The sequence below is a fragment of the Pontibacter chinhatensis genome, from assembly GCF_900113285.1.
Taxonomy (GTDB): Bacteria; Bacteroidota; Bacteroidia; order Cytophagales; family Hymenobacteraceae; genus Pontibacter; species Pontibacter chinhatensis.
On the sequence record NZ_FOOT01000004.1, the window covers coordinates 287,551 to 342,008 of the forward strand.

Annotated in this window: 68 protein-coding genes (1 of these 68 running past the window's edge); 10 read left to right on the top strand and 58 right to left on the bottom strand. The window is 49.0% G+C overall.

The annotated features are described in order from the left end of the window. Positions 1 to 981, bottom strand: coding sequence for an NAD(P)H-quinone oxidoreductase (locus tag BM040_RS13250; protein WP_092102181.1), 981 nt, complete (start codon positions 979 to 981; stop codon positions 1 to 3). Positions 982 to 1,201: 220 nt separating this feature from the next. Here BM040_RS13250 and rplM point away from each other — a divergent pair, with 220 nt between their 5' ends. The 4 genes from rplM to tsf all read left to right on the top strand — a co-directional run bounded on the left by rplM (position 1,202) and on the right by tsf (position 3,850). After that, positions 1,202 to 1,651, top strand: coding sequence for a 50S ribosomal protein L13 (gene rplM / locus BM040_RS13255; RefSeq protein ID WP_092102184.1), 450 nt, complete (start codon positions 1,202 to 1,204; stop codon positions 1,649 to 1,651). Between the two features lie 7 nt (positions 1,652 to 1,658). Continuing rightward, on the top strand, positions 1,659 to 2,045 hold the full coding sequence (gene rpsI, locus BM040_RS13260) for a 30S ribosomal protein S9 (protein ID WP_092102187.1): 387 nt from the start codon (positions 1,659 to 1,661) through the stop codon (positions 2,043 to 2,045). Between the two features lie 21 nt (positions 2,046 to 2,066). Continuing rightward, positions 2,067 to 2,834: a 30S ribosomal protein S2 gene (gene rpsB, locus BM040_RS13265; protein WP_092102190.1), complete on the top strand. Its 768-nt coding sequence runs from the start codon at positions 2,067 to 2,069 to the stop codon at positions 2,832 to 2,834. A gap of 182 nt (positions 2,835 to 3,016) precedes the next feature. After that, positions 3,017 to 3,850: a translation elongation factor Ts gene (gene tsf / locus BM040_RS13270; RefSeq protein WP_092102193.1), complete on the top strand. Its 834-nt coding sequence runs from the start codon at positions 3,017 to 3,019 to the stop codon at positions 3,848 to 3,850. 129 nt (positions 3,851 to 3,979) lie between these two features. Here tsf and BM040_RS13275 read toward each other — a convergent pair whose 3' ends face one another. From BM040_RS13275 to secA, 15 genes are all read right to left on the bottom strand, one after another. Beyond that, entirely contained in the window at positions 3,980 to 4,543 is a 564-nt protein-coding gene (locus tag BM040_RS13275) for a tetratricopeptide repeat protein (protein WP_092102196.1), read from the bottom strand. 55 nt (positions 4,544 to 4,598) lie between these two features. After that, the gene (locus tag BM040_RS13280; RefSeq protein ID WP_092102199.1) at positions 4,599 to 4,841 is read right to left on the bottom strand and encodes a hypothetical protein; all 243 of its coding nucleotides are present in this window, start codon (positions 4,839 to 4,841) and stop codon (positions 4,599 to 4,601) included. A gap of 240 nt (positions 4,842 to 5,081) precedes the next feature. Continuing rightward, positions 5,082 to 6,896, bottom strand: a complete 1,815-nt coding sequence (locus BM040_RS13285) for a MutS-related protein (protein ID WP_245756218.1) — start codon at positions 6,894 to 6,896, stop codon at positions 5,082 to 5,084. Positions 6,897 to 6,926: 30 nt separating this feature from the next. Next, a complete protein-coding gene (locus BM040_RS13290; RefSeq protein WP_092102205.1) occupies positions 6,927 to 7,352 on the bottom strand; it encodes a RidA family protein in 426 nt (141 codons plus the stop codon). A 114-nt stretch (positions 7,353 to 7,466) separates the two neighbouring features. Then, positions 7,467 to 8,645: a DUF4097 family beta strand repeat-containing protein gene (locus tag BM040_RS13295; protein WP_175491065.1), complete on the bottom strand. Its 1,179-nt coding sequence runs from the start codon at positions 8,643 to 8,645 to the stop codon at positions 7,467 to 7,469. Further along, complete coding sequence (locus BM040_RS13300) at positions 8,638 to 9,291, bottom strand: hypothetical protein (RefSeq protein ID WP_092102211.1); 654 nt, start codon at positions 9,289 to 9,291, stop codon at positions 8,638 to 8,640. The genes BM040_RS13295 and BM040_RS13300 overlap by 8 nt, the downstream gene beginning before the upstream one ends. Positions 9,292 to 9,329: 38 nt before the next feature. Continuing rightward, complete coding sequence (locus BM040_RS13305; protein ID WP_092102214.1) at positions 9,330 to 9,887, bottom strand: RNA polymerase sigma factor; 558 nt, start codon at positions 9,885 to 9,887, stop codon at positions 9,330 to 9,332. Between the two features lie 644 nt (positions 9,888 to 10,531). Beyond that, positions 10,532 to 12,109: an L-piperidine-6-carboxylate dehydrogenase gene (amaB, locus tag BM040_RS13310; RefSeq protein WP_092102906.1), complete on the bottom strand. Its 1,578-nt coding sequence runs from the start codon at positions 12,107 to 12,109 to the stop codon at positions 10,532 to 10,534. A 106-nt stretch (positions 12,110 to 12,215) separates the two neighbouring features. Then, positions 12,216 to 13,709: a Do family serine endopeptidase gene (locus BM040_RS13315; RefSeq protein WP_092102217.1), complete on the bottom strand. Its 1,494-nt coding sequence runs from the start codon at positions 13,707 to 13,709 to the stop codon at positions 12,216 to 12,218. Positions 13,710 to 13,889: 180 nt separating this feature from the next. Then, positions 13,890 to 14,390: an Hsp20/alpha crystallin family protein gene (locus BM040_RS13320; RefSeq protein WP_092102219.1), complete on the bottom strand. Its 501-nt coding sequence runs from the start codon at positions 14,388 to 14,390 to the stop codon at positions 13,890 to 13,892. 151 nt (positions 14,391 to 14,541) lie between these two features. After that, complete coding sequence (locus tag BM040_RS13325; protein ID WP_092102222.1) at positions 14,542 to 15,336, bottom strand: DUF2490 domain-containing protein; 795 nt, start codon at positions 15,334 to 15,336, stop codon at positions 14,542 to 14,544. A 19-nt stretch (positions 15,337 to 15,355) separates the two neighbouring features. After that, positions 15,356 to 16,546 carry a M20 metallopeptidase family protein gene (locus tag BM040_RS13330; protein WP_092102225.1) on the bottom strand — a complete coding sequence of 397 codons (1,191 nt, stop codon included), beginning with the start codon at positions 16,544 to 16,546 and terminating at the stop codon, positions 15,356 to 15,358. 150 nt (positions 16,547 to 16,696) lie between these two features. Continuing rightward, positions 16,697 to 17,212, bottom strand: coding sequence for a sporulation protein (locus BM040_RS13335; protein ID WP_092102228.1), 516 nt, complete (start codon positions 17,210 to 17,212; stop codon positions 16,697 to 16,699). Continuing rightward, positions 17,205 to 17,894, bottom strand: coding sequence for a deoxyribose-phosphate aldolase (gene deoC, locus BM040_RS13340; RefSeq protein WP_245756219.1), 690 nt, complete (start codon positions 17,892 to 17,894; stop codon positions 17,205 to 17,207). Before deoC ends, BM040_RS13335 begins: the two co-directional genes overlap by 8 nt. Before the next feature lie 93 nt (positions 17,895 to 17,987). Further along, positions 17,988 to 21,362, bottom strand: coding sequence for a preprotein translocase subunit SecA (secA, locus tag BM040_RS13345; protein WP_092102231.1), 3,375 nt, complete (start codon positions 21,360 to 21,362; stop codon positions 17,988 to 17,990). A gap of 210 nt (positions 21,363 to 21,572) precedes the next feature. Here secA and BM040_RS22090 point away from each other — a divergent pair, with 210 nt between their 5' ends. Further along, positions 21,573 to 21,701: a hypothetical protein gene (locus BM040_RS22090; RefSeq protein ID WP_262502458.1), complete on the top strand. Its 129-nt coding sequence runs from the start codon at positions 21,573 to 21,575 to the stop codon at positions 21,699 to 21,701. A 562-nt stretch (positions 21,702 to 22,263) separates the two neighbouring features. On the opposite strand, the gene BM040_RS13350 is transcribed toward BM040_RS22090, so the two are convergent. Continuing rightward, entirely contained in the window at positions 22,264 to 22,779 is a 516-nt protein-coding gene (locus tag BM040_RS13350; protein ID WP_092102234.1) for a GNAT family N-acetyltransferase, read from the bottom strand. A gap of 115 nt (positions 22,780 to 22,894) precedes the next feature. After that, positions 22,895 to 23,671: a diaminopimelate epimerase gene (gene dapF, locus BM040_RS13355; RefSeq protein WP_092102237.1), complete on the bottom strand. Its 777-nt coding sequence runs from the start codon at positions 23,669 to 23,671 to the stop codon at positions 22,895 to 22,897. A gap of 107 nt (positions 23,672 to 23,778) precedes the next feature. Between dapF and BM040_RS13360 the strand changes: the two genes are divergently transcribed. From BM040_RS13360 to BM040_RS13370, 3 genes are all read left to right on the top strand, one after another. Further along, a complete protein-coding gene (locus tag BM040_RS13360; RefSeq protein ID WP_092102240.1) occupies positions 23,779 to 24,672 on the top strand; it encodes a class I SAM-dependent methyltransferase in 894 nt (297 codons plus the stop codon). Positions 24,673 to 24,756: 84 nt separating this feature from the next. Further along, complete coding sequence (locus tag BM040_RS13365) at positions 24,757 to 25,368, top strand: TonB-dependent receptor plug domain-containing protein (RefSeq protein WP_092102242.1); 612 nt, start codon at positions 24,757 to 24,759, stop codon at positions 25,366 to 25,368. A gap of 33 nt (positions 25,369 to 25,401) precedes the next feature. Further along, on the top strand, positions 25,402 to 26,337 hold the full coding sequence (locus BM040_RS13370; protein WP_092102245.1) for a Ppx/GppA family phosphatase: 936 nt from the start codon (positions 25,402 to 25,404) through the stop codon (positions 26,335 to 26,337). Between the two features lie 348 nt (positions 26,338 to 26,685). Here the strand turns inward: BM040_RS13370 and BM040_RS13375 are convergent, their stop codons facing one another. Further along, positions 26,686 to 29,064 carry a tetratricopeptide repeat protein gene (locus tag BM040_RS13375; RefSeq protein ID WP_092102249.1) on the bottom strand — a complete coding sequence of 793 codons (2,379 nt, stop codon included), beginning with the start codon at positions 29,062 to 29,064 and terminating at the stop codon, positions 26,686 to 26,688. Between the two features lie 209 nt (positions 29,065 to 29,273). Between BM040_RS13375 and BM040_RS13380 the strand changes: the two genes are divergently transcribed. Both BM040_RS13380 and BM040_RS13385 read left to right on the top strand, forming a co-directional pair. Further along, the gene (locus BM040_RS13380; protein WP_092102252.1) at positions 29,274 to 30,341 is read left to right on the top strand and encodes an Ldh family oxidoreductase; all 1,068 of its coding nucleotides are present in this window, start codon (positions 29,274 to 29,276) and stop codon (positions 30,339 to 30,341) included. 9 nt (positions 30,342 to 30,350) lie between these two features. Then, entirely contained in the window at positions 30,351 to 30,683 is a 333-nt protein-coding gene (locus BM040_RS13385) for a hypothetical protein (RefSeq protein ID WP_092102255.1), read from the top strand. 105 nt (positions 30,684 to 30,788) lie between these two features. Here BM040_RS13385 and hscA read toward each other — a convergent pair whose 3' ends face one another. The 39 genes from hscA to BM040_RS13580 all read right to left on the bottom strand — a co-directional run. Further along, on the bottom strand, positions 30,789 to 32,654 hold the full coding sequence (gene hscA, locus BM040_RS13390) for a Fe-S protein assembly chaperone HscA (protein WP_092102257.1): 1,866 nt from the start codon (positions 32,652 to 32,654) through the stop codon (positions 30,789 to 30,791). A 63-nt stretch (positions 32,655 to 32,717) separates the two neighbouring features. Next, entirely contained in the window at positions 32,718 to 33,530 is an 813-nt protein-coding gene (locus tag BM040_RS13395; protein WP_092102260.1) for a hypothetical protein, read from the bottom strand. A 50-nt stretch (positions 33,531 to 33,580) separates the two neighbouring features. Then, positions 33,581 to 33,877 (bottom strand): FtsB family cell division protein, encoded by a 297-nt coding sequence (locus tag BM040_RS13400; RefSeq protein WP_092102263.1) that lies wholly within the window; start codon positions 33,875 to 33,877, stop codon positions 33,581 to 33,583. Between the two features lie 89 nt (positions 33,878 to 33,966). Beyond that, entirely contained in the window at positions 33,967 to 35,244 is a 1,278-nt protein-coding gene (gene eno, locus BM040_RS13405) for a phosphopyruvate hydratase (RefSeq protein ID WP_092102267.1), read from the bottom strand. Positions 35,245 to 35,266: 22 nt separating this feature from the next. After that, positions 35,267 to 36,382: a glutamine-hydrolyzing carbamoyl-phosphate synthase small subunit gene (gene carA, locus BM040_RS13410; protein ID WP_092102270.1), complete on the bottom strand. Its 1,116-nt coding sequence runs from the start codon at positions 36,380 to 36,382 to the stop codon at positions 35,267 to 35,269. A gap of 78 nt (positions 36,383 to 36,460) precedes the next feature. Further along, on the bottom strand, positions 36,461 to 36,994 hold the full coding sequence (gene rplQ, locus BM040_RS13415) for a 50S ribosomal protein L17 (protein WP_092102274.1): 534 nt from the start codon (positions 36,992 to 36,994) through the stop codon (positions 36,461 to 36,463). A gap of 74 nt (positions 36,995 to 37,068) precedes the next feature. Further along, a complete protein-coding gene (locus tag BM040_RS13420; RefSeq protein WP_092102277.1) occupies positions 37,069 to 38,058 on the bottom strand; it encodes a DNA-directed RNA polymerase subunit alpha in 990 nt (329 codons plus the stop codon). A gap of 37 nt (positions 38,059 to 38,095) precedes the next feature. After that, a complete protein-coding gene (gene rpsD / locus BM040_RS13425) occupies positions 38,096 to 38,701 on the bottom strand; it encodes a 30S ribosomal protein S4 (RefSeq protein ID WP_092102280.1) in 606 nt (201 codons plus the stop codon). A 24-nt stretch (positions 38,702 to 38,725) separates the two neighbouring features. Then, positions 38,726 to 39,118, bottom strand: a complete 393-nt coding sequence (gene rpsK / locus BM040_RS13430; RefSeq protein ID WP_092102283.1) for a 30S ribosomal protein S11 — start codon at positions 39,116 to 39,118, stop codon at positions 38,726 to 38,728. Positions 39,119 to 39,128: 10 nt separating this feature from the next. Continuing rightward, the gene (gene rpsM / locus BM040_RS13435) at positions 39,129 to 39,506 is read right to left on the bottom strand and encodes a 30S ribosomal protein S13 (RefSeq protein ID WP_092102286.1); all 378 of its coding nucleotides are present in this window, start codon (positions 39,504 to 39,506) and stop codon (positions 39,129 to 39,131) included. A gap of 9 nt (positions 39,507 to 39,515) precedes the next feature. Next, a complete protein-coding gene (rpmJ, locus tag BM040_RS13440) occupies positions 39,516 to 39,632 on the bottom strand; it encodes a 50S ribosomal protein L36 (protein WP_007654264.1) in 117 nt (38 codons plus the stop codon). A gap of 5 nt (positions 39,633 to 39,637) precedes the next feature. Then, positions 39,638 to 39,856, bottom strand: a complete 219-nt coding sequence (gene infA, locus BM040_RS13445; RefSeq protein WP_092102289.1) for a translation initiation factor IF-1 — start codon at positions 39,854 to 39,856, stop codon at positions 39,638 to 39,640. Next, positions 39,857 to 40,633, bottom strand: coding sequence for a type I methionyl aminopeptidase (map, locus tag BM040_RS13450; protein WP_092102292.1), 777 nt, complete (start codon positions 40,631 to 40,633; stop codon positions 39,857 to 39,859). 3 nt (positions 40,634 to 40,636) lie between these two features. After that, positions 40,637 to 41,953, bottom strand: a complete 1,317-nt coding sequence (secY, locus tag BM040_RS13455) for a preprotein translocase subunit SecY (RefSeq protein ID WP_092102295.1) — start codon at positions 41,951 to 41,953, stop codon at positions 40,637 to 40,639. A 12-nt stretch (positions 41,954 to 41,965) separates the two neighbouring features. Beyond that, positions 41,966 to 42,412: a 50S ribosomal protein L15 gene (rplO, locus tag BM040_RS13460; protein ID WP_092102298.1), complete on the bottom strand. Its 447-nt coding sequence runs from the start codon at positions 42,410 to 42,412 to the stop codon at positions 41,966 to 41,968. A 2-nt stretch (positions 42,413 to 42,414) separates the two neighbouring features. Continuing rightward, positions 42,415 to 42,594, bottom strand: a complete 180-nt coding sequence (rpmD, locus tag BM040_RS13465) for a 50S ribosomal protein L30 (protein WP_092102301.1) — start codon at positions 42,592 to 42,594, stop codon at positions 42,415 to 42,417. A 5-nt stretch (positions 42,595 to 42,599) separates the two neighbouring features. Then, entirely contained in the window at positions 42,600 to 43,118 is a 519-nt protein-coding gene (gene rpsE / locus BM040_RS13470; RefSeq protein ID WP_092102304.1) for a 30S ribosomal protein S5, read from the bottom strand. 5 nt (positions 43,119 to 43,123) lie between these two features. Further along, a complete protein-coding gene (gene rplR / locus BM040_RS13475) occupies positions 43,124 to 43,471 on the bottom strand; it encodes a 50S ribosomal protein L18 (protein WP_092102309.1) in 348 nt (115 codons plus the stop codon). 8 nt (positions 43,472 to 43,479) lie between these two features. Next, positions 43,480 to 44,034 (bottom strand): 50S ribosomal protein L6, encoded by a 555-nt coding sequence (gene rplF, locus BM040_RS13480; protein WP_092102312.1) that lies wholly within the window; start codon positions 44,032 to 44,034, stop codon positions 43,480 to 43,482. A gap of 14 nt (positions 44,035 to 44,048) precedes the next feature. Next, positions 44,049 to 44,447: a 30S ribosomal protein S8 gene (gene rpsH, locus BM040_RS13485; protein ID WP_092102315.1), complete on the bottom strand. Its 399-nt coding sequence runs from the start codon at positions 44,445 to 44,447 to the stop codon at positions 44,049 to 44,051. A 91-nt stretch (positions 44,448 to 44,538) separates the two neighbouring features. After that, a complete protein-coding gene (gene rpsN, locus BM040_RS13490; protein ID WP_092102319.1) occupies positions 44,539 to 44,808 on the bottom strand; it encodes a 30S ribosomal protein S14 in 270 nt (89 codons plus the stop codon). A gap of 2 nt (positions 44,809 to 44,810) precedes the next feature. Continuing rightward, the gene (gene rplE / locus BM040_RS13495; protein ID WP_092102324.1) at positions 44,811 to 45,365 is read right to left on the bottom strand and encodes a 50S ribosomal protein L5; all 555 of its coding nucleotides are present in this window, start codon (positions 45,363 to 45,365) and stop codon (positions 44,811 to 44,813) included. A gap of 1 nt (position 45,366) precedes the next feature. Beyond that, on the bottom strand, positions 45,367 to 45,690 hold the full coding sequence (gene rplX / locus BM040_RS13500) for a 50S ribosomal protein L24 (RefSeq protein ID WP_092102327.1): 324 nt from the start codon (positions 45,688 to 45,690) through the stop codon (positions 45,367 to 45,369). A gap of 18 nt (positions 45,691 to 45,708) precedes the next feature. Continuing rightward, positions 45,709 to 46,077: a 50S ribosomal protein L14 gene (gene rplN, locus BM040_RS13505; RefSeq protein ID WP_092102330.1), complete on the bottom strand. Its 369-nt coding sequence runs from the start codon at positions 46,075 to 46,077 to the stop codon at positions 45,709 to 45,711. Between the two features lies 1 nt (position 46,078). Then, on the bottom strand, positions 46,079 to 46,333 hold the full coding sequence (gene rpsQ, locus BM040_RS13510) for a 30S ribosomal protein S17 (protein ID WP_092102333.1): 255 nt from the start codon (positions 46,331 to 46,333) through the stop codon (positions 46,079 to 46,081). A 15-nt stretch (positions 46,334 to 46,348) separates the two neighbouring features. Next, on the bottom strand, positions 46,349 to 46,549 hold the full coding sequence (rpmC, locus tag BM040_RS13515) for a 50S ribosomal protein L29 (protein WP_092102336.1): 201 nt from the start codon (positions 46,547 to 46,549) through the stop codon (positions 46,349 to 46,351). Between the two features lies 1 nt (position 46,550). After that, positions 46,551 to 46,973, bottom strand: a complete 423-nt coding sequence (rplP, locus tag BM040_RS13520) for a 50S ribosomal protein L16 (protein ID WP_092102339.1) — start codon at positions 46,971 to 46,973, stop codon at positions 46,551 to 46,553. A gap of 29 nt (positions 46,974 to 47,002) precedes the next feature. Continuing rightward, positions 47,003 to 47,758 (bottom strand): 30S ribosomal protein S3, encoded by a 756-nt coding sequence (gene rpsC, locus BM040_RS13525; protein ID WP_092102342.1) that lies wholly within the window; start codon positions 47,756 to 47,758, stop codon positions 47,003 to 47,005. Between the two features lie 5 nt (positions 47,759 to 47,763). Then, complete coding sequence (rplV, locus tag BM040_RS13530; RefSeq protein WP_092102345.1) at positions 47,764 to 48,156, bottom strand: 50S ribosomal protein L22; 393 nt, start codon at positions 48,154 to 48,156, stop codon at positions 47,764 to 47,766. A gap of 2 nt (positions 48,157 to 48,158) precedes the next feature. Then, positions 48,159 to 48,437, bottom strand: coding sequence for a 30S ribosomal protein S19 (gene rpsS, locus BM040_RS13535; RefSeq protein WP_025609055.1), 279 nt, complete (start codon positions 48,435 to 48,437; stop codon positions 48,159 to 48,161). A 3-nt stretch (positions 48,438 to 48,440) separates the two neighbouring features. Then, complete coding sequence (gene rplB / locus BM040_RS13540; RefSeq protein WP_092102348.1) at positions 48,441 to 49,268, bottom strand: 50S ribosomal protein L2; 828 nt, start codon at positions 49,266 to 49,268, stop codon at positions 48,441 to 48,443. A 10-nt stretch (positions 49,269 to 49,278) separates the two neighbouring features. After that, positions 49,279 to 49,566 (bottom strand): 50S ribosomal protein L23, encoded by a 288-nt coding sequence (gene rplW, locus BM040_RS13545; RefSeq protein WP_092102351.1) that lies wholly within the window; start codon positions 49,564 to 49,566, stop codon positions 49,279 to 49,281. Next, positions 49,566 to 50,195 carry a 50S ribosomal protein L4 gene (rplD, locus tag BM040_RS13550; protein WP_092102354.1) on the bottom strand — a complete coding sequence of 210 codons (630 nt, stop codon included), beginning with the start codon at positions 50,193 to 50,195 and terminating at the stop codon, positions 49,566 to 49,568. The genes rplW and rplD overlap by 1 nt, the downstream gene beginning before the upstream one ends. A gap of 1 nt (position 50,196) precedes the next feature. Next, positions 50,197 to 50,814, bottom strand: a complete 618-nt coding sequence (gene rplC, locus BM040_RS13555) for a 50S ribosomal protein L3 (RefSeq protein ID WP_092102357.1) — start codon at positions 50,812 to 50,814, stop codon at positions 50,197 to 50,199. A gap of 178 nt (positions 50,815 to 50,992) precedes the next feature. Further along, positions 50,993 to 51,298, bottom strand: coding sequence for a 30S ribosomal protein S10 (rpsJ, locus tag BM040_RS13560; protein ID WP_007654312.1), 306 nt, complete (start codon positions 51,296 to 51,298; stop codon positions 50,993 to 50,995). 11 nt (positions 51,299 to 51,309) lie between these two features. Next, positions 51,310 to 53,412, bottom strand: a complete 2,103-nt coding sequence (gene fusA / locus BM040_RS13565) for an elongation factor G (RefSeq protein ID WP_092102360.1) — start codon at positions 53,410 to 53,412, stop codon at positions 51,310 to 51,312. Positions 53,413 to 53,415: 3 nt separating this feature from the next. After that, entirely contained in the window at positions 53,416 to 53,883 is a 468-nt protein-coding gene (gene rpsG / locus BM040_RS13570) for a 30S ribosomal protein S7 (protein WP_092102363.1), read from the bottom strand. Positions 53,884 to 53,902: 19 nt separating this feature from the next. Then, positions 53,903 to 54,316: a 30S ribosomal protein S12 gene (gene rpsL, locus BM040_RS13575; protein ID WP_092102366.1), complete on the bottom strand. Its 414-nt coding sequence runs from the start codon at positions 54,314 to 54,316 to the stop codon at positions 53,903 to 53,905. 103 nt (positions 54,317 to 54,419) lie between these two features. Continuing rightward, positions 54,420 to 54,458, bottom strand: the 3' end of a protein-coding gene (locus BM040_RS13580) for a DUF3467 domain-containing protein (RefSeq protein ID WP_092102369.1). The gene runs 279 nt beyond the window's last position; the window shows 39 of its 318 coding nt (coding positions 280-318); its start codon lies beyond the right edge, outside the window; the stop codon is at positions 54,420 to 54,422.

Sequence of the window (54,458 nt, forward strand, 5' to 3'; positions counted from 1 at the left end):
TCAGCTCATTCGCAGCACAATCTTGCCGATGTTCTTGTTCTGCTCCATGTAGCGGTGCGCTTCAGCTGCGTCCTGCCAATCGTATACAGAGTCTATCACTGGCTTAAGTTTTCCCTCCTTAAACAGCGGCAGCGCAAAGCGGCTCAGGTCCTCGGTTAGTTGTATCTGGTAATCTTTGGACCTGGTGCGGAGCGTGGAGCCGATTACCTGCAGGCGCTTGCTCAGGATTTTACGCAGATCCACCTCTCCTACCTTACCGCCACCCAGGCTGGCAAGTATAACCAGCCGGCCATCCAGGCGCAGGCAGTCGAGGTTCTGGTTGAAGTATGGCCCGGCAATAAAGTCCACAATCACATCCACTCCCTCGCTGTTCGTGTAGGCCAGCACTTCATCCTCGAAAGGCACCTCTTTGTAGTTAATGGCTTTGTGGGCCCCCAGGTCAAGGCAGGCCTGTACTTTTTGCTCGGATGCCGTTACCAGCACCTCGGCCCTAAGCGCCCGCGCCAGTTGTATGGCTGCCGTGCCTACCCCGCTGGCACCAGCGTGGATCAGGGCGCGCTCCCCGGTTTGCAGCTTGCCCAGCCACACAAGCGCCTGCCACGCCGTCAGGAACACTTCGGGTATGGCAGCGGCCTCTTCCATACTTAAGTTATCCGGCACCGGCATCGCCATGGCCTCATCTATCACGGCATACTCGGCGTAACCGCCGCCGGGCAGCAGGCCAAACACCTTATCGCCTTTTTTATACTTGGTGCAGTTAATGCCTGCCTCCACCACCTCGCCGGCTACCTCCAGGCCAAGTATAGGGCTTGCTCCTTTGGGCGGCGGGTACTTGCCCTGCCGTTGGAGGGTATCGGCGCGGTTAAGGGCGGTAGCGTGCACTTTTACCAGCAGTTCATGCGGGTTGGGCAGCGGCTGCTCGTACTCTCCAAGTATGAGTTGCTCCGGCCCACCCGGCTGTTTTACAAGTATGGCTTTCATGGATGGCTTATTCTAATGTCAGGTTATAGGTCACGTTCTTAATAACTCTAAGCTACCGCTAAAGTTGCGGGCGCTTTCCGGGTTTCCATTTCACCCTCGCTTTCAGCATTTTATTCAGGATGTATTGCATATCAAATAAATAGCTTCTATCTTTGTGTCCATTTTCCAAGAACCGAAAGTTCAAAAGTCAAAATAAATAAATCGCTTACAACCACTAAAAATGGATCATTTAAGTTATAAGACCCTTACTGTCAATAAGAAGACAGCCAACAAAGGCTGGGTGATTATTGATGCAGGGCAAGGAAGCTTGGGTCGTGTGGCATCTGAGATTGCCAAGATCCTGAAAGGCAAGCATAAGCCTTCGTACACTCCTTTCGCTGACTGCGGCGACAACGTGATCGTAATCAACGCTGATGACACACGTTTCACAGGCCGTAAGTGGGATCAGAAGTACTACCTGACGCACACTGGTTACCCAGGCGGTCAGAAGAGGACTTCTCCACGTGAGCTTAAGGCTAAATCATCTACGCTGCTTGTAGAGCGCGCTGTTCGTGGCATGCTGCCTAAGAACAGACTGGGTCGCGAGCTGTTCCGTAATCTTCATGTTTTTGCAGGAAGCGAGCATCCATTTGCAGCTCAGCAGCCTAAAGAATTAACCCTCAACATCTAATTAATTAATGGAAGTTATCAATACATCTGGTAGAAGAAAAACCTCGGTGGCTCGTATCTACATGACGGCCGGGCAAGGGAATATCACTATTAACGGTAAAGATATCAAGGCATACTTCCCTAACGAAGTACTGCAGACGATTGTGAATCAGCCGTTTCAAACCTTAGAAGCTATTGGCAAGTACGATGTGGTTGCCAACCTAAAAGGTGGTGGTGTAAGCGGCCAGGCTGAAGCACTCAGACTTGCTATCTCTAAAGCACTGGTAGTAGAAAACGCCGAGAATAAGTCAGCCCTGAAGAAAGAGGGCTTCATCACGCGTGACCCACGCATGGTAGAGCGTAAGAAGTTCGGTAAGCGCAAAGCTCGTCGTTCATTCCAGTTCAGCAAACGTTAATATTAAAGGTGTATCAACAACATGGCAAGTACTAATTATAAAGAATTGCTTGAGGCAGGTGTTCACTTTGGCCACCTTACCCGCAAGTGGGACCCGAAGATGGCTCCGTACATCTTCATGGAGAAGAACGGTATCCACATCATTGACCTGAACAAAACGCTGGTTGCGCTGGATGAGGCTGCTGCCGCCATCAAGAACATCGCGAAGTCTGGTCGTAAAATCCTTTTTGTAGCTACTAAAAAGCAAGCGCAGGAAATCGTGGCAGATGAGGCTCGTCGCCTGAAGATGCCTTACGTAACCGAGCGTTGGCTGGGTGGTATGCTTACAAACTTCGCTACAGTGCGTAAGTCTCTGAAGAAAATGTCTACCATCGACAAAATGATGAAAGACCCAGAGCAGTCTAAGGCACTGGCTAAGCGTGAGAAGCTGATGCTGTCTCGCGAGCGTGAGAAACTGGACCGAGTACTGGGCGGTATCGCTGACCTGTCTCGCCTGCCAGCTGCTCTGTTCATCGTAGACGTGAAGCGTGAGCACATCGCGGTAAAAGAGGCTCAGAAACTGAACCTGCCAATCTTCGCTATCTGCGATACAAACTCTAACCCAGAGCTGGTAGACTTCCCAATCCCTGCCAACGACGACGCTTCTAAGTCTGTATCCCTGATCGTTTCGATCATCGGTAAGGCTATCGAAGAAGGTCTGTCTGAGCGCAAAGTGGACAAAGAAGAGACTGAGCGCAAGCGTTCTGAGGAAGAAGGCATTAAGGCGAAGCAGGAAGCTGACGAGCAATAATCCCTGATTTATATTGCACTATATCAAACTGAACATTGGGCACACTGCGCTTCAATGTTCAGTTTGTTTTAGGGGATTGGGAAGAGACAAAAGAAATTTTGACAGAGGACAAAAGACTTTATACTTCAAATCCTTTATACATAATTCTTAATTATTAATTCGTACTTCATAATTATATAATCATGGCTATTACAGCACAAGACGTTAACAAACTCCGCCAGGAAACCGGAGCTGGTATGATGGACTGCAAGAAGGCGCTTACTGAAGCTAACGGCGACTTTGAGGCAGCTAAAGATATTCTTCGTAAGCAAGGCCAGAAAATTGCCAGCAAGCGTGCTGACAATGCTACTTCTGAAGGTATCGTGCTGACGCACGTAAGCGAAGACGGCAAAAACGGTAAGGTGATTGCCCTGGCTTGCGAAACTGAGCCTGTTTCTAAAGTAGCTGACTTCCAGAACCTGGCTAAGGCTGCCCTGGAGACTGCTGTTTCTACAAACGCCGCTACTAAAGAAGAACTGCTGGCTGCTGCTCAGGCTGATGGCCGCTCACTGCAGGACCACATCACTGACCTGATGGGTAAAATCGGTGAGAAAATTGATGTTGTTTCTTACGAGACAGTTTCTGCTGAGCAAGTTGTTAACTACAACCACTCTAACGGCAAACTGGGTGTGCTGGTAGGCCTTGTAAACACTGGCGGTGCCAACGTAGAAGAGGTTGGTAAAGACGTGGCTATGCAGATTGCTGCCATGAACCCAATCGCAGTTGACAAAGACGGCGTTGATTCTGCTACTGTAGAGCGTGAAATCGAGGTTGGTAAAGAGCAGGCCCGTGCCGAAGGCAAGCCCGAGCAAATGCTGGAGAAGATTGCTATGGGTAAACTGAACAAGTTCTACAAAGACAACACCCTGCTGAACCAGGACTTCGTGAAAGACCCATCCCTGTCTGTTGCCAAAGTACTTGACAACACTAGCAAAGGCCTGACAGTTAGCGACTTCAAGCGTGTTGCTATCGCTTAATTGCTGCTGAAAGTATAAACAAAAAAGCCCGCCGAAAGGTGGGCTTTTTTGTTTTAGGGAATGTATTTGTACATGAGGTGAGCGAGGCACAACCGAAGACTGGCTTATGTGCTGGGTTAGCACTAGATTTTATTTGTACAGATTAGAATAGTCTTCATATGTCCTTAGCTGATGCGGAGCCAACTGCTGAGCCTTTTCTCTATCTTTTTCTGCTGCTACTCTTTTCCCAAGTATAAATTTGGCGGCACCTCTATCATAATAGGCACTGTATAAGTATTGAAAATCAGGCCCGGTATTGATTACCTTGCTATAGTCTTCGATTGCAAGTTCGTATTTATGCTGACTTAACCTGCTGTTAGCTCTCCTAAACAGAAACTCTACGTCATTTGGGTATGCTTCTAACGCATCAGTAAGCGTTTCTTCAATTGTAGAGTCACTATGGATATGGGTATAAGCCCAATACAGCTTTACATATACATTTCTGCCGCTATAACCTTTTTTTATTGCTCTTTCAAAGTAGTCTGCCGCTTGTCTCTTCCCCTGTACATCTATGACATCATTTCCTTCATCAGATTTTTCTACACCTAATTGATAAAGCGTTTCTGCAGGCGTGAAAAAGTAAGGGTCTGATAAAACGTATATAGCTGTTCCAAGTGCTGCAGCGGCTATTATAAATGAAATCAGCTTTTTCATTTTAATTTCTATACTTCTTCAATTTACTGCTAGCTAGTAGCTAAACGCACTCCCCTCACCCATTCCGCCTCATCGTGCTCACAAAAGCATCGCGCATGTCTACGAAGCGGTTCACGACGGCCTCAATGAAATCATCATCTATCAGGGCTTTGGCTCCTTCGTCGCCCATTACTTCGGTTTCCTCTATTTTATAAATTTGCTCCAGGTTGGCTTTCTCCAGTTTCAGGATATACTTGCCGTTGTAGGAATGCAGCGTGATTTTCACGTGCGGATTTGGTATGTCGGCTACTACTCTCATAGTTTAAAGGTATTGATTTGTGGTAAACTGGGTATAGTATAAATGTCTCTCTCACAAGACCGTTAATGTATCTAAAATAACAGACTTTGTCATTCTAGAAGAATATTGCTGGATAGGCGAAAAGCTATCACTTCTGGCTCACAAGATCCTTTCAGGATGACAGTTCGAAAAAAGCGCAGGCCTACTCAACCCCTCCAAAAGGAAAACTTAGAGTATAATCCTTTGTCCTTTGTCAGGCAACTAGGCTTCTTCTTCAATCTCGATGCCCATCAGCTGCATGAGTTTGCTCGCGTTAAAGCTGCGGCAGAGGCCGGACGTAAGCCTGTAATCGAACCGAATCTCGTTGCCGATGATGTCGCTGTTGAAGCTGTAGTTCTCTACGCTGCCCTGCAGTTCCTGTTCCATGGCGCCAAGCTCCAGGTCGTGGGTGGAGATGAGGCCCGAGGCATTACGTTTGTGCAGCTGCCGTATCAGCGACATGGCCCCGATGTGCCGATCGCGGGAGTTGGTGCCTTTCAGAATCTCATCTAGGAGGTAAAAGACCGGCTGCCCAAGCTCTGTCAGCTCCAGCAGCACACGCAGGCGCTTCAGCTCGGCGTAGAACGAGGAAGTGTTCTCGGCCAGGTTGTCGGCGGTGCGCATGGCCGTGTATACTTGCGCTGGCGTCACAGTCATACTTCTGGCGCAAACCGGGCCACCCATCAGCGCCAGCACCATGTTGATACCTACCGTGCGCAGAAAAGTCGTTTTACCCGACATATTCGAACCTGTGATGACAATCGTATGGCCTGTGCCCTGCATCTGAAAATCGTTGGCAACAGGCTTGACCGAGAAAATGAGCGGGTGCGCCAGCTCCGTGGCCTGGTACAGGAAAGGAACCTGACTCAGTTGCGGCACAGCAAAATGCGGGTGCGCATGCTGGAAGGCCGCCATACTGGCCAGCGCCTCAACCTCAGCCAGCACCTCCAGGCTATGCTCCAGTTGCTGCAGGTGCTGCTCCTTCCAACGTTCCAGGCGGTACATCCACACAAAGTCCCACATCAGCATCGCATTCAGGAAAAATGCCATCAGGGTGCTAAGCCGGTAAGAGAAAAAGTCGATGATGTTGGCGAGCTTGTTTATACTTTCGGATGACCGTGTGCCGGACTTTGTGAGCTCCTGGTGCAGCGCCTGCAGCAAAGGCGTATCGAACTGGTGCTGCTCTATGTGCTGCAGCTGTTTGGTATAACTGCGCATGGCTTCGTAAATGCCGATGCTCTTTTCGTAATACTCGTCGCGCTCTGCAGTAAACCGGTTAGCCAGCAGGTACTGCACCAGCAGCAACACCACTGCTATCCAGCCGCTAAGGCCATAGAACCAGCCGGCAATGGCCGCCAGCGTAAGTATAGGAAGTATAAACAACAGCGGTTTCAGCCAGCTGTGCTGCCGGAAAAAGGCTTTGTCCTTGAACCAACTTATAAACCCTGCCGCCGATTCAGCGTCGTGCTTGTAGTGCATGGGCAGGGCCACCAGTTCCTGGAGCCAATCCAGTTTATTGTCTGAGGCTAACTCGGCCACAGCCTCCTGCCGCTGCAGCACCTGCTGCGGGGCAGCCGCTTTGCGCAGCCAGCTGGCCAGTTTATACTTGCCAATGCTGGTAACAGAGCGGTTGAGCAGCTGGAACAGCGAGTTGTGCCCGAAAATATCGAGGTCGGAAGTATAGGGGTGATGGTCATCCACGAACTCCTGTCCGCTATCGAAGTTTTTCAGCTTCCCCTGCAGCCGCTCTACCTCCTGCTCGTTTACCTGCCGCAACAGGCGCAGCTGCTGGTGCCGGAAGTTGAGGCGGCTGTGCCAGCGCATCACAAGTATAAAAAGGGCGTAGAAGCCAAGTATGGCCAGCGTACCGGCAGTGGTATTACCTGCCCTAAAAAAATAGTAGGCCACAGCCACACCGGCCACAAACACCCCCACCCGCAGCCAGGATACGGCGCTGGAGGTGGAGGCCGCTTTCTTCTCCTGATCGCTAAAGGCCGAAGCCCTTTCTAAGTATAAACGCTCTCTGCTTTCGCTCACCATCTGTTTTTTTAGTCCTGTTTATACTTGTTAGTCAATCATGGCAATGCACTTCAGCTCAATGGCGATGGGCGTAGGCAGGCTGTTTACCTCCACGGTGGTACGGCAAGGCTGGTTATCTTTAAAGTACTCGGCGTAGAGGCGGTTGTAGGTGGCAAAGTCGTCCTTCATGTTCGTCAGAAACACGGTTACGTCTACCAAACTGTCCCAACTGGAGCCGGCGTCCTCGAGAATATAGCGCACGTTCTGAAACACAGACCGGCACTGGGCTTCTATATTGTAGCTCAGGACGTTACCCTGCTCGTCCAGCTCCACACCGGGTATCTTTGTAGTGCCGCGCTCCCGTGGCCCCACCCCCGACAGAAACAGCAGATTGCCCACACGCCGCGCGTGCGGATACAGCCCTACCGGCTCCGGGGCCTTGCTTGAGTTTAGTAGATCTTTATTAGTTGCCATAGCCAAATATACTTATTAATGAACAGGGATTCTATACCCAGCTGAAAACAGAAAGAGCCGGCAGTCGCCAGCTCTTTCCTTCACCTTAAACAAACTATTCTAACGTCTTGTGCTCTATTTAATAAACCTTACGTCCCCATACTTAGAGATGATGCTTACCTCTGCCTTGGGCGCGGTGTTGCCGTACTTGCCTTTATACTCTGCTGAGGTATAGTCCTTTTCAAGGGATGTGATAGTAATCAACGACTTATCCACGTTAAAGTTACCGAACTGTACATTCACATCGAAGTTGAAGGCTGAATCGTCGGCAAAGCGCAGGCTGAGCGGAGAAAAACCAGAGTTCAGGGAAACCTTACGCACGTTGTTGCTGATATTGTCTACATTAAAGGATCCATACTGCACCTTCATGTCGATGGCTTCCTGCAGGTTGCCAATGCTGAAGTCGCTGAACTTGGAGGAGCCCTGCAGGCCGCTCGCTTCGCCTACCTTCATGTTGCCATAGGCCACGCTGATGTTTCCGCCTTTTATATAGTTGCAGTCGCCAGAACCGTAGGCCAACTTAATAGTATTTCCCTGGTTAGTCAGCCTATCGCATTTCAGCGCGCCATACTTTACATCGATCTCCGCCTTGCCCTTCATAGAGGCCAGGTAAACATCCCCGAACTGGTTCTTAATGGAGATGGCATTTTCGGCAGGCATGTAGATGGTATAGTTTATCTCCAGGCTTTTGCTGTGCTTGCCGCTGATGTTCATCGGCTCCTTTTGGGTACGGAAAACATAGGCATTGCCCTCGCGGCTTTCCTGAATGTTCACGCTGTTGAGTATGGCCTGCGCCCTATCATCCGTGGCGGCGCGAGCAATCACATCCACCTTCACCCGCATTTCCTTTTTATCCCAGGTGTTTACATGCACCTTGCCCCACTGGTTATCAATCTTCAGGCCGTCGGCGCTGCTCACCTTAAAGGTTTTGTCGATAGTCTTGCGCTTCTCCGCATCGAAGGCCATGGCTTCCTCGGTGGCATGGTTGCCAGTCTGGTCCACGATGACGATGTTTTTCAGTTCAGCCAGCTCTGCCAAATCAGCTAAATCAGCCAGGTTAGATAAATCAGGTATGCTCTCCAGCGCAGCCAGCTGCGTTAGTTCAGCGAAGCTCTCCAGATCCAGGTCCTCCAGCACTTGCAGCCCCGACAGGTTCACCGTTACATCCGAACAGGGTGCCTGGTCTTTTGCCTGACCTGTGGCCAGCATTGGTGCCAGCAACAGCACCAGCATGAGGCGTAGATAATTATACATTTGAGGTATCATTTGTTTGTTGTTTTAGATTGGTCTCCTTGTTTATTTTCTGCAGGCGCTGCAGCACCTCCAGTTGGCGGTTCAGTACTCTAACCCGTATTCCCAGGTTCTGAACCATGGCGTTTACAATTTCTTCGGTATTAGGAGATGTGTAGAGTTGTTTTTTAAGGACGGTGTAGCTGCTGTCGAGACGGGCCAGTTCTTTATCTATTATCTGCTGTTCATCCAGGCCCAGCACTTTCATGTCATACTCGCTCAGCTCTGATTTTTTTTCCTCGATCTGGCTCACGTAGTACGCCTCTATCTCGGGCAGCTCGGGGGCAATGGCGCCCACCTCCGGCACTTCGGTAGTTATACTTTCTGAGGATGCGAGCGTGTAGGCCGATTCAGGTGTTTGCTGCTTCATCAGGAAGATGGTTAACCCGCAGCCCAGTAGCAGCACGATGGCCGCCGCCACACGCATAAAGAAGTAATCTGCGCTAAAGCTGGCACGGTCGCCGAAGGAGAATTTAATTACTTTAGCCTCTTTTTCGGGTGATTTCTGGGGCAGGTCCTGGCAGATTTGCTGCCATAGTTCCGTCCGGGGCTCAAAGACGTCGAACTCCTCGCGGTGGTCCTGTACAAATTTTTCTAGTCTATCTTTCATGGTAAAGCTCCGTCATACGTTTTTGTCTTAATTAAACCCTAAGCCACAAACTGAGGCTCTTTCATTATCTCGAGTAGCTTCTTGCGTGCCCGGCTGTACTGCGATTTAGAGGTGGATTCGGAGATACCCAGCACCTCCCCTATCTCGGCATGGTCGTAGCCTTCCAGCAAGTATAAACTCAACACTACACGGTAACCGTCGGGCAGCTTTTGGATGGCGCGGCGCACCTGCTCCACCTGCCACTCAGACTCGTCCTCATTCACTTCGTCTGCCACGTCAGCCACGGCGCGCTCATCCATCGGCACCAGCTCGGATCGGCGCTTGCGCACGGCATTAATGGCAGCATTGATGACAATCTTCTTCAGCCAACTGCCGAAGCTCGCCTCCGCTTTGTAGCTATGCAGGTTCTTGAAGGCACTTACAAAGGCCTCCTGCAGCACGTCCTCTGCCTCAGTGTAATCATTAGTGATGCGCATGCTCACGTTAAACATGGCCTTGGAGTAAAGCTTATACAATTCATACTGCGCGCGATGGTCTCCGCTAATGCAGCGTTGCACCACCCCCTGGTTCACATCCTGATAGCTAAGTTTCTCCAATGTTCTTACTACTTAACCGGTTTCGTCGCGCTTACTCCTTGTATTTATACTTCCATCCGCCTCTTACTAATCTCTGCACTAAAGACACGCCTGTCTATCCGAAGTTGCATATAGGTTACAAATATTTTCAGAAATTTTTCGTTAGGCGCCTTTATCCACACTATCCACACCCCTCTGTGGATAATGTTTAGACGCTGTTATCTACCTCATCCTCTTTTATTTATACTTTACGAAATAGTATAACACAGGAAGCGAATGCCTCCGTTATTACTTTTCTGCTCGCCACACAGCCAGTATAAACAAGGGTTTTCCACATATCCACATGCCAGGTATCCACAATTGTGGATAAGTAGGGTTTATACTTGGGTTGCTCAGGGAGATGGAAAGTATAAGTATGGGCAAGAGAGTAGCGAGCGGAAACAAGAGTGCGTAAGAAGTGTAAAGGCCTCGCCGCAGAGGAAGGATAAACACCTCAAACTTGAGTAATTTATACTTTACCCGACACAGCTATACTTTATGCACAAGTACAAACACGAAAACGCCGGCCCTTCGGTAGAGCCGGCGTTTTATACTTTGTCTGAGTCAGGATTCTCGGCTGCTGTAGCTCAAACTGAGAATCCTGGCAATCAATAAATCTTAAAAACCTAGTCCATGATATCGAACTTGATGCCCTGGGCCAGCGGCATCTCACGGCTGTAGTTGATGGTGTTCGTCTGGCGGCGCATGTAGATTCTCCAGGCGTCGGATCCGGACTCGCGGCCACCGCCCGTGTCTTTCTCCCCGCCAAAGGCACCGCCAATCTCGGCACCGGACGTACCGATGTTCACGTTGGCAATGCCGCAGTCAGAACCCCAGTGGCTCAGGAAAGCTTCTGTCTCCAGCAGGTTGGTAGAGAAAATGGACGATGACAGGCCCTGCTTCACGCCGTTCTGCAGCTCAATGGCGTTCTCCACGTCGCCGCTATACTTGATGAGGTACAGAATAGGGGCAAATGTCTCTTCCTGCACCATCTCGTAGTGGTTCTCTGCCTCTACAATGGCCGGCTTTACGTAAGTACCGGTTTCATAGCCCTCGCCGTTCAGAATTTCGCCACCGATAAGCAGCTTGCCTCCCTCCTGCTGTACTTTCTCTAAGGCAGCGGTAAAGGCATCCACTGCAGGCTTGTCAATCAGCGGCCCTACTAGCGTGGTGCTGTCCAACGGGTGGCCGATGGGCAGGTTGGCGTATACTTTCTGCAGGCGCTCTTTCAGCTGGTCATACACATTCTCATTCACAATAATGCGGCGGGTGGAGGTGCAGCGTTGGCCACAGGTACCCACGGCACCGAACACGATGGCACGCAGCGCCATTTCCAGGTCCGCGTGCTCTGTCACGATGATGGCGTTGTTACCGCCCAGTTCCAGCAGCGATTTACCCAGGCGGGCGCCCACCGCTTCGCCTACTTTCTTGCCCATGCGCGTAGAGCCCGTGGCCGATACCAGTGGCACCCGCGTGTCGTGGCTCATCAGGCTGCCAATCTCCGCATCCCCGATCACCAGGTTAAAGATACCTTCCGGCAATTCGTTTTCGGCCAGCACCTCTCTTAGAATATGCTGACAGGCCACTGCGGTAAGCGGGGTTTTCTCAGACGGCTTCCATACTACCACGTCGCCGCAAACGGCGGCCAGCATGGCGTTCCAGCTCCAAACCGCCACCGGGAAGTTGAAAGCTGAAATAACGCCCACGACGCCCAGCGGGTGGTACTGCTCGTACATGCGGTGCTGCGGGCGCTCGGAGTGCATGGTATAGCCGTGCAACTGGCGCGACAAGCCAACAGCAAAGTCGCAGATGTCGATCATCTCCTGCACCTCGCCAAGGCCTTCCTGCAGGATTTTGCCCATCTCGTAGCTTACCAATTTGCCCAAGTCCTCTTTGTGCTGGCGCAGCTTCTCTCCGATCTGGCGCACAATCTCGCCACGCTTGGGAGCCGGCACCTTGCGCCATACTTTAAAAGCCTCCTGCGCGGTTTTAATCACGTGGTCGTAATCCTCGGCAGTGGCCATGTTTACCGAGGCAATGGTGTTGCCGTCAGCCGGGGAGTTGATGGTGCGCGTGGTGCGCCCTTCGTGGCCGCCCCAGGCAAGGCCGGTGCTGTAGGCAGGGTTTACTTCTTTTATGCCAAGCTGGTGCAGTACATCCGATACTTCCTTTACCAGCGGGGCTGCGTCTATGGTTTGTTTCATGGTTTTATTCCTCTTATATCTTTTTATCAGGCTCTTATACAAAGCTAAAAAATAAAAAAGCTTCTGCAAGGCTGCAGAAGCTTTCTCTTTATAGGGTTACGGTTTCTTAACCTTTTCCGATTGGGTAGTAGGCTTTCAGGCCATCCGGATAAACACCTTCGATGTAAACCACGCCGCCTTCAAAGTTTTTCAGGTACTTCTCTACATCGGCCGGCTCGTTCACTTCATAGCGGTCGATGCGGGTGATGATAAAGCCGTCTTTCATACCGGTGTCACTGAACTTGCTGTCGGCCACACCTTTGATTTTGGCACCACCGGTAATACCCAGCTTGCTCATTTCCTGTCTGCTCACCGGCTCAAAAGTGGCTCCGTCAAACGTTACAGCTTTGGCGTTGCTGCGCTTCACCAGCTCAGTGCTGTTGTTCAGGTTCTTCAGCGTCACGTTGGTGTTTCTGTTCTTGCCATCACGCAGGTAAGAGATCTTTACCTTGTCGCCTGGGCGGTAGCGGGCAATCTGCTCCAGCAACTGCGACGACTTGGCCACCTTCACATCGTTCACAGCAGTAATCACGTCTCCGGCTTTCAGACCGGCTTCCTCGGCGCCGCTGCTTGCCTGTACTTCTGCAATGTATACCCCGTCCAGTGTCTTCAGACCTTTCTCTTTGGCAAACGTCGCGTCAATCTCCTGGATAGAAGCACCCAGCAAGGCACGCTGTACCTCGCCATACTTCAGCAAATCGTCCACCACCTTGCTCACAATAGAAGAAGGCACGGCGAAAGAATAACCGGCAAAAGAACCTGTCTGCGAAGCAATGGCTGTGTTGATACCCACCAGATCGCCGTTCAGGTTTACCAAGGCACCACCCGAGTTACCCGGGTTCACAGCGGCGTCCGTCTGAATGAACGACTCGATGCTCATATCGCGGTTGGCGCTCGTGCGCAGGATGTTGATGTTACGGCCTTTGGCGCTCACGATACCGGCCGTTACGGTCGAGGTCAGGTTCATGGGGTTACCCACGGCCAGCACCCACTCGCCTACCTGCAGCTCGTCTGAGTTGCCGTAGCGGATGGTGGGCAGGTTATCCGCGTTAACTTTTAGCAGGGCAATGTCAGTGGTCGGGTCGGCACCTACCAGCGTAGCTTCAAACTTACGCTTGTCGTCCATCACCACCTCAATTTTATCGGCTCTGTCGATAACGTGGTTGTTGGTAACGATATAGCCGTTAGAAGCTACAATCACGCCGGAGCCGGAGCCAATCTGCGGACTGCGCGGCACGCTTCTGCCAAACCCGTCGCCAAAGAACTCGCGCAGGAAAGGATCCATCGGGCTGCTATATCGCTCTGAAGAGCGCACGCTATACTCTGTCATCACGTGTACCACGGCAGGCGTGGAAACCTGCGCTGCCTTTATAAAATTCAGCCCTTCGGGCACTACCACATTGCTGCTGCGCATGTCGCTGGTATAGCGTACGGTGGGGTACTGTTGCTGATCGGTCTGTACTACTTTGTCGTCTTCCAACAGTTTGTAGCTGCCAACAGCCACACCGCCGCCTAACACGGCCGAAAGCGCAACGCCAAGTATAAACTGTTTCGTCTTCATATGTTGATTTTAAAACTTTACTATATATAAATTCTTTAATGCTATGCCTGCTGAAATGCTAACGTCATACTTGTATACGATAGTATACCCGCTACGCGCCAGCCATTTTCGCTACTACTCCTAATAAACAAAAAAGAGGCCAATTTTGCTGGCCTCTTTATTATGCTTATGTTAAGAAGTTTATTTTCCGGTGCCATTCTCTGCGATGGCTTTCTCCTTTTTCTCGGCTTTCACCTCTTTGGTGTTACCGGCTGCAATAGAAATCTGACGCTTCTTCGTCTTCTTCTCATCTTTCGGAACATCCACCAGCAAGATGCCATCGCGGAACTCAGCGGTAATCTTATCGGGGTTTACGTTGTCAGGCAGGAAGAAGCTTCTGCTAAAGGAGCCGTACTGCGTCTCCATCATATGGAAACGGCGGCCTTCCTCCTTCTTCTCCAGTCTGCGCTCACCGGTAATAGTCAGCTTGCCTTCCTGGAAATCAATCGTAATATCTTCTTTCTTCACGCCTGGCAACGCTACCTCAATCTCATAGCCGTGCTCTGTCTCGCAGGCATCTACGTGTGGCGTAAAACCAGAGAATGTTCTGGAGTTCACGGTGTCATTAAAGAACCTGTCCAGCATTGCGCTGAAAGTTGAGGGCATGCTATCCTGCATGCTGTTATACCTTGTCAGTGCCATAATATACCTCCTTTTTTAAGCTTCCTTATTTTCACTAACACTACAGTAAAATGTGTGCCAACAGAATATTCCTGTTGAAGAGTGAAATAATGTCATTATCGAAGCTAAGAAGAGGCTATAAAGGCTGACGATTTTTCAGTTAAACAACTGATTAGTAAGTAATACTGGCAGTTTCGGGAGTGCGGTTAATCGTGTACTTCAGCTCCAGGCCCACTACTGGTGTAATGCGGTTGCGCTTGGTCGTGTAGCCATCCTCCTGCAGTTGCCCCTGCTCGTTATACACAGGCGGCACCAGCACATAATAGTAATCTGTTTGCCGCATAAAGTATGGGTTCACGCGCAGCTTCTCCGTCACCTCATAATTCAGGCTCAGGCGCAGACGGGTGCGGTCGATGGTGCGTTCCTTGATGAGGCCGTCGTACGCTTTGCCCAGGTTGGAGCGCATCATGGCCTCGTAGTTTATACTTGGGGTGATGAACTTACTTCCCAGTGGCAGGCGCTTGCCCAGCTCGGCCGACAGCCTGAAGCGCCCGAAGCTGTCATAATCTTCCTGGTCCACATACTCGAAGAGCAGCTGCTTGTTAAAGTATAAACCCTTTACCTGACCGTTGTGGCGCAGAAACAGTGAATAAAACAGCGTCTTGGGATAATCCTCGGCAGCATAGCGAAGGATGGCCCCGCCGCGCCAGTGGTCAGACAGCATGTGCTCGTAGCCCAGGCTCAGCTCCACCCTTTCAAAATTGCTCCCTATCCCCGATTCCCGCAGGTCGTTGAAGCGGCTGTCGGTGTTGATGCGGTAGCCGTTGCGCAGGAACAGCAGCCCCTCCTCGCCCACGCCGTAACTTACCTGCAGCTCCGGCCAGATGGTGGTGGGGGCATTTACCTTGCTCTGCGCCTGCACGAGCGCCGGCAACAGCACCAGAAGTATACAGTATAGTTTTCTCATACGTGTCACGTTTTGTGGTTTATCCCTCCAACTCCTGCAGCGCTATCCAAGCCATCAGGCCTATACCTGTTTCCAGGGCCGTTTCATCTATGTCAAAAGTGGGAGTGTGCACGCCGGAGGTAATGCCGCGGGCTTCGTTGCGGGTGCCCAGGCGATAGAAGCAAGCCGGCACCTGCTGGGTATAATAGGCAAAATCCTCGGCTCCCATCCACAGGTCCAGATCCACCACGTTCTCGGCGCCTAAGTATACTTCTGCAGCCTTGCGGGCGATGCCGGTTACGGTTGGGTCGTTTTGCAGGAAAGGGTAACCAAACTTGATGTCGATGTCGCAGCTGCCGCCCATACTTTCGCAGAGGCTCTCGGCCAGCTTCCTGATTTTCTGGTGCGCCTCTTTGCGCCATACTTCGTTCATGGTCCGGAAGGTGCCTTCTATTTTTACCTCGTTGGGAATAACGTTGGTAGCGCCCTTGGCCTCCACCTTGCCAAACGAGAGCACCGTCGGCACCTTCGGGCTGGCGTGGCGGCTCACGATCTGCTGCAGCGCCACTAGCAGGTGGGCCGAGATAAGCACCGGGTCAACGTTCATCTCGGGCAGCGCGGCGTGGCCGCCCTTTCCCTTCACCGTGATATAGATCTCATCGGCGCTGGCCATGTACATGCCCGACTTGAACCCCACCTTGCCAGCTGGCAGCAGCGGGAACACGTGCTGGCCCACTATACTTTCCGGGGCCGGGTTCTGCAGCACGCCTTCTTTTATCATGATGGAGGCACCACCCGGAAACTTCTCCTCACCCGGCTGAAACACCAGCTTCACGGTTCCCTCAAACTCCCCGCGCAGTTCCTGTAGGATGCGCGCCGTGCCCAGCAGCGAGGCCGTGTGCACGTCGTGGCCGCAGGCATGCATCACGCCTTCGTTCTTTGATTTATACGCCACCTCGTTTGCCTCCAGAATAGGCAAGGCATCCATGTCTGCGCGCAGGGCAATCGTTTTCTTCTCCGGGTTCCGGCCTTTTACCAGGGCCACCAGGCCTGTGTTCGCCATACTTTCCGCCTCGATGCCATACTGCCCCAGCACCTGCTTTACATAGGCAGCAGTGTTATACTCCTCAAACGAGAGCTCAGGGTTAGCATGGATGTGGCGGCGCACCAGCACCGTATCGGGTGCATAGGCCTTGGCAAGAGCCTTAATTCTATCTAGGGTAGTGGACATAACTCTAATTGAAATACCGGCTGCTCTATACTCTGCGCCGGGGCTTACTAACAGTAAAACAAGGTAGCAATTTTATACTTTCCGGCATTAAAATAAAAAGCGTTGCAGCTACTTCGCCACAACGCTTCTACGGCTTTCTGTGCCTATGCTTTACTTCTTCCGGATGTTGATCTTATCGGGCACAATTTGCGCGTTCGGGATCAGGTCAGAGATTTTATTCAGCACCTGCTGGGCCTCCACCCGGTTGAAAAAGTCTCCAACCATCAGGCGGAAGTTCGGCTGCTGGTACGTAAGGTAATCCTGCACATCCGGCACCCGGGTAATGATGGCCTTGCGCAGGTCCATCACAGTCTGCCGCTGCGAGCCGTTGTAGGCCAGAATGCGGTAGCCCTGGGCATACTTGATGTTCTTGTTCACGCTGGCCACTGTGTCCATCAGCACGGCCACCTGCTCGTTGTTGTGGAGCGTTGGCTCTACACGCGCCAGCGGGGCATTCTCTGCGGTCTCATACCTTGGGCGGTACTGGCTCAGGTCGTCGAGCACCCTTTCGGACTTGCCTGTTCCAACTCTCGCCTCGCTGCCTACACGGCCGGTGCCTTTAGAGGGTGCACATGCAGTAACTACTGCCAGCAGCAAGACCAGCGAAAAACTCAGAAATCTATTCATGGGAAACTATTTGTATACTGGCCGAGCAGCCCAACCTATCGGCGCCGGCTTTAATTAATGCCTCTGCTTCGGCGGTGGTTCTGATGCCGCCGGAGGCTTTGATCTTCATTTTGCTGGGTAGCACGCGGCGCATCAGCTTGATGTGGTCTACGGTGGCTCCTTTGGCTGCAAAGCCTGTCGAGGTTTTAACGTAATCGGCGCCGGCGCTGGTACAAATGCTGCAGGCTTTTATAATTTCCTCCTCCGTCAGCAAGGCCGTTTCGATGATCACCTTCAGCTCGGCATCGCGCATGTGGCAGAACTTGGCCAGATCACTCAGCTCGTTTTCCACCTCCTTATACTTGCCGGACTTGAAAAGGGAAACGTTCATCACCACGTCTATTTCATTGGCGCCATCCTCAATGGCCTGGTGCGTCTCCAGAAATTTTACCTTGGGGTGCTGGTAGCCCAGCGGAAAGCCAATGACCGTGGCAATCTTTACCAAGGAACCCACGCCCAACCGCTCCTTGGCCTGCTGCACATAGCACGGCGGCACACACACGGCCGCAAAGCCGTAGCTTCGGGCCTCGTCGCAGAGTTGCAGCACCTGGCTGGCCGTAGCATCAGGGCGCAGCAGCGTATGGTCTATATAAGAGGCGATGTCTTCTCCTGCCATAGTGGTTGGATAAAAGACAAAGGACATAAGATGAAAGTATACTTTCTCCTACATCCTCTATCCTATTAATAAATAAGGTATAAAAAGCAGCCACTACTTATGCGTAGCGGCTGCCGTTCTTTAGTCTTCAATCAGTACGCAGCGGTTGTTCTGCAGGTCGTCTTCCACACTCTTATACTTTACGTCCTTCAGCACGCGGCCATCGTTGTACTGCACGCTTACGCGCTCGTTGCGGCCGGCAACTTTCTGGGAGTGGGCTGGCATGACCTTCTCCGCCTCCTGCGCTGGCGCGCTGGTGTGGCCTGTTTCATCCTCCAACGAGGAATGCACTTCCTGCTTCTGCTCTTTCAGCACCGGCGGCTTAGGGGCCATGGGTGGCCTTACCGGCTGCTGCACCTGCTGCGGAGCCTGCACTGGTATAAACGCACGGAACAGGAACTCGATTGTCTGCTCGTTTACTTTGCCGATCATGCGCTTGAACAGCTCAAACGACTCGAACTTGTAAATCAGCAGCGGGTCTTTCTGCTCGTACACGGCGTTCTGCACGCTCTGCTTCAGGTTGTCCATCTCGCGCAGGTGGTCGGTCCAGGCCTGGTCGATGGTGCCCAGCGTGATGATTTTCTCCATGGAACGCATCAGCTCCAGACCCTGCGTTTCGAAAGCCTTGGTCAGGTTGGCTACGGCAGCCAGCTGGCGCTTGCCATCGGTAAACGGCACGGCGATGTTCTCGATCATCGGCCCACGGTTGGCGTGGATATCGGCAATGATTGGGAAGGCCTGCGCAGCGATCTGCTTGTTGCGGTTCAGGTAGTGGCTCAGGGCCTCGTTGTACAGGCGCTCTGCCAGCTGGTTGGCATTACCAGACTTGAACTCATTGTCCGTAATGGCAGACTCGATACCGAATACGCGCAGCACGTGCAGCTGGAAGTTTTCGTAGTCGCTGGTGTTCTTGTAGCTCACGATCACGTCCTCGCTGATGTCGTAGATCATGTTCCAGATATCCAGCTCCAGGCGCTCGCCGTACAGGGCGTTTCTACGGCGCTTGTACACCACCTCACGCTGTGCGTTCATCACGTCGTCGTACTCCAGCAGGCGCTTACGCATGCCAAAGTTGTTCTCTTCCACCTTCTTCTGCGCACGCTCGATAGAGTTGGTAATCATCGAGTGCTGGATTACCTCGCCTTCCTCCAGGCCCATGCGGTCCATCAGGCGGGCAATACGGTCAGAGCCGAACAGGCGCATCAGGTTGTCTTCCAAGCTCACGAAGAACTGTGAAGATCCCGGGTCGCCCTGGCGGCCGGCACGACCACGCAGCTGGCGGTCTACGCGGCGGGACTCGTGGCGCTCTGTACCGATAATGGCCAGACCACCTGCAGCCTTTGACTCTGGCGTCAGCTTAATGTCGGTACCACGACCGGCCATGTTCGTGGCGATGGTTACCGTGCTCGGCTTACCGGCTTCGGCCACAATCTCGGCCTCTTTCTGGTGCAGCTTGGCGTTCAGTACCTGGTGCCTGATGTTGCGCAGCTTCAGCATGCGGCTCAGGAGTTCGGAGATTTCTACCGAAGTAGTACCTACCAGCACCGGACGTCCGGCCTCTGTCAACGCTACAATCTCGTCGGCCACGGCGTTATACTTCTCGCGCGTGGTTTTGTATACTTTGTCGTGCTCGTCTTTTCTGGCGATGGGGCGATTAGTTGGAATCACCACCACATCCAGTTTGTAGATGTCCCAGAACTCGCCTGCCTCTGTTTCGGCAGTACCCGTCATACCGGCAAGTTTGTGGTACATACGGAAGTAGTTCTGCAGCGTAACCGTGGCGTAAGTCTGTGTGGCATCCTCTACCTTCACGTTCTCCTTCGCCTCAATGGCCTGGTGCAAACCATCGGAGTAGCGGCGGCCTTCCATGATACGGCCTGTCTGCTCGTCTACGATCTTCACCTTGTTATCCGGCGTTACGATATACTCTGTGTCCTTCTCGAACAAAGTATAAGCCTTCAGCAACTGGTTGATAGTATGGATGCGCTTCGACTTCTCCTGGAAATCGGCGATCAGTTTCTCTTTGGCGTGCAGCTGCTCCTCATGCGAGAGCGCATTGTTATGCTCTATCTCGGCGATCTCAGTACCGATGTCAGGCATGATGAAGAAGTTCGGATCCTCGCCCTGGCCTGTAATCAGGTCGATACCGCGCTCAGTCAGCTCAATTTGGTTGTGCTTTTCGTCGATGGTAAAGTATAGCGGCTCGTCGGCTTCCGGCATCTGGCGGGAGTTATCCTGCAGATAGAAGTTCTCCGTTTTCTGCATGATAGCGCGGTTGCCTGTCTCGCTGAGGAACTTGATCAGCGGCTTGCTCTTAGGCAGGCCACGGTAAGCGCGGAACAGGGCCAGACCACCATCCTGGTTGTTTCCTTCCTTGATCAGGCGCTTGGCCTCTGTCAGGAAGTTCTGTACCACTTTACGCTGCGCCTCCACCAGCATGGCAATGCGTGGCTTCAGCTGGTAGAACTCGTGCTCATCACCGCGTGGCACCGGACCAGAAATGATCAGCGGCGTACGGGCATCGTCAATCAATACGGAGTCCACTTCGTCCACCATCGCATAGTGGTGCTTGCGCTGTACCAGATCCTGCGGTTCGCGAGCCATGTTGTCGCGCAGGTAGTCGAAGCCAAATTCATTGTTAGTACCGTACGTGATGTCAGCGCGGTAGGCATTGCGGCGGGCTTCAGAGTTTGGCTGGTGCTTGTCGATACAGTCAATCGTCAGGCCATGGAACTCAAAGAGAGGAGCCATCCATTCAGAGTCACGGCGGGCAAGGTAGTCGTTCACTGTTACCACGTGTACTCCGCGTCCCGAGAGGGCATTCAGGTAAGCCGGCAGCGTAGCCACCAGTGTTTTACCCTCACCTGTGGCCATCTCGGCAATTTTACCCTGGTGCAGCACGGCGCCACCAATTAACTGCACATCGTAGTGCAGCATGTCCCAGGTAATCTCGTTGCCGGCAGCCACCCATTTATTTGCCCAGGTCGCTTTGTCGCCTTCGATCTGCACGTTTGGCTTGCGGGCCGCAATCATGCGATCGTGCTCTGTGGCCGTTACCACCAGCTGACCGTTCTCCTTCCAGCGGCGGGCAGTTTCTTTTACAACGGCAAAACCTGTTGGTAGCACTTCCAGCAGCACTACTTCCAGGTCTTTGTTGCGCTGTTTCTCCAACTCGTCAATCTCCGAGAAGATATTCTCCTTCTGCACAATGTTCAGCTCTGTTTCTTCGGCTACGCGTTTGTGCAAAGCGGCAATCTTATCATCAATCGGCTTCAGGCGCTCGTTAATAATCCCCTTTATCTCAAAGGTCTTCTGACGAAGCTCATCATCCGTAATTGTATTTAGCTTGGCGTACTCCTGATTTGTCTTGGATACATAAGGTAGTACCTCCTTTATATCTCTGTCGGATTTGGTGCCGAATAGTTTCGCAACGGTTTTACCGAAAAAATCAAACATCTGTATATGTTGTTCTTAAATGAATTTTTCTGTTCGCAATATCGTCAAAAATAGCTGTTTTTCCGATATATCTTACATCGTGCACTAAAACAATACCAGAATAAGCACTGCCTTCTGCATCTGCCAAATTTACCGATGAAGCATAGTGCTACAACTATTTAGACTTTGAACGCCCAATAGGCTATGACATAATAGGTAACATGTGGCAGAGTGACAGAAGTTCGTTTTGGGGTGAGTTATACTTTTATACTTGCTGGTTTATACTTCAGCTATACTTCTATACTTCTCTGGCGCAAGCGTCTGCTTGTGCCTTCGTATACTTTGGCTATACTTTCATAGCCTCAGCTTCCTTCCACTTGAACTAGGCTATCCTTACTAGCTGCCGTTCATCCTCTAGAACCCACAAGTGCCTCATTGCATCTCTGACTTTCTGCCCTCCCAGGCCGGGAGGCCTCGCCTTCGGGCATCGCGCGGTGTACATTTCCTTTGCTACCCTTCGGTCGCAATGCCCTTGACGGGCACCGGATCTCACAAGGCGCTCAACCCAAAGGCTGGGAATCGTTTGATAGCCGCTGCTTTTTGTCATCTCGACCTTTGGGAGAGATCTGAAGAGAATTCAAAATAGGTCTGTCGCGCAGCTCGAGATGACAGGGAGAATGACAAGTATAAATTCCCCTCCTTGGAGGGGCTAGGGGTGGGTTTATACTTGCGCTGATAAAACAGAAACTACGAAGTCTACACTTAGCACCAGAAGTTACAGACTCCCCTCCTTGGCTAAGGAGGGGCCAGGGGTGGTTGGACCCGGTAACGCAGAAATTCTCCCAGTTCTTAGGGCTGGGTTAGGGTTTATACTTGCCACAGATAACCCGATGCAGCTACAGCCGCTTTCAAGCCCCAATCATCAGAAAACCTTCTGGAACTCCACGACATCCTCCCAGCCGTCAAGGGTGCGGAGCCACTCTTTCCTCACGCCTACTTGCTGGAAGCCGGCTTGGGTGAAAAGGTGGATGCTTGGCAGGTTAGTGGCGGTAACAGAGCAGTATACCTGGTGCAGCTGCAGTTTGCTTTGACAGTAACCAAGCAGCAGGTGCAGCGCTTCCCGGGCATGGCCGTTGCCGCGGTGCTCGGCGGTTACCACAATACCAATTCCCGCGCGCCGGTGCAGCGGGTCAAAATCGTATAGGTCTATAGCGCCGATGGCCTGCTGGCCGTGGTTGCAGATAACCAGGCGCAACTGCTTTACGGTGTAAATATCCTGGGCGGCATTTTCGAGGTAGGCCTCCAGCACAAACTTGGAGTATGGTGTAAGGGTGTTGCCCACGTGCCACACCGATGTATCATTTTCCAGCACGTACAGGAAATCCAGGTCGGTTGGCTCCAGGGCGCGGAGGTAGGTATTATCTGCTTTCAGAAACACGTCAATTATGCTTTATACATGCATCAAGGTATAAAAAAGAAAGACTCCCGACAATTTATACTTGCCGGAAGCCTTTCTTTATAGTTAGAACGACGGGTTAGTTCTTAATTATGATTTATACATTAACTGAGCCGGTAAATACCTGCTTTGCCGGCCCGATCAGGTAAATATACTTGAAGCTACCCTCACCGGTGCGCTCGAAGGCCACCTGCAGTTCGCCACCCAGCACTTTTACCTTTACCGGGCTCTGCATGCCCTCTAGGCCCGCCACCAGCGCAGCGGCTGTTACACCTGTTCCGCACGACAAGGTTTCGTCTTCCACGCCGCGCTCGTAGGTGCGCACAAATATCTCGTTCTCGCCAATCTTCTGCACAAAATTTACATTAGTGCCTACAGCTGCAAAACGGTCGTTGTAGCGAATGGCTCGGCCTTCTTCATACACATCCATCCCTTGCACGTCGTCTACAAAACGGATGTAGTGCGGAGAGCCGGTGTTGAGGTAGTAGTCGTTGCCAATTCGTTCCACTTGCTTCACGTCGTTCATCTTCAGTTGAATCAGGTCGCGCTCTACGCTGGCCTGGTGCTCGCCGTCGGCGGCCAGAAAGCAGGCCACGTCCTCAATCACGCCCAACTGGCGGGCAAAACGAACGGTGCAGCGCGCGCCGTTGCCGCACATGGAGCCCACACGACCGTCGGCGTTATAGTACACCATCTCGAAATCGTAGTCCGGATGGTCCTGCAAAAGTATAAGTCCGTCGGCACCCACGCCGGTGCGGCGGTCGCACAGGTGTTTTACCAACGCTTCGTTCTCGCCCGGGAAGGTCATTTTCCGGTTGTCGATCATCACGAAGTCATTACCAGTACCCTGGTATTTATAAAAACTGATTGCCATGTATCTGAAACAATAAAAACAGCAGGTTCGTGCACTTTTTATGGTGTGGCGGATAATGCGTAATTTTACCCCTTGCGGGCACCTCGCCTGAAATAAACGACAAAGATATGTATTCCTTTCTTACAACAGCAAACTGGCCTGATTATGAGCTGGTAGACAGCGGAAATTTCGAAAAACTGGAGCGGTTCGGCCAGTATTACGTGGCCAGGCCGGAGCCGCAGGCCATCTGGGACAAGCACCTGCCCGAGCAGGAATGGCAGCGCCTGGCGCAGGCCGTGTTTACCCGCGACAAAGGCAGCCAGGAAAAAGGCCAGTGGAAACTGAAAAAAGGAATGCCCGAGCAGTGGTTCATCAACTATACTTATAATGACCTAAAGCTGCGTTTCCGGCTGGGGCTGTCGTCGTTTAAGCACGTGGGTTTGTTTCCGGAGCAGGACGCGAACTGGAAGTTTATTTACGACACCACCCGCCAGTTAAAAACGCCCCAGCCAAAGGTGCTGAACATGTTTGCCTACACCGGAGCTGCCACCCTGGCCGCCAAAGCCGCTGGCGCCGACGTGACGCACCTAGACTCGATAAAGCAGGTGAACTTCTGGGCCCGCGACAACATGGAAGCCAGCAACTTGGACAACGTGCGCTGGATTGTGGAAGACGCCATGAAGTATGCCCGTCGCGAAGTAAAGCGTGGCAATACCTACAACGGCATCATCCTGGACCCGCCCAGCTACGGCCGCGGCCCGAACGGCGAAAAATGGCAACTGGAAGACGAGCTGAACGAGATGATAAAGCTTTGCCGCGAGATGCTGGACGGCACCGATTACTTCCTGCTAATAAACCTTTACTCGATGGGTTTCTCGGCCATGGTGCTCGACAACCTGATGCGCGGCACGTTCGGCGATAGGGTACAGAACGAGGAACTCGGCGAATTATACTTGCTGGATGGCGGCAACAGGAAGCTGCCACTGGGGACGTTCTTCAGGTTTACTTCGGTGGGGAGGTAAATAACTCAAAATTCAGCTAGAGCATGTATTCCTACCAGAAAGTCACTATATTCTGCAGCCATACTTTAACCTAACCTTCGTTCCATGAAAAAAGATTTGCTAGTCCTGCTACTGGTAGGATCGTTCTACTCTTGTACTAACAAGCAAATAGCAAGCACAAGTAACCAATCTGAACAGTCTCAAAACAGAGAAACTGAAAAAAGCCTGATTAGTGTTGTTAATAGAGAAATAAGCGAGGCCAACATTAATGACCAAGCAATCTTAATTCTGAATGGTCTTGAGATTGATAGGGAGGAATTGAAGTTGCTGAACCAACTAAAACCCGAGGATTTTATAGACATAACTGCTGTAAATAAGAATGCTGCAACCAAGATTTATGGTGAGAAAGGCAGTAATGGCGCAGTTATAATTACCCCATTTACAGATGAGTTACTAGGTATCAAATACTATTCTGGGCTTAATAATGAGCTAGTTGTGAATACCATCAACGAATTGAATAGTCAGGGTCTGATAAACAAAAATCCAATTCTAGTAGTTAATGGTGTTCCTTTGCGTGGAGAAGATATAGGAAATACGATCAATTCCCTTGCACAGGAGGATATTAGTAAGATAAGCTTACTCAAAAAGCAAACTGCATACAGCATTTATGGTATCAGAGCTATGAATGGAGTCATATTAATTGATGCTAAAAAATAAGTCAATCAGTATAGCTTTTTAATTGTCAATCATATGACCAACCGCCTCGCACTTATCGATATGGGCACCAACACCTTTCACCTGCTGGTAGTGGAGGTGGATGAACAGGCCCAACTAAGAGAGCTTTACAAAACCAAAGTACCGGTGCGTTTAGGGCAGGGCGGCATCAGCAACGGCAATATTGCACCTGAAGCTTATGAGCGGGCTCTGAAAACCCTGCGTCAGTTCCGAAAGACAATTGATGAGTTCGGAGCGAAAACGGTGCGGGCCATGGCTACCAGCATGGTGCGCAACGCTGCCAATGGTGACGATTTTATAAAGGACATCTACAAGCAAACTGACATACAGGTAGAGGTAATAGATGGAGCCCGCGAGGCTGAACTGATATACTACGGCGTACGCTTAACCGGTGTGTTGGACGAGCAGCCGGCCCTACTCATGGACATTGGCGGCGGCAGCGTGGAGTTTATACTTTGCAACAACCAGGAGATCTTCTGGAAACGCAGCTTCGAGATAGGAGCCCAGCGCCTGATGGACCAGTTCTTCACCGCCGACCCGATACCCGACGAAAGTATAGCCGCTGAAAAAAGCTATCTGAACGAGCGCCTGCAGCCCCTAACCGAGGCCGTGGCAAAGTATAAACCCACCGTCCTTGTAGGCTCCTCCGGCACCTTCGACACCCTCTGCGACATTGATGCCCTCCGCCACGGCGACACCTCGCGCCAGCAAAGCATACCACCCGCATCAGGTATAAGTATGGCTGATTACTATGCCATCCACGAAGAACTGCTCCGCAAGAACCACGACGAGCGCCTGGCGATACCCGGCATGTTGGAAATGCGCGTGGACATGATCGTGCTGGCAAGTATACTGGTAGATTTTGTGCTGCAAAAGTATAACCTCCAGGAAATCCGAACGTCATCTTACGCGCTGAAAGAAGGCGTGCTATATGAGATGCTGCAGAAGTAGAAATTGTCTGAATCAGGATTTGCAGGACTAGGGGATTAACAGGATTTCTGCAGAGCCGGGCCAAACCACCCCTGGCCCCTCCTTAGCTAAGGCGGGGAGCTTCCAGCAACAGATTACACCCCTGTAGTCCCCTCAAGGGGACAGTTTTACTTGTTGCATAGCAAAGGTAGTAGTTATCGAACTGCTTCTCACTTGCTGGTGCGGGTTTGCAACCCGTGCCTTGCTATGAAGTCGGATTTGTAATCCGACTGGGCCGGAGGCCCAACAATAGCCGGCCAAGAGTGTTGAGCTTGTGCCTAGCTGCAAAAAACAGCTCCGGAAGTATAACCTCCGGAGCTGTTTCATATTTTACCCTTTCGCCAGCCGCTTCCGCTCCTTCTCGTACGTTTTCCTCAGCTGCTTTAGCTCCGGGTTGTTCTGGCTATACTTTACAGACAGGATTTTAGCATCCTGCAACTGCTCCTGCCGCGTATCCTTTAGCGCCAGTTGCTGCCCCAGTTGTTGCTGTACTTTCCTCGTCTTGCCGGTGCGGTAGCCTTTTTCCAGCAACTGCGCCAGCAGCTGAATCGACGCCTGCTCCTCCCCTTCGTTCGCATAATACCCCACAACAGCAGCGGTAAATGCCTGCTTCGGGTGGTCCTTGGCAAAGTTGAAGAGCGAGATGTGGTCCAGACCGAATCTATTCACCTGTTGTGCCAGGTAGTACGTTCTGGCTTCCTCATACTTTAAGATAGCTGCGCTATAGTTGTTCCTGCTGATGAGGTGGCTGGCCTCTTCCAGCTTGCGCTGGTAAGCAGCCGCTACCGCAATGGCTGCCCTGCCATCCGTAGCCGTGAAGGTAGCAATGCCGCACTCCGGCATGCCCTCTGCCGATCTAATAGCCGCTTCATAAGCCTGGTCTGCTGCGATAAACTTTTTCTCCCGCACCAGCGCCTGCGCATTCTGGAAGTGCTTATCGTACTCTGCCTGGGTGTTGATGCACTCCTGGGTAAAAATGCGCTCACGCAGCAGGTTATACTTGCTCCGCACCTCCGCGTCCTGCACCAGCGCATACCGCTCCTGCATGGCCGTAGCCTCGGCGGCGGTTTGGCGGGCGTTGCTCAGCCTGTTCTGCATCGCCAGTTCATAGCCTTCTCCCAGCATCGCCAACAGTACCGGCTTGGCCGTACGCTGCGACAGCTGCCGCAGCTCCTGCACCGGCCGGAAAGGATACTGTTGCTCCAGCGTCAGCGCCTCCTCAAACTGGCCCAGGGCCGCGCGGTGGTTCTGCTGCGCCAGGTAGCGTTTGCCCTCATCGATATGGCCCAGGTAGTACTGAAACTTCACCTGGCTCAGCAGGTCGCCGGCTTCGGTGGCATTGTGCAGCACGTAATCATACTCCCGCTGGAAACCCAATGCCTCCCGCGCTACCCGCTCCGCTTCCTGCAAATCGTTGCGCGACAAGAGGCGTTTGCCGTTTTCCACCATACTTCGGTATACACCGCCAGCGGCCCGGGCCTCTCCATCATTCAGTGCCTGCATGTTGCAGCGCAGCCCGCCAATGGTGCTGCACAGGTCGCGGGCTTCGGCGTAAGCCTCCAGCGCAAAGCTATACTCGCCGCGGGTAGTAAAGCGGTTGCCTTCGGTGATGTGGGCCGCGTAGATATCGTGGGCCAGTGCCAGTGCCATTTGCTCGGTCTGTGGGTCCACACGCATGCGGGTCAGCACATCACGGGTGCGGTTGGCAGCCTCCCGGATGTAGCCGTTGCGCAAATCGATGCGGGCCAGCTGCACATGCGCCGGGGCAAAGCTGGGGTTGGCCTCTGCTGATTTGGCGAAGTATGTCTGGGCCACCGAGGCATTGCCATTGTTCAGCAGGCTCACGCCACGGTTGTAGAAGTGCTCGTGGATGGTGGCCAGTGTATAGTTCACGGCTTTTCGGCGCTCCTGCAACACCTGCTGCAGCTGATCCATTTTATACTTCAGACGCTGCGGGTCCTGCTGCTTCAGGTTAAGCTTTTCGGTGTAGTTCTCCTTTTTCAGCGATTCATACTGCTTCTCCAACTCGTGCAGTTTGCGGTCGTGCAGGGGCAGGCGGTCCAGGTCGTCCGGAAGTACCTGGGCAACCTCTTTCAGCGCCTGTTGCACCTTGCTGTCGGCGGCAAAGTATGCGCGCACCAGGCTAAGCTGATCACGCAGCTGCTGTACATCCACGGCCGTATACTCCACCTGCTCCTCCACCACCTGCAGCTTGTAGTTCTGGTTGGCGGCGGTGTCTGGTAGCTGCTCCTGCAGCAGCGCCACACCGTTTGGTTTTAGCGTCACGGTACGGTCGTATACTTGCACCACCTCATTTCTGGCGTTCAGCAGCTGCACTTTGGCTTTATACTTTTCCGGAAGCAGGGCATCCGCCAGGTCGAAGCCTTTGTAGTCGGTGCTGCCGCTCACCTGCACGTTGGTTACCTGCACCTTCAGCTGCAGCTTGTCGCCGGCATCGCTAATCTGCGCCTGCTGCTCAAAGCGAAGCGTAAACTCCGGCGTGCGGGGCGGCCTGCCGCTGCGGGTGGTTACTTGGTTCTCCTTGAGTATGTTGATGATGCTGTTGAGCTGCGCCTGACTGCCGCCGGAGCCGGTGCCATACTTCAGTAGGTACGCTTCGGCCGTTTTTTCCTCGAACAGCAGCTTGGTTTGTGCCTCGGCAGAAAATGTTACAAAGGCAATAGCGAATAGTAGTAGCGTTTTTTTCATAGTACAGGGGCTTTGCTTGCTGAGGCCAGGGCAAAGCTTGTTCCAGTTTTTCTTCTATCAACCCGTAAAGTATAAAAAAAATAAAATATTAGTGGTGAAGGGGCTGTTATTTATAGTATCGGTAAGATGCGCAGGTGCATAAAAAGTATAGGGCAAGGCATTGGTTTGATAATTTCTTAATTTGCCGTCCTTTAACAGAAGACGTTTAGATGTACTCATACAAACAACTTTTTGACTTTACGCAGGAGGTGTTCCTGCACATGGGCTGCCCGGCGGAGGATGCCGAGTTGGCTACCGAAGTACTGCTTGCTGCCGACCTGCGCGGTATTGATTCCCACGGCGTAGCCCGCCTGAGCGGGTATGTCAGGCTCTGGGAGGCCGGTCGTATCAACGCCAAGCCTAACATCCGCATCGTGCATGAAACGCCCAGCACCGCCACAGTGGACGGAGACGCCGGCCTGGGGCTGGTAGTAGCGCCGCGCGCCATGGAAATTGCTAAAAAGAAGGCTGAACAGGCAGGCACGGGATGGGTATCCGTGAAGAACTCGAACCACTTTGGTATTGCCGGCTACCACGCCATGATGGCCCTGGAAAAAGACATGATTGGTATCGCCATGACCAACGCCTCGCCGCTGGTGGCCCCTACCTTTTCAACAGACCGCATGCTGGGCACCAACCCTATCTCCGTGGCTGTGCCTGCCAACAGACAGCCTCCGTTTGTGGCCGACCTGGCTACGGCCGCTGCCGCCAACGGCAAGCTGGAGATACTGCAGCGAAAAGAGAAAAAGGCCCCGCTCGGTTGGATACAGACGAAAGACGGACAGGAGTCTACCAACCCGAATGAGCTGAAAGATGGCGGGGCGCTGCTGCCCCTTGGCTCCGACCGCGACCATGGAAGCCACAAAGGGTACGCCCTGGCAGCCGTGGTGGATATACTTTCAGCGGTGCTGTCGGGTGCTAACTATGGTCCATGGGTGCCGCCGTTCGTGGCCTTCCTGCCGGTGGCGGATAATTTGCCGGGCGAAGGCATCGGCCATTTTCTGGGTGCTCTGCGCGTAGATGCCTTCCGTCCTGCCGATGAGTTTAAGCAGCACATGGATAACTGGATTGAGACTTTCCGGAGCGCGCATGTGGTACCAGGCGAAGGTGCTGTGTTAATCCCCGGCGACCCGGAGCGTTTGATGGAAGAGATACGCATGATCCAGGGCATTCCGCTGCTGGAGCCTGTGGAGCGCGATCTGGAGACCCTGAGCCAGCGTTTCGGCATTAAACTGTAAAAGCAAAGTATGGCAGCGGCAAGGTTTTTCAGAAGTATAGGCTTAGTCTCGGGTAAGCGTAGCATGCTGATGCTGGTTGTCTCGTGGACGCTGAACCTGTTCTGGCTGGGGCTGAACTATTTTTGGCGGCTCGTCTCCGTGGAGGTGCTGCTGGCGATTCCGGTGCTCCTGCTACTCTACGCTCTGCTTGCTTTGGTAGCTTATGTCTATTGGGGTGTGCGGCAGGTGCAGGAAGAGGAGGCGCCCTATGCCAACGTAATGGTTGGGGCAATTGTGGCCGTTACGCTGCTATACTTTAATTTTAACCTGCTGCAGTATGTGCTGCAGGCGCTGGAGCCGTAGTAGCAACTATAGAAGTATAAAAAAGGCGCTGGCTAAAGTATAGCCAGCGCCTTTTTTATACTTGCCTCAGCTGTAAGTTCATACTTGCCCAGGCAGATTATACTTCTACTCGATTTTTTTGCCTGCCATGGCCTGCTTGATGGAGATCTGCATCACGCGCTCGGCAAAGGGGCTTGTCTGCTCCTCCAGCCTGTCTACGGCAGCGTAAATGGCGTCTTTGTCACCACCGGCAGCCAGCACATCCTTCAGCTGCTGCACGTTCTCGCGCGTCAGGTTAATTTCCTCCTCCGTCAGGTGCTGGCCGTTCTTCTCCAGAAAGCGCTCTACCTGGTATAGCATCTGCTCAGCCGTGGTGCGGGCCTCGATCTGCATGCGCGTGGCCACGTCTTCTTTGGCATGCGTGATGGAGTCCATCAGCATCTGCTCCACCTGCTGGTCGGTCAGGCCATACTGTGGCTTCACCTCCACCTCCTGCCGCACCCCGGAGCGCAGTTCAATGGCCTCTACTTTCAGGATGCCGTCGGCGTTAAGTATAAAGTTCACGTCCACCTTCGGGAAACCAGCCGGCATGGCCGGAATGCCTTTTAAGTCGAACTCGGCCAGCTTGCGGTTTTCCTTCACCACATCGCGCTCGCCCTGGTAAACCGATATCTTCATGTTTACCTGCCCGTCTACCGAGGTGGTATACTGGCGTCCGGCTTTGGTCGGAATTTTAGAGTTTCTGGGGATGATGGGGTCCATCAGGCCGCCCATAGTCTCAATGCCCAACGTGAGCGGTGTTACGTCCAGCAGCAAAATGTCCTTGCGGTTACCGGCAAGTATATCAGCCTGTATGGCAGCTCCCAAGGCTACCACCTCATCCGGGTTAAGGGAGTTATTGGCTGGCTTGCCAAAGAACGTAGACACCGCCTCGTACACCAACGGCACGCGAGTAGAGCCGCCCACCATGATCACGGCATCAATCTGCTCCGGCTGTAGCTTGGCATCGGCCATGGCTTGCTTGCAGCTCTCCATCGTGCGCGCCACAATGGGGGCAATGAGCTCCTCAAATTTATGCCTGGTAATACCGCATTCTATACTTTCTCCCACCTTGCTTACGTACAGCTGCTGCTGGCTCAGTGCCTTCTTCGCCTCCTCGGCCTTCAGGCGCAGCTCCTGCGACAGTTGCTTGTCCTGATGCACGGTGTCGGCTACCAGTTGGTTTTCCTGTATCCAGTAATTGATGATGGCGCGGTCGAAGTCGTCACCGCCCAGGTACGTGTCGCCGTGCGTGGAGAGTACCTCGAAGATGCCCTGGTGAATACTAAGTATGGAAATGTCGAAGGTGCCGCCGCCCAGGTCGTACACGGCCACTGTTTTCTCCTCATTCGGGTCTATGCCAATGCCGTATGCCAGGGCCGCCGCCGTAGGCTCGTTTACGATGCGCAGCACCTCCAGCCCCGCCAGTTTTCCGGCATCACGTGTAGCCTGTCGCTGCGAGTCGTTAAAGTAGGCCGGAACGGTGATAACAGCCCGGTTTACCGGGGTTTTCAGGGAATGCTCCGCACGCTCGCGCAGCTCCTTCAGAATTTCCGCCGACAGCTCTATCGGGGAGTAGAACTTATCCTTCGCCCGTATCTTCACCAACCCTTCAGAGTCGTCATCGATGATCTTGTACCCGTAGTAGTCCTTGTGCTCGCCCAGGTCCTTATACGACTTACCCAGCAGGCGCTTTACGGAGTAAAAAGTATTGGCCGGGTCTGTGGTCAGGTAATCCTTCGCCTCGGTGCCCACTATCGTCTCGCCCTGCTGCGTAAAGTGCACCACAGAGGGTACAATCGTTCCGCGGCCCTGGTCGTTAATCGCGATAGGCTTTTTATCTTCAGGATGGATGTAGGCCACCAAACTGTTGGTCGTGCCTAAATCTATGCCTACAATCACCTCTTCCTGCTGAAGGGATCCGGTAGAAAGGTTTATTGCAACTTTTGCCATAGTATCTGTATTTACGTGAGCCCGCCGCCAACCGGCAGCAGCGCTATACTACAAAGTTACAAATTATTTGGGCAGGGATTTGTTTCGGGAAGGGAGAGGTTGGTGGGGTTTATACTTTTGGATCTCTACGAGCACCCACTTTCCATCATACCTGAAATGATAGTGTGCTCGCCAATCATTTTCATTTACAACCAATGTTCTTTTAGACGAGGCTATTTCTTCATTTTCCCAATCATTATAAACAAAGAACCCTGTGCCTCTACCCTTTAACAAGTAAGGAACAGTATGCTCGTAATAATGGTTAACTGTGTCTGTTTCTAACTCTGATGTAAGGTAGAATTCGGGCAAGGGCAGGCGTATATGTTCTAACTGAAAGGCGGAATCTGACACAAAATGAAGTATGAAGCTTTCGAAATCAGCCTCCGATCTACTATTATTAACTTCTTTCTGTTCCAGCCTTTTTTCTAGTGCCGTAAAATACTGCCGCTGTTTTTTATCTACTGTCTCTTGCTGCTTAACTGCAAAGTTATAGCCAAATGCGATAGCCATAACAGGAAGTACAACAAAGGTTAGTAGTTGCTTTAACCAAGAAATCTCTCTGAAATTATTGAAAATGAGTATAGCAAAGTATACTGCTAAAAGATGCAGCGGCGTAAGTATGTAGATGTACATTCCTGCTGCAAAAGCGCCTCCTCCCCTGCCTGCCTCTATATCGAATATTGGTTTGAAAAAGCAGAGTGTGTAAAAGATATAGACTGCAACGTTACCCAGTACAATAACTTTAGCGACTCTACTGCTGCTCACTTTCTGAAGTATAAGTCCCCAAAGGAACATCGCCACAACAGTGAACAAGAACAAGTCCAATGGCCAGTTCATAAGGATTAGTTATACTTTGGAGAAGCTCTACTACCTCTTAACTATACTTCCTACTTCTCCTTTGGTACAATGATGAACACCTCCTCGTTGGGGCGCTTCATCAGGTACTTCTCACGGGCGAATTTCTCCAGCAGGGCCGGATTACCCATCAGCTCGCGACGGTCTTTCTCCACTTCGGCCATCTTTTCCAGGTAATGCTCCTTGTCACGCTCCAGGTCGCTTAGCTCCCGCCGCATTTGGTACTGTGTCACAAAGTCGTTGGAGTCGAAGAACAGCATCCACACCAAAAACAGAAATGAGGTAATAAAATAGAAGTTTCTGAAGATTTTAGGGACGCGCTGTATCATAGGTAAGAAGGTAGGGTATACTTACAAAAATAAGGCTGTGAGTTATATAACCCACAGCCTTACGAAATATATTTTCTCAAAGAGAGATTTTAGAATTTCTTGCCAGGATAGTATGCTATCTCGCCAAGCTCCTCCTCGATACGAAGCAGCTGGTTATACTTGGCCATACGGTCTGAACGGGAAGCCGAACCAGTTTTGATTTGGCCGGTGTTCAGAGCAACTGCCAGGTCAGCAATAGTGTTGTCCTCGGTCTCGCCTGAACGGTGGCTCATCACGCTCTTATAACCGTGGCGCATGCCCAAGTTAATAGCGTTGATGGTTTCGGTCAATGTACCAATCTGGTTCACCTTGATCAGGATAGAGTTTGCCACGCCTTGATCAATACCCTGCTGCAGACGCTCTACGTTTGTTACAAACAGGTCGTCGCCTACCAGCTGGCACTTGCTTCCTACCTTTTCGGTCAGTTCTTTCCAGCCTTTCCAGTCGTCCTCGGCCATACCGTCCTCAATAGAGATGATTGGGTATTTGTTAACCCACTCAGCCCAATAGCTTACCATGTCAGAAGAAGACAGCTTATCGCCTGTAGACTTCTTGAAGTGGTATTGGCCTGTAGAAGCATCGTAGAATTCAGAGCTGGCTGCATCCATGGCAATCATGAAGTCGTCGCCTGGCTTATAACCGGCAGCCTCGATAGCTTGTAGCACCACCTCAATGGCCTCTACGTTAGAGGCAATGTTAGGCGCAAAGCCGCCTTCGTCGCCTACGTTAGTAGAAAGGCCTTTTTTCTTCAGCACGTTCTTCAGGTGATGGAACACCTCAGAACCCATGCGAAGCGCCTCCGAGAAAGAAGGAGCACCCACTGGCATGATCATAAACTCCTGGAAGTCGATAGCGTTGTCGGCATGGCTACCGCCGTTCAGGATGTTCATCATCGGTACAGGCAGGGTATTGGCGTTCACGCCACCCACGTAACGGTAAAGCGGCAGGTTAAGCTCCTGTGCAGCGGCGCGCGCGATAGCCAGCGAAACACCAAGTATAGCATTAGCGCCCAGGTTTCCTTTGTTTGGTGTGCCGTCTAACTCGATCATGATCTTGTCGAGCAGGTTCTGGTCAAACACCGGGAAGCCTACAAGCTCTTCAGCTATCTTGTCGTTCACATTCTTCACGGCTTGCAGCACGCCTTTGCCCATGTACTTGGCTTTGTCTCCATCGCGAAGCTCCACAGCCTCATGAATACCGGTGGAGGCTCCGGAAGGCACGGCAGCACGGCCCATTATACCTGTTTCAGTCATTACATCCACCTCTACCGTGGGGTTGCCACGTGAGTCGAAGATCTGCCTGGCTTTAATGTCAGTGATTAAGCTCATTCGTTCTGTCTTTTTACAATAGTTATACTTTGTTTTTACTCTTCTCTAAAAGGGCCACAAACTCGTCAAACAAGTAGGTAGAGTCGTGCGGGCCTGGTGATGACTCCGGGTGATACTGTACGGAGAAAGCAGGCTTAGTTTTCATACGCATACCCTCTACGGTGTTGTCGTTTAGGTTAATGTGCGTAATCTCTACCTCCGGATGGCTTTTTAGCTGCTCCATATCCACCACAAAACCATGGTTCTGGCTTGTAATCTCGCTTCTTCCCGTCAGCAGGTTCTTCACCGGGTGGTTCAAGCCTCTATGGCCGTTATGCATCTTGTAAGTACCGATACCATTAGCCTGCGCCAGTAGCTGGTGCCCCATGCAAATGCCGAACATTGGCTTTTCTTTCTCCAGAATCTGCTTCACGCTGCTCACAGCTACCTGGGTAGCGGCAGGGTCGCCGGGGCCGTTGGAGATGAAGTACCCGTCCGGATTCCACTTCTCCATTTCCTCAAACGGGGTGTTGTAAGGGAATACTTTCACCTCACAGCCGCGCTGCATAAAGTTGTTGAGGCTATTGCGCTTCACGCCCAGGTCAAGTACAGCCACTCTATACTTTACATCTTCTGGCTTCAGCTCATATACTTCAGGCGTGCTCACTTTGGAGGACAATTCTAAGCCGGCCATGGATGGAACCTCAGCCAGGCGCTTGCGAAGCTCCTCGATGTCTGTAATCTCTGAAGACACGATGGCATTCATTGCCCCTTTGTCACGGATGTGGCGCACCAGCGCGCGCGTATCAATTTCGCAAATACCCACTACGCCAGCTTTCTCGAAGTACTCCTGTAGCGAGCTCTCAGCTGTTTTCCTGGAGAAGAAATGGGAAAAGTCTTTACAAACCAGTCCGCTGATCTGCACTTTGTCGGATTCTACCTCATTCGGTATAACTCCATAGTTGCCAACGTGCGAAACCGTGTTCACCACTAGTTGCCCATAGTATGATGGATCCGTAAAAATTTCCTGGTAACCAGTCATACCTGTGTTGAAACAAAGCTCTCCACCAGATGTACCGATCCGGCCGAGGCTTTTGCCTTTGAAAACGGTGCCATCTTCAAGTAATAGGATTGCTTCTGAGGAAGTATGTTTTTTCATTGCAAGAGATTTATTACAAACATAAAAAAGGGACACGACTAACGTCATGTCCCTTTAAAAATTATTTACATAAAGCGCTTATTTAGCATCTTTTGTATCTTCAGTTGCATCGTTAGACTCAGCAGCAGGAGTTTCAGGTGCCTCAGCGGCCGGTGCGGCCTCAGCTGCAGTTCCTTCAGCCTTCTTCTTACCGCCACGACGACGAGTCTTCTTGGCGCCAGCTGCTGCAGTACCAGTTGTAGTCAGCATATCCTCGTTGTAGTCTACCAGCTCGATTACACACATTTCTGCGTTGTCACCAAGTCTGTAGCCAGTCTTCAGGATTCTAGTATAACCACCTGGTCTGTTTGCAATTTTAACAGATACCTCATCAAAAAGTTCCTTTACAGACTCTTTGTTCTGAAGGTAGGCGAAAACCGTTCTTCTAGAGTGCGTAGTGTCGTTCTTTGACTTAGTCAGCAGGGGCTCCACATACTTACGAAGCGCTTTAGCTTTTGCTACTGTAGTAGAAACGCGCTTGTGCAGGATAAGGGATGATGCCAGGTTTGACAACATTGCCTTACGGTGTGAAGCTGTTCTTCCTAAGTGGTTAATTTTTTTACCGTGTCTCATTATTTTGAATTGTGCACGTGCATACCGTCGATCAACCTAAGCGGGATCGGGAATTATGCCGTAGGATTAATTAATTATTCTTCCTCTAATTTATACTTAGAAAGATCCATACCGAAAGTCAGACCTTTCTCCTGAACCAGGTTCTCCAGCTCTGTCAGAGACTTCTTACCAAAGTTTCTGAACTTCATCATATCCGCAATATCAAGCTGTACCAAATCACCAAGCGTTTTGATGTCTGCAGCTTTCAGGCAGTTGTAAGCACGGACTGAAAGGTCCATGTCCTGAAGTGGTGTCTTGAGAACTTTGCGCATGTGCAGCAGTTCTTCGTCTACCGCCTCCTCTTCTTCCGGCTTAGCCGTCTCAAACGTCATTGTGTTGTCTGAGAACAACATAAAGTGCTGGATTAGGATATTGGCGGCTCCCTTCAGAGCGTCTTCTGGATGTATAGAACCGTCTGTCTGTATGTCAAGAACTAGTTTCTCGTAGTCGGTCTTTTGCTCAACACGGGTGTTTTCAACACTATACTTAACGTTCTTGATAGGGGTGAAAATGGCATCGATGAAGATTTGTCCGAACACCTGATCAACTGGCTTATTCTCTTCAGCCGGTACGTAGCCACGTCCCTTCTGAATTGTCACTTCAAGCTCAAAGTTCACGCTTGGGTCCAGGTGGCAAATTACCAGCTCTGGATTAAGCACTTCGAAGCTAGAAGTAAACCTGTTTATATCTCCAGCCTTGAAAGTATCCTGACCACTGAAATTAACAGTGATTTTCTCATCTACCACTTCGCTCACTTTCTTTAAGCGAACCATTTTCAGGTTAAGGATAATATCAGATACGTCCTCAACCACTCCTTCAACAGACGAGAACTCATGCAGTACACCACCTATGCGAACGCTGGTTATAGCATATCCTTCCAAAGAAGAAAGAAGGATTCTTCGCAGAGCATTACCGATGGTTACCCCGTAACCTTTTTCAAGCGGCTTGAATTCAAATAAACCATGAAAGTCGTCGGCTTTTTCCATTACAACTTTCTCTGGCATTTGAAATGCTAATATTGACATACTTGCAGTGTTAAAGGTTATTAATTGATTATGCTGCTTACTTAGAGTAAAGCTCGACGATCAGCTGCTCCTGAATTTTCTCAGGAATCTGATCTCTTTGCGGAGTGGCAATGAATTTACCTGCCAATCCGTTAGCATCCCACTCTAACCAACCGAACTGACGTGCATTACGAACAGTCAGGCTTGAAGTAATAGCCTCAAGAGACTTAGACTTCTCACGTACAGACACAACATCACCAACCTTCAGGGTGTAAGAAGGGATATTCACAATCTCACCATTAACAAGGATGTGCTTGTGCAGAACCAGCTGACGGGCAGCTCTTCTGGTTGGGGCGATACCTAAGCGGTAAATTGTATTGTCTAATCTAGATTCAAGCAGCGCCAGGAGGTTTTCACCCGCAACGCCACCTTTTCTTTGTGCTTTATCAAACAGATTAGCAAACTGCTTTTCTAAAACACCATAGATATATTTCGCTTTTTGCTTCTCAGCAAGCTGAATTGCGTATTCAGACTGCTTCTTGCGGCGACCACGGCCATGCTGCCCTGGAGGGTAGCTTTTTTTCTTAAGTGCTTTACTTGGACCGAAGATCTCCTCGTTGAAACGTCTTGAGATTTTACTTTTAGGACCTGTATATCTTGCCATTACTTAATTATCTCTGTTAAGGAATTAAACTCTTCTGCGTTTTGGAGGACGGCATCCGTTATGAGGCAACGGCGTAACATCTTTGATGATGGTTACTTCGATACCCGTGTTTTGAACTGTACGGATGGCAGACTCTCTACCTGCACCTGGGCCTTTCACAAAAACTTCTGCTTTGCGCATACCAAGGTCATAAGCAACCTTTGCGCAGTCAGCAGCTGCCATTTGTGCAGCATAAGGAGTGTTCTTCTTGGACCCCTTAAAGCCCATCTTACCTGCAGAAGCCCAAGAGATAACTTGTCCTGCGTTATTGGTTACTGATATAATAATATTGTTGAAAGAAGCTTTGATGTGTACTTGGCCAGTAGCTTCAACAACTACAACACGCTTTTTAGCTTTATCTTTTCTTTTCTGAGCCATGATCTAGTGATTATTTAGATGCCTTCTTCTTGCCAGCAACTGTCTTACGCTTACCTTTTCTTGTACGGGAGTTGTTTTTCGTTCTCTGTCCGCGTACTGGCAGACCTTTACGATGTCTCAATCCACGGTAGCAACCAATGTCAAGAAGACGCTTAATGTGCAGTTGAACTTCGGATCTTAATACACCCTCCGTTTTAACTTCTGCAGCAATAACATTTCTAATTTCACCGGCCTCGTCCTCAGTCCAGTCTTTTACTTTTTTGTCAAGATCCACCCCGGCCTTTGTTAAGATTTGTTTGGAAAGGCTGCGACCGATACCGAAAATATAGGTCAGCGCGATCTCTCCTCTCTTGTTATCCGGAATATCTACTCCTGCTAATCTAGCCATAAAAATTAATTAACCTTGTCTTTGTTTATATCTTGGATTTTTCTTGTTGATCACATAAAGCTTCCCCTTGCGGCGGATAACTTTACATTCAGCACTTCTCTTTTTTACTGATGCTTTGACTTTCATTGGATTTATTTATATCGGTAAACAATTCTGCCTTTAGTAAGATCGTAAGGAGACATTTCGAGCTTTACTTTGTCACCAGGTAAAATCTTAATATAGTTCATGCGCATCTTACCTGAAATATGTGCGATAACCTGGTGTCCGTTTTCAAGTTCAACTCTGAACATTGCATTAGACAAGGCCTCTACAATAGTACCGTCTTGCTCTATGGATGACTGTTTTGCCATTTATGATCTTTTGATAGCCTCTTCTATATAATCAAATGTTGTTAATATCTCAGCTTTGTCCTTGCGCACCACAATAGTATGCTCGAAATGCGCTGAGGGTTTATTGTCTTTTGTGCGAATGGTCCATCCATCATCCTCCTGCACAATATGCCTGCTACCCAGATTTACCATAGGTTCAACGGCTATAACCAAACCATTCTGAAGTTTTACTCCTTGCCCTCTTCTACCATAGTTTGGCACCTCAGGTGCTTCATGCAGGTTTCGGCCAATACCATGTCCAACCAATTCACGAACTACAGTAAAACCGTTTTTTTCAGCATATTCCTGAACCGCAAAGCTTACATCACCAAGCCGGTTACCTGCTACAGCCTTTTCAAGAGCTAAATACAAAGACTCCTTTGTAACAGCTAAAAGCTTGTGCACTTCAGGCGAAACTTCACCTACAGCATGTGTGTATGCACAATCACTATGGAAACCATTCTTGTAAACTCCACAGTCAACAGAAATTATGTCTCCTTCGTTCAGAGTATAGTTACTAGGCATACCGTGCACAACCACAGAGTTGACAGAGATGCACAAGCTATAAGGGAAACCATTGTAATTCTTGAAAGAAGGTTTCCCCCCATTATCGCGAATAAACTCTTCAGCAACTTTGTCCAGCTGAAGAGTTGTAATACCGGGTTTTATAAGACGAGCAATTTCGCCATGTGCTTTGCTAAGAATCAAAGCACTCTGGCGAATTAGCTCAATATCTTCTTCAGTTTTGTATAAAATCATGGATTAAGAAACCATGGCAATATTCTCTGTTCTGCCTCTTAACTTACCTGATTTCATCATGCCATCGTAATGGCGCATCAGTAAGTAGCTTTCAACTTGCTTAAGAGTATCTAGTACTACACCAACCATGATTAGCAAAGAGGTTCCTCCAAAAAACTGAGAGAACTCCCTAGTTACACCAAATAGCATGGCGATAGCAGGGAATATAGCCACAAGTGCAAGGTAAATTGCCCCTGGTAAAGTTATCTTAGTTAAGATAGCATCAATATACTCAGAGGTAGCGCGTCCTGGTTTTACACCAGGGATAAAACCACCACTGCGCTTCAAATCGTCTGCTATCTGATTTGGGTTAACACTGATTGCAGTATAAAAGTATGTAAAAACAAGTATCAACAGACCAAATACGAGGTTATACTGCCAGGAAGTAAAGTCAGAAAATGTTGCACCAATGTAGTTCGCTGTCTCGCTGGTATCTGCCCAAATAGAGGCAAGCATGGATGGCAGGAACATCAAGGACTGTGCAAAGATAATTGGCATAACACCTGCCGCGTTTACCTTCAGAGGTATAAACTGTCGCTGACCACTATAAAGGGAACTAGCACCTACCTGCTTGGCATACTGTACAGGGATCCTTCTCACTGCTTGCGTCAGCATAACAACCGACATCACCACCAAGAACAATACAACAAGCTCAAAGATGAATAGAAGAGCTCCGTCTAGTTGCTTGGAAGTGGCTTCGAAGAGAATGGCACCTGGAAAACGGCTGATAATACCAATCATAATCAGCATTGAAATACCGTTTCCAATACCTTTGTCTGTAATCTTTTCACCAAGCCACATACAGAATACGGTTCCTGATGTAAGCACAATCATGGAGGTAATCGTGAACAAAGTTTGATTGATCACAATAGCCTCAGCATTGATCGTCGCTACAAACCCAACAGCCTGAGCAAGCGTAATCACAATAGTCAGAACGCGAGTGATCTGGTTGATTTTCTTTCTACCAGACTCACCCTCCTTCTGCATCTTTTGGAAATATGGAACGGCAATGGTTAAAAGTTGCAGTACGATAGAAGCCGATATGTAAGGCATGATACCCAGTGCAAAGATGGACGCATTGCTAAACGCACCACCTAAGAACGTATCCAGCAAACCGAAAATACCCTCAGTATTTGACTGCAGCTGACTAGGTTCAACGCCTGGTAAAACAACAAAAGAACCAAGTCTGAAAATTGCTATAAAGAAAAGAGTGTTGAAGATTCTAACCCTCAAGTCCTCAATAGCGAAAATGTTCTTTAACGTTGTTATAAACTTCTTCATACTTTCTACTGATTAAAGAGCAACTGTTTTACCGCCTGCGTTTTCTATTGATGATGTAGCAGTTACAGAGAAAGCATGAGCGTGTACTTCTACAGCCTTGTTCAACTCACCTCTGCCCAAAACCTTTACTTTATCATTCTTCTGAACCAAACCATGTGTTCTGAAGAAATCAAAATTAATTACTGTTTCGTTTGTAGACTCTGCCAGAGCCTGAATAACATCAAGGTTGATAGCTTTATACTCAACACGGTTGATGTTCTTAAAGCCATACTTAGGAACTCGTCTCTGAAGGGGCATCTGGCCACCTTCGAAACCAGCCTTCTGCGAATAGCCAGAGCGTGATTTTGCTCCTTTGTGTCCACGGGTAGAAGTACCACCTCTACCTGAACCAGGACCTCTACCTATTCTTTTTCTGGCTTTAACAGAACCTTCTGCAGGTTTTAAAGAATGTAAGTACATGATTATTGTTCTTTAACTTCTACCAAATTGTGGACTTTTCTTACCATACCAGCAATCTGAGGAGTATACTCAACAGATACTGATTTATTTATCTTACCCAGACCCAAAGCCTTGATTGTCAGCTTCTGGTTATTCGGTCTGTCGATAATGCTTTTAACCTGAGTTATAGTTACTTTAGCCATCTCGTTTATCCGTTGAATACTTTCTGTAAGTTAACTCCCCTTTGCTGAGCTACCGCCAAAGGATCTCTCATCTTAGAAAGCGCGTCAAAAGTAGCCTTAACAACGTTGTGTGGGTTAGAAGACCCTTTAGACTTGCAAAGAACGTCTTTAATGCCAGCACTCTCCAAAACGGCACGCATTGCACCACCGGCAATTACACCTGTACCTGCAGCCGCTGGTTTAACTAGTACAAAACCGCCGGAGAATTTACCTTCTTGAGCATGTGGCACAGTATTGTGATACAAAGGAACCTTCATCAGGTTTTTCTTAGCATCATCAATACCTTTAGCAATCGCGTCAGTAACTTCGTTAGCTTTGCCCAGGCCATAGCCCACAACGCCGTTTCCGTCACCTACTACCACGATAGCGGCGAAGCTAAATCTTCTACCACCTTTTACAACCTTGGCTACACGATTAATGGCAACTACTCTCTCTTTAAGCTCAATTTCGCTTGCCTTTACGCTACGTATATTATTCTTCAACATAATTTTTAGAATTTAAGGCCAGCTTCACGAGCGCCTTCTGCCAATGATTTTACTTTACCGTGATAAAGGTAACCGTTACGGTCGAATACCACCTGAGAAATACCTTTAGCAAGTGCTTGCTCAGCGATAGTAGCTCCTACTTTTCCTGCGGCTTCAACATTAGCTTTTGCATCATCAAATTTAACTGAAGAGGCAGCTGCCAGTGTCACACCAGTAGTATCATCAACTAATTGTGCATAGATAGCTTTGTTGCTACGAAACACAGTCAGTCTTGGCCTTTCAGCGGTACCAGAAATTTTATTTCTGATACCTCTCTTAATTCTTAGTCTTCTGCTTATCTTATTAGTAGACATGATGATGATTATTTAGATGCTGTCTTACCAGCTTTTCTTCTAACAACTTCTCCAACAAAGCGGATACCTTTACCTTTGTAAGGCTCAACTTTACGCAGAGACCTAATCTTAGCAGCAACCTGACCAAGAAGTTGCTTGTCGTTTGACTCCAGCGTTACAATCGGGTTTTTACCTTTCTCCGTAACAGCGGTAGCAGTTACTTCCTCTGGCAAACTCAAAAATATGTTGTGAGAGTAACCTAAAGAAAGCTCTAAAACTTTACCTTGAACAGTAGCTTTAAAACCCACACCAACAAGCTCTAGCTGCTCCTTATAACCTTGGCTAACACCAACAACCATATTGTTGATGAGCGATCTGTAAAGACCGTGCATTGCTTTATGACGCTTCTGCTCGGTTGGACGCTCAATAACAATAGTATTGTCGTCTTGCTTTACAAGGATGTCTTTATCAACAGCTGTAGAAAGCTCACCTTTAGGGCCTTTTACAGTAACAACATTATTATCACCGATGGTAACTTGTGTGTTGTTAGGCAGGGTGATTGGCAATTTTCCTATACGTGACATTGTCTATCCTCCTATTAATATACATAACATAACACCTCGCCACCTACGTTCAGTGACTTAGCCTCTTTATCTGTCATTACACCCTTAGATGTAGACAAAATGGCTACTCCAAGTCCGTTCAATACTCTTGGCATTGTTTCAGTGCCAGTGTATTTGCGCAGCCCTGGCTTACTTACCCTTTCCAGTTTCACAATAGCAGACTGCTTAGTGTTAGGGTTATATTTCAGAGCTATCTTAATCGTTCCTTGCACGCCAGAGTCATCAAATTTATAACTTTGGATATACCCTTTGTCGTACAATACTTTAGTGATCTCTTGTTTAATCTTGCTAGATGGTATCTCAACTATTCTGTGGTTAGCCTTGATGGCGTTACGCACCCTAGTTAAATAATCTGCTATTGGATCTGTGTTCATTATGAATGAATATAATAATGAATGCTTTATCTAAGCGAGGGGCAAAGATAATAATATCTTTTGAAAGATTCTTGCAGGGAATCCTAAAAAATTACCAGCTCGCTTTTGTTACACCAGGAATTTTACCAGCTGACGCTAACTCTCTGAAAGTAACACGAGAAATACCAAACTTTCTCATATACCCTCTTGGTCTTCCGGTTAGCTTGCAACGGTTATGAAGTCTAACAGGAGAGGCGTTACGAGGCAGTTTATCAAGTGCCTCGTAATCACCCTTAGCCTTTAACTCGGCTCTTTTTGCAGCATATTTAGCTACAAGTTTTTCTCTTTTAAGCTCTCTCGCTTTTACTGATTCTCTTGCCATGGTTATTTCTTGATATTGGCGAATGGCATACCGAATGCTTTAAGCAGCTCGTAGCTCTCTTCGTCAGTTTTAGCCGTTGTAACAAAAGTGATATCCATACCTGAAATAGCTTTGATCTTGTCAATGCTTATTTCTGGGAAGATGATCTGCTCCTTAACACCCATAGTGTAGTTTCCGCGGCCATCGAACCCTTTGTCACTAATCCCTCTAAAGTCACGTACACGTGGAAGTGCAATAGTTACGAGGCGATCAAGGAACTCATACATTCTCTCACCACGCAGAGTAACGCGGGCACCAATTGGCATTCCCTCACGAAGCTTGAAGTTTGAAACAGACTTCTTCGCGATTGTTGGAACAGCCTTTTGACCAGATATGATAGAAAGCTCTTCTACCCCAATATCAACCAGCTTCTTATCGGCTACAGCAGCACCAATACCTTTACTAATAGAGATCTTGGTGATCTTTGGCACCTGCATCACGTTCTTGTACTGGAACTTCTCTTTCAAGGCAGGCACTACCTCGTTATAATATTTCTCTTTTAATCTTGCAGTTGCCATGTTAGATTACCTCTCCTGTCTTTTTAGAATAACGCTCTGTTTTACCTTCGCTGTTTTTTCTCCTAGCAGTCTTAGTAGTTTCACCAGTCTTAGGGTCAACTACCATCACGTTGCTGGCATGAATAGGAGCTTCTACTTTCTTGATACCGCCTTGAGGATTTTGGGCGCTAGGCTTCTGGTGTTTTGTCACCAGGTTAAGGCCCTCAATCGTCACTTTCTGCTTATCTGTATCAACAGCTATGATGCGGCCTGATTTACCGCGCTCGTCACCGGCTATAACTTTTACTGTATCGCCAGTCTTTACATGAAGTTTTTTCTTATTCATTTTAATCTGAATTTGTAGTTATAGAACTTCAGGAGCTAACGAAACAATTTTCATGAATTGCTTTTCACGAAGTTCACGGGCTACCGGTCCGAAGATACGCGTACCGCGTGGTTCGTTGTTGGCATTCAGAAGAACAGCTGCATTATCGTCGAAACGAATGTACGAGCCGTCTTTTCTTCTAATCTCTTTCTTAGTTCTTACAATAACTGCTTTTGTAACAGTTCCTTTTTTAACGTTGCCAGAAGAAAGGGCAGACTTCACTGTAACAACAATTCTATCGCCAACAGAGGCATACTTCTTGCCAGTACCGCCTAACACACGGATGCAAAGTACTTCTTTTGCACCGCTGTTATCAGCCACATTTAGTCTAGATTCCTGCTGTATCATCTTACTTAGCCCTTTCTATAATTTCTACTAAACGCCATTTTTTGTTCTTGCTGAGCGGACGGGTCTCCTGAATACGCACTGTATCACCGATATTGCATTCATTCTTTTCGTCGTGAGCCATGAACTTGGTAGACTTGCTAACAAACTTACCGTACATAGGGTGCTTCATTTTGCTTTCCACCAGTACAGTAATAGACTTGTCCATTTTATTGCTAACAACCTTGCCGCTTCTTTCTTTTCTTAGGTTTCTCTCCATGATCTTGAATCAATATTAAGAGTTAGCTTCTATTTCACGACGACGAACCTCAGTGCTCAGTCTGGCAATTAGTCGCTTCGTCTCGCGGATCTTCATTGGGTTCTCCAGTGGAGATATAGCATGTGCAAAACGCATGTTTTGCAAGTTAGCCTTCTCAGTGTTAAGCCTCTCTTGCAGTTCCTCTGCAGACAAAGCCGTTATCTCTGAATTTTTCATTTTATTTCTCAACGTAATCTCTACGTACTACAAACTTTGTTTTTACTGGTAGTTTCTGAGCTGCAAGTCTCAATGACTCTTTTGCTACTTCCAGAGGCACACCATCTGATTCAAACATGATAGTGCCGGGCTTAACTACTGCTACCCAATATTCAGGAGAACCTTTACCCTTACCCATACGCACCTCAGCAGGCTTCTTCGTAACAGGCTTATCAGGGAAGATGCGGATCCAAACTTGGCCTTCACGTTTCATAGCTCTTGTCATAGCGATACGCGCAGCTTCAATTTGGCGTGAGGTGATCCAAGTTGACTCAAGTGATTTGATGGCAAAAGAACCAAACGCAATAGAACTGCCTCTATGAGCAAGCCCTTTCACGCGGCCTTTATGCATTTTTCTATATTTAGTCCTTCTAGGCTGTAACATTTTCTAAAACTTATAATGTTAACACTTAATTATTGACGACGCTTGCGCTTAGGAGCACCTTCGCCCTTCTTGTTGCGACGCTCACCGCCACCGCGTCTGTCACCAGAGGCTGCACCAGGTCCTTTAGTTTCAAGGCCAGCATTCGGAGTAAGGTCTTTCTTTCCGTAAACCTCACCTCTAAAAATCCAAACCTTAATACCTAGTTTGCCATACACTGTCTGTGCTTCTGAAAGTGCATAATCGATATCTGCACGCAAAGTATGAAGTGGAGTTCTTCCTTCTTTGTAGTGCTCAGTTCTAGCCATTTCAGCACCGCCTAAACGACCAGAAACCTGTACTTTTATACCTTCAGCACCTACACGTAGTGCAGAAGCAATAGCTTGCTTCATGGCACGACGGAAAGAGATACGGGCCTGCAACTGCTGAGCGATAGACTCGCCTACTAGTTTTGCATCAAGCTCTGGACGCTTAATCTCAAAGATATTGATTTGGATATCTTTGTTCGTAAGCTTCTTAAGCTCCTCCTTAATTTTATCTACTTCCTGTCCGCCTTTACCAATTACAACACCTGGTCTTGCCGTGTTGATTGTAATGGTAATACGCTTAAGTGTTCTTTCAATTATAATTTTAGAAATACCGCCTTTAGGAATTCGGGCAAGTATATATTTTCTAATTTTCTCGTCCTCGATCAGCTTCTCAGCGAAATCTTTGCCGCCATACCAGTTAGAATCCCAACCTTTGATAACACCTAGTCGAAAACCTATCGGATTAACTTTCTGTCCCATAATTCTTACTTGTTGGCTTTTTTAGATTTCTTAGACTGTTGCTCTAGCTGCTCCTCTGTCATGCTATCGATAACCAGTGTCACGTGATTAGAACGCTTACGAATTCTGTAACCACGTCCTTGAGGAGCAGGACGAAGACGCTTCAGCATTTTACCTTCATCAACAAAGATAGTCTTGATGTAAAGGTTTGCTTCTTCGATGCGAGCATCCTCATTTTTCTGCTGCCAGTTTGCTAAGGCTGAAAGAACAAGCTTCTCAACTTTGGCTGCACCAGCATTGGATTCGAACTTCAGAATACCAAGGGCTCTTGATACACTCTTTCCGCGTACCAGGTCCGCTACCATTCTCATCTTGCGAGGAGAGGTAGGAACATTTCTAAGTTTTGCTACTGCTTCCATTATTAACGCTTGCCTTTATCTTTCTTAGCAATGTGACCTCTAAAGTTTCTAGTTGGAGCGAATTCACCTAGTTTATGACCAACCATGTTCTCAGTTACATATACCGGGATGAACTTATTTCCATTATGAACTGCAAAAGTATGACCTACAAAATCAGGAGAAATCATAGATCGACGAGACCAGGTTTTGATAACAGACTTTTTGCCTGCCTCGTTCATTACAGTTACTTTCTTCTCGAGCCTAAAGTCAATATAAGGCCCTTTTTTTAATGATCTAGCCATTTACTATTTCTTCTTACCTCTATTAACTATAAGCTTTTCAGAATATTTATTCTTGTTTCTCGTCTTAAGGCCTTTAGCATACAAGCCTTTGCGTGAACGTGGGTGACCGCCGGAAGACTTACCTTCACCACCGCCCATTGGGTGATCTACAGGGTTCATAGCAACACCACGTACGCGAGGACGCTTACCTAACCATCTGTTACGGCCGGCTTTGCCAAGTCTCACGTTCATGTGCTCAGCGTTGGATACCGTACCTACAGTAGCTGCACAGTTAACAAGCACCATTCTCAGTTCACCAGAAGGAAGCTTGATAGTTGCATAACGTCCTTCACGGGCAACTAACTGTGCATAAGAACCTGCACTCCTTGCTAGTGTAGCACCAGCGCCTGGCTGCAGCTCAATATTGTGAATGATAGTACCTAGAGGAATTTCAGATAAAGGCAGGCAGTTTCCTACTTCCGGAGCTATACCAGGGCCTGAGTTAACTACAGTACCAACCTGTAGACCTGCAGGAGCAATGATATAAGCTTTCTCACCGTCAGCATACTGAAGAAGGGCAATACGAGCTGTCCTGTTTGGATCATACTCAATTGTCTTCACTGTAGCAGGAACACCATGCTTAGTACGCTTGAAGTCAACCAACCTGTACTTTCTCTTATGACCACCGCCTAAATAGCGCATAGTCATTTTTCCAGAATTGTTACGTCCACCAGATTTTGTAAGGGGTGCCAACAAAGATTTCTCAGGAGTAGATGAAGTGATTTCATCAAAAGCCGGGGCTACTCTGAATCTTTGACCTGGTGTTATCGGTCTTAACTTTTTTAAAGCCATTTTAACTTAATTATATGCCGCTATAAAAGTCTATTACTTCGCCCTCTTTCAGGGTTACAACTGCTTTCTTGATGAGAGAAGTACGGCCTGTTACAGCACCTGATTTGGTGTACTTTGTCTTCTTCTTTCCGATGGAGCGCATCGTAGACACTTTATCTACAGTCACACCATACATCTTCTCTACTGCCTTCTTGATCTCAACTTTATTGGCATTTCTCTCTACCTCAAAAGCATATTTACCAACCTCGTTCAAGGCAGCGTACTTTTCAGTAATAATTGGTCTTTTCAGAACGTTCATTATTTCGCGCTTAGGAGGTTTTCTAATTCATTTACTGATTGCTCAACAAGAAGGAGTTTTTCTGTGTTCAGCAGGTCATAAGTGTTTACATCTTTCACAGTAGACACTTTTACCTTTGGCAGGTTTCTTCCTGACAGAACGATGTTCTTGTCCACTGCTGGAAGCACCACCAGTGTTTTACCTGTTGACTGTAAGTTGTTCAGTATACCTCTGAACTCCTTCGCCTTAGGCGCCTCCATTGTAAAGGATTCCACTAGCGCCACACGGTTGTCGCGGGCCAGCAGCGAAAGAGCAGAAAGACGAGCAACACGCTTAAGCTTCTTGTTCAGCTTAAAGCTGTAGTTTCTTGGCTTTGGTCCGAATACACGGCCTCCACCTACAAACACTGGAGACTTCAAGCTACCTGCGCGGGCACCACCTGTACCTTTCTGCTTCTTGATTTTTTTAGTAGAGCCTGCAACCTCGTTACGCTCCTTTGACTTGTGCGTACCTTGTCTTTGGTTGGCCAGGTACTGCTTCACGTCAAGATACATGGCATGCTCATTTGGCTCAAGACCAAATATAGCATCAGAAAGAGTTACCTTTCTGCCTGTATCCTCACCTTTGATATTTAATACAGAGAGCTCCATTTTATTTCTCAATTAACACATAAGAATTTCTGGCACCAGGAACAGAGCCACTAACAACAATAAGGTTTTTCTCAGCCAGAACACGCAGTACAGTCAGGTTCTGAACCTTTACTCTTTTACCGCCCATTCTACCGGCCATTCGCATACCTTTGAATACTCTTGAAGGCCAAGAGCAGGCACCGATTGAACCAGGGTGTCTCGCCCTGTTGTGCTGACCGTGCGTCTGTCCTCCCACACCGGCAAAGTTGTGACGCTTCACTACGCCCTGGAAACCTTTACCCTTTGATGTGCCAACTACATCCACGAACTCACCTTCATCGAAAAGCGATGCATCTACAACATCACCCAAGTTGAAGGAAGCACCTTCCACATCAAACTCAGCTACTTTCTTCTTTGGAGCTGTGTTAGCTTTCTGATAATGTCCAGCTTCCGCTTTCGTCACTCTCTTCAGCTTTTTGTCGCCGTAGCCAAGCTGCACTGCAGCATAACCATCGTTCTCAACCGTCTTCACCTGAGTAACTACACACGGTCCTGCTTGAATAAGCGTCACTGGTGTGTATTTACCATCTGCTGTGAAGAGGCTTGTCATTCCGATTTTTTTACCGATAATTCCAGGCATTCAACTTTTTTTTAGAGATGGATACAATAATTCATTCTCCCCTATTTTTGCTAAGGGAGTGCAAAGTTAATAATTTTTTAAGCTTCTTTTCAAACTTTCTCTAAAATATTTATTCTCAAGCAGGTATAAAAAAAGAGGAGAACCGAGATTCTCCTCTTTTTATGTCAGTCTGTTGTTATCAAACTTTGATTTCAACATCAACACCACTTGGAAGCTCAAGCTTCATCAGCGCATCTACAGTTTTAGAGCTAGTGGAGTAGATATCTACCAGTCTCTTGTAAGTGCAAAGCTGAAACTGCTCACGCGATTTCTTGTTCACGTGTGGTGAGCGAAGTACTGTAAATTTATCCTTCTCAGTTGGAAGCGGAATTGGACCGCTTACGATGGCACCTGTAGCTTTTACAGCCTTTACAATTTTCTCAGAAGACTTATCTACCAAGTTGTGATCGTAAGACTTCAGTTTTATTCTTATTTTCTGATTCATTTCTATACTAATTATTTAGCTGCTGTTCCTTTTACTTTAGCAACGATAGCGTCCGCCAGGTTCTGAGGTACTTGCTCATAATGTGAGAAAGTAAGAGAGGCTGTAGCTCTACCTGAAGTGATTGTACGCAGGTCTGTTACATATCCAAACAGTTCGGATAATGGAACATCCGCTTTCACTACAGTTGCAGTGCCTTTTGTATCCATACCTTTCATGATACCTCTTCTTCTGTTCAAGTCACCTGTTACCGGACCTGTATATTCGTCAGGCGTAACAACGTCAACTGCCATGATTGGCTCAAGAAGTTTAGGAGCACACTGCTTGCCAGCTTCCTTGAATCCTTGACGGGCAGCTAATTCAAATGATAATGAATCGGAGTCAACATCGTGGAATGAACCGTGGAACAGACGCACCTTCATGGAGTCGATAGGGAAGCCTGCCAGGATACCGTTCTTCATAGCTTCTTCGAAACCTTTCTGAACAGCTGGAATGAATTCTTTTGGAATCACACCACCTACGATAGCATTCACGAACTCAAGGCCCTGCTTGCCATCCTCACGTGGTCCCATTTCGAATACGATGTCAGCGAACTTACCACGACCACCAGACTGCTTCTTAAATACCTCACGGTGCTCAACACTTTTCGTGATAGTCTCTTTGTAAGCAACCTGTGGAGCACCCTGGTTCAGCTCAACCTTGAATTCGCGCTTCATGCGGTCGATGATGATCTCCAGGTGAAGCTCACCCATACCACGAAGAATAGTCTGACCTGTTTCTTCGTCTGTATTAACCTGCAGCGTTGGGTCCTCCTCGATCAGTTTGGCAATTGCCATACCCATCTTATCAGCGTCAGCCTGTGATTTTGGCTCAATCGCATAGCCAATTACTGGCTCAGGGAACTCCATAGACTCAAGAACGATTTTTGCACTCTGGTCGCACAATGTGTCACCAGTCTTGATGTCTTTAAAGCCTACTACTGCTCCGATGTCACCAGCTTCCAGTCTCTCAATCTGGTTTTGCTTGTTGGCGTGCATCTGGAAAATACGGGAGATACGCTCCTTGTTGTTAGAACGCGTATTGAAAACGTATGAACCAGACTCAAGTACACCTGAGTAAGCTCTTACGAAGCACAGACGTCCTACATAAGGGTCTGTTGCAATCTTAAAGGCCAGACCCGCAAAAGGCTCATCTACACTTGGCTTGCGAGAAATTTCCTGATCTGTATCTGGGTTGATACCTTTGATGTTATCTCTATCCAAAGGTGAAGGAATCAATGCCATTACGTAGTCAAGCATTGTCTGCACACCTTTGTTTTTGAAGGAAGAACCGCAAAGCATTGGCACGATAGCCATGTCAATAGTAGCAGCGCGAAGAGCAGCCAGAATTTCATCTTCAGTGATGGAATTCGGATCCTCAAAGTACTTCTCCATCAGCGTTTCATCGTACTCTGCTACGGCTTCCAGAAGTTTCTCTCTGTATTCAGCAGCTTCCTCAACCATGTCATCTGGAATCGGAACTTCAGTAAAGGTCATGCCTTTATCGCTTTCATTCCAGATAATACCACGGTTATTTACCAGATCCACAACACCTCTGAAGTTATCCTCAGAACCAATTGGCAGCTGAAGCGCTACGGCATTGCTTCCCAGCATTTCTTTCACCTGCTTGCACACCCCTAAAAAGTCTGCACCGGAGCGGTCCATTTTGTTAACGAAACCGATACGTGCTACTTTATAGTTGTCAGCAAGGCGCCAGTTTGTTTCTGACTGAGGCTCCACACCATCCACTGCAGAGAAAAGAAACACAAGGCCATCCAGCACACGTAGAGAGCGGTTTACCTCTACGGTAAAGTCCACGTGACCTGGGGTGTCGATGATGTTGATGTGGTAGTTATTTCCTCTGTATGGCCAGTTTACTGTAACAGCAGCTGAAGTAATGGTGATACCACGCTCCTGCTCCTGCTCCATCCAGTCGGTTGTAGCGGAACCTTCGTGAGTCTCCCCTAACTTATGAGACTTACCTGTATAGTAAAGTATACGCTCTGTCGTCGTTGTTTTACCAGCGTCGATGTGCGCGGCAATACCAATGTTTCTTGTGTATTTTAGATCTCTTGCCATTGATTAGAATCTAAAGTGTGAGAATGCTTTGTTTGCTTCCGCCATTCTGTGCGTATCGTCTTTCTTCTTAACGGCAGCACCTTCACCCTTAGCAGCTGCGATGATCTCGCCTGCTAATCTGTCCTTCATTGTTTTCTCACCTCTTTTACGAGCGTATGATATCATCCATTTGATACCAAGAGATACTCTGCGGTCCGGACGAACCTCAGTCGGCACTTGGAAAGTAGCACCCCCTACCCTACGGCTCTTCACCTCAACACTTGGCATGATGTTATTCAATGCTTTCTTCCAGGTTTCGAGACCGTTTTCTTTAGTTCTTTGCTCTACTAGGTCTACAGCGTCATAGAAGATGCCATAAGCAACACTTTTCTTTCCGTCTACCATCAGGTAGTTCACGAAACGTGTTACTAATGTTTCTTTGTATTTAGGATCGGGAAGGAGAATTCTACTTTTCGGCTTTGCTTTTCTCATTGTATTATAACTCTAGGGATTATTTCTTTTTACCTTTACCCGCAGCTGCAGCAGCTTGTCCTGGCTTAGGTCTCTTGGCACCATACTTAGAGCGTGACTGCAGACGTCCGTTTACGCCAGCTGTGTCGAGTGCTCCACGTACAATGTGATAACGAACACCTGGAAGGTCTTTTACTCTACCACCTCTGATCAGCACGATAGAGTGCTCCTGCAGGTTGTGGCCTTCTCCCGGGATGTAGGCGTTAACTTCTTTACCGTTTGTCAGTCTTACCCTGGCAACCTTACGCATGGCAGAGTTAGGCTTCTTTGGCGTAGTAGTATATACTCTAGTACATACTCCACGACGCTGTGGGCATGAATCTAAGGCTGGAGACTTTGACTTGTACGTCAACTTTTCTCTGCCCTTTCTTACTAATTGCTGTATAGTAGGCATTTACTAGCTGTTATTTATAGATTTTCCAATTTAAATTTTGGTCTGCAAAGGTATAAAAATCACTTTGCAATATCAAAATTTTAATTCATTAATTCTCTGCATCTTAGGCCTCCCCCACTGTTCCTCCAAAGTTCATCGGGAA

What these genes read in the sequence shown, in the direction of transcription:
- BM040_RS13420 (WP_092102277.1), bottom strand. Translation starts at nt 38,058, where the DNA reads ATGTCAATATTAGCATTTCAAATGCCAGAGAAAGTTGTAATGGAAAAA.
- rplE (WP_092102324.1), bottom strand. Translation starts at nt 45,365, where the DNA reads ATGGCAACTGCAAGATTAAAAGAGAAATATTATAACGAGGTAGTGCCT.
- rpsJ (WP_007654312.1), bottom strand. Translation starts at nt 51,298, where the DNA reads ATGAATCAGAAAATAAGAATAAAACTGAAGTCTTACGATCACAACTTG.
- rpsC (WP_092102342.1), bottom strand. Translation starts at nt 47,758, where the DNA reads ATGGGACAGAAAGTTAATCCGATAGGTTTTCGACTAGGTGTTATCAAA.
- rplM (WP_092102184.1), top strand. Translation starts at nt 1,202, where the DNA reads ATGGATCATTTAAGTTATAAGACCCTTACTGTCAATAAGAAGACAGCC.
- infA (WP_092102289.1), bottom strand. Translation starts at nt 39,856, where the DNA reads ATGGCAAAACAGTCATCCATAGAGCAAGACGGTACTATTGTAGAGGCC.
- tsf (WP_092102193.1), top strand. Translation starts at nt 3,017, where the DNA reads ATGGCTATTACAGCACAAGACGTTAACAAACTCCGCCAGGAAACCGGA.
- map (WP_092102292.1), bottom strand. Translation starts at nt 40,633, where the DNA reads ATGATTTTATACAAAACTGAAGAAGATATTGAGCTAATTCGCCAGAGT.
- BM040_RS13365 (WP_092102242.1), top strand. Translation starts at nt 24,757, where the DNA reads ATGAAAAAAGATTTGCTAGTCCTGCTACTGGTAGGATCGTTCTACTCT.
- rpsD (WP_092102280.1), bottom strand. Translation starts at nt 38,701, where the DNA reads ATGGCAAGATATACAGGTCCTAAAAGTAAAATCTCAAGACGTTTCAAC.
- rplC (WP_092102357.1), bottom strand. Translation starts at nt 50,814, where the DNA reads ATGCCTGGAATTATCGGTAAAAAAATCGGAATGACAAGCCTCTTCACA.
- rpmC (WP_092102336.1), bottom strand. Translation starts at nt 46,549, where the DNA reads ATGAAAAATTCAGAGATAACGGCTTTGTCTGCAGAGGAACTGCAAGAG.
- hscA (WP_092102257.1), bottom strand. Translation starts at nt 32,654, where the DNA reads ATGGCAAAAGTTGCAATAAACCTTTCTACCGGATCCCTTCAGCAGGAA.
- rplQ (WP_092102274.1), bottom strand. Translation starts at nt 36,994, where the DNA reads ATGAGACACGGTAAAAAAATTAACCACTTAGGAAGAACAGCTTCACAC.
- BM040_RS13295 (WP_175491065.1), bottom strand. Translation starts at nt 8,645, where the DNA reads ATGTATAATTATCTACGCCTCATGCTGGTGCTGTTGCTGGCACCAATG.
- rpsI (WP_092102187.1), top strand. Translation starts at nt 1,659, where the DNA reads ATGGAAGTTATCAATACATCTGGTAGAAGAAAAACCTCGGTGGCTCGT.
- BM040_RS13330 (WP_092102225.1), bottom strand. Translation starts at nt 16,546, where the DNA reads ATGTCCACTACCCTAGATAGAATTAAGGCTCTTGCCAAGGCCTATGCA.
- rplV (WP_092102345.1), bottom strand. Translation starts at nt 48,156, where the DNA reads ATGGAAGCAGTAGCAAAACTTAGAAATGTTCCTACCTCTCCTCGCAAG.
- rpsN (WP_092102319.1), bottom strand. Translation starts at nt 44,808, where the DNA reads ATGGCAAGAGAATCAGTAAAAGCGAGAGAGCTTAAAAGAGAAAAACTT.
- BM040_RS13250 (WP_092102181.1), bottom strand. Translation starts at nt 981, where the DNA reads ATGAAAGCCATACTTGTAAAACAGCCGGGTGGGCCGGAGCAACTCATA.
- amaB (WP_092102906.1), bottom strand. Translation starts at nt 12,109, where the DNA reads ATGAAACAAACCATAGACGCAGCCCCGCTGGTAAAGGAAGTATCGGAT.
- rpsK (WP_092102283.1), bottom strand. Translation starts at nt 39,118, where the DNA reads ATGGCTCAGAAAAGAAAAGATAAAGCTAAAAAGCGTGTTGTAGTTGTT.
- secY (WP_092102295.1), bottom strand. Translation starts at nt 41,953, where the DNA reads ATGAAGAAGTTTATAACAACGTTAAAGAACATTTTCGCTATTGAGGAC.
- BM040_RS13320 (WP_092102219.1), bottom strand. Translation starts at nt 14,390, where the DNA reads ATGGCACTGACAAGGTATAACAGCATGCAGGATAGCATGCCCTCAACT.
- rpsM (WP_092102286.1), bottom strand. Translation starts at nt 39,506, where the DNA reads ATGGCTAGATTAGCAGGAGTAGATATTCCGGATAACAAGAGAGGAGAG.
- rpsQ (WP_092102333.1), bottom strand. Translation starts at nt 46,333, where the DNA reads ATGGAGAGAAACCTAAGAAAAGAAAGAAGCGGCAAGGTTGTTAGCAAT.
- dapF (WP_092102237.1), bottom strand. Translation starts at nt 23,671, where the DNA reads ATGGCAATCAGTTTTTATAAATACCAGGGTACTGGTAATGACTTCGTG.
- BM040_RS13375 (WP_092102249.1), bottom strand. Translation starts at nt 29,064, where the DNA reads ATGAAAAAAACGCTACTACTATTCGCTATTGCCTTTGTAACATTTTCT.
- rplR (WP_092102309.1), bottom strand. Translation starts at nt 43,471, where the DNA reads ATGTCTACTAATAAGATAAGCAGAAGACTAAGAATTAAGAGAGGTATC.
- BM040_RS13325 (WP_092102222.1), bottom strand. Translation starts at nt 15,336, where the DNA reads ATGAGAAAACTATACTGTATACTTCTGGTGCTGTTGCCGGCGCTCGTG.
- rplP (WP_092102339.1), bottom strand. Translation starts at nt 46,973, where the DNA reads ATGTTACAGCCTAGAAGGACTAAATATAGAAAAATGCATAAAGGCCGC.
- BM040_RS13380 (WP_092102252.1), top strand. Translation starts at nt 29,274, where the DNA reads ATGTACTCATACAAACAACTTTTTGACTTTACGCAGGAGGTGTTCCTG.
- BM040_RS13385 (WP_092102255.1), top strand. Translation starts at nt 30,351, where the DNA reads ATGGCAGCGGCAAGGTTTTTCAGAAGTATAGGCTTAGTCTCGGGTAAG.
- fusA (WP_092102360.1), bottom strand. Translation starts at nt 53,412, where the DNA reads ATGGCAAGAGATCTAAAATACACAAGAAACATTGGTATTGCCGCGCAC.
- rpsL (WP_092102366.1), bottom strand. Translation starts at nt 54,316, where the DNA reads ATGCCTACTATACAGCAATTAGTAAGAAAGGGCAGAGAAAAGTTGACG.
- rpsS (WP_025609055.1), bottom strand. Translation starts at nt 48,437, where the DNA reads ATGGCTAGATCATTAAAAAAAGGGCCTTATATTGACTTTAGGCTCGAG.
- BM040_RS13400 (WP_092102263.1), bottom strand. Translation starts at nt 33,877, where the DNA reads ATGATACAGCGCGTCCCTAAAATCTTCAGAAACTTCTATTTTATTACC.
- BM040_RS13395 (WP_092102260.1), bottom strand. Translation starts at nt 33,530, where the DNA reads ATGAACTGGCCATTGGACTTGTTCTTGTTCACTGTTGTGGCGATGTTC.
- rpsG (WP_092102363.1), bottom strand. Translation starts at nt 53,883, where the DNA reads ATGAGAAAAGCAAAGCCGAAAAGTAGAATTCTCCTTCCCGATCCTAAA.
- BM040_RS13275 (WP_092102196.1), bottom strand. Translation starts at nt 4,543, where the DNA reads ATGAAAAAGCTGATTTCATTTATAATAGCCGCTGCAGCACTTGGAACA.
- rplO (WP_092102298.1), bottom strand. Translation starts at nt 42,412, where the DNA reads ATGTACTTACATTCTTTAAAACCTGCAGAAGGTTCTGTTAAAGCCAGA.
- rplN (WP_092102330.1), bottom strand. Translation starts at nt 46,077, where the DNA reads ATGATACAGCAGGAATCTAGACTAAATGTGGCTGATAACAGCGGTGCA.
- rpsE (WP_092102304.1), bottom strand. Translation starts at nt 43,118, where the DNA reads ATGTTGAAGAATAATATACGTAGCGTAAAGGCAAGCGAAATTGAGCTT.
- rpmJ (WP_007654264.1), bottom strand. Translation starts at nt 39,632, where the DNA reads ATGAAAGTCAAAGCATCAGTAAAAAAGAGAAGTGCTGAATGTAAAGTT.
- rplB (WP_092102348.1), bottom strand. Translation starts at nt 49,268, where the DNA reads ATGGCTTTAAAAAAGTTAAGACCGATAACACCAGGTCAAAGATTCAGA.
- rplD (WP_092102354.1), bottom strand. Translation starts at nt 50,195, where the DNA reads ATGGAGCTCTCTGTATTAAATATCAAAGGTGAGGATACAGGCAGAAAG.
- rpsH (WP_092102315.1), bottom strand. Translation starts at nt 44,447, where the DNA reads ATGAACACAGATCCAATAGCAGATTATTTAACTAGGGTGCGTAACGCC.
- BM040_RS13370 (WP_092102245.1), top strand. Translation starts at nt 25,402, where the DNA reads ATGACCAACCGCCTCGCACTTATCGATATGGGCACCAACACCTTTCAC.
- BM040_RS13315 (WP_092102217.1), bottom strand. Translation starts at nt 13,709, where the DNA reads ATGAAGACGAAACAGTTTATACTTGGCGTTGCGCTTTCGGCCGTGTTA.
- rplF (WP_092102312.1), bottom strand. Translation starts at nt 44,034, where the DNA reads ATGTCACGTATAGGAAAATTGCCAATCACCCTGCCTAACAACACACAA.
- BM040_RS13300 (WP_092102211.1), bottom strand. Translation starts at nt 9,291, where the DNA reads ATGAAAGATAGACTAGAAAAATTTGTACAGGACCACCGCGAGGAGTTC.
- BM040_RS13360 (WP_092102240.1), top strand. Translation starts at nt 23,779, where the DNA reads ATGTATTCCTTTCTTACAACAGCAAACTGGCCTGATTATGAGCTGGTA.
- carA (WP_092102270.1), bottom strand. Translation starts at nt 36,382, where the DNA reads ATGAAAAAACATACTTCCTCAGAAGCAATCCTATTACTTGAAGATGGC.
- rpsB (WP_092102190.1), top strand. Translation starts at nt 2,067, where the DNA reads ATGGCAAGTACTAATTATAAAGAATTGCTTGAGGCAGGTGTTCACTTT.
- BM040_RS13290 (WP_092102205.1), bottom strand. Translation starts at nt 7,352, where the DNA reads ATGGCAACTAATAAAGATCTACTAAACTCAAGCAAGGCCCCGGAGCCG.
- rplW (WP_092102351.1), bottom strand. Translation starts at nt 49,566, where the DNA reads ATGAACGTTCTGAAAAGACCAATTATTACTGAAAAGTACGCTGCCTTG.
- BM040_RS13335 (WP_092102228.1), bottom strand. Translation starts at nt 17,212, where the DNA reads ATGAATAGATTTCTGAGTTTTTCGCTGGTCTTGCTGCTGGCAGTAGTT.
- secA (WP_092102231.1), bottom strand. Translation starts at nt 21,362, where the DNA reads ATGTTTGATTTTTTCGGTAAAACCGTTGCGAAACTATTCGGCACCAAA.
- BM040_RS13280 (WP_092102199.1), bottom strand. Translation starts at nt 4,841, where the DNA reads ATGAGAGTAGTAGCCGACATACCAAATCCGCACGTGAAAATCACGCTG.
- rpmD (WP_092102301.1), bottom strand. Translation starts at nt 42,594, where the DNA reads ATGGCTAAAGTAACTATAACTCAGGTTAAAAGCATTATCGACAGACCG.
- rplX (WP_092102327.1), bottom strand. Translation starts at nt 45,690, where the DNA reads ATGAATAAGAAAAAACTTCATGTAAAGACTGGCGATACAGTAAAAGTT.
- deoC (WP_245756219.1), bottom strand. Translation starts at nt 17,894, where the DNA reads ATGTCCTTTGTCTTTTATCCAACCACTATGGCAGGAGAAGACATCGCC.
- eno (WP_092102267.1), bottom strand. Translation starts at nt 35,244, where the DNA reads ATGAGCTTAATCACTGACATTAAAGCCAGGCAGATCTTCGACTCACGT.